The organism is Streptomyces sp. NPDC093546 (assembly GCF_044765045.1).
In the GTDB taxonomy this organism is placed as follows: domain Bacteria; phylum Actinomycetota; class Actinomycetes; order Streptomycetales; family Streptomycetaceae; genus Streptomyces.
The window spans coordinates 377,219-432,621 of record NZ_JBIWJG010000005.1 but is presented as its reverse complement, the minus strand read 5'-3'; the positions used below and the strand labels follow the sequence as shown (position 1 = coordinate 432,621).

At 71.8% G+C, this 55,403-nt stretch carries 55 protein-coding genes (2 of these 55 running past the window's edge); 18 read left to right on the top strand and 37 right to left on the bottom strand.

Features of this window, described 5'->3' with window-relative positions:
• The 5 genes from ACIRNI_RS14545 to ACIRNI_RS14525 all read left to right on the top strand — a co-directional run.
• On the top strand, positions 1-214 hold the 3' portion of the coding sequence (locus tag ACIRNI_RS14545; RefSeq protein WP_403551478.1) for an NAD(P)/FAD-dependent oxidoreductase. Its footprint begins 968 nt before the window's first position; only the last 214 of its 1,182 coding nucleotides appear in the window; its start codon lies off the left edge, out of view; it ends in the stop codon at positions 212-214.
• Between the two features lies 1 nt (position 215).
• Positions 216-2,735, top strand: coding sequence for a nitrite reductase large subunit NirB (gene nirB, locus ACIRNI_RS14540; protein WP_403551476.1), 2,520 nt, complete (start codon positions 216-218; stop codon positions 2,733-2,735).
• Positions 2,732-3,073 (top strand): nitrite reductase small subunit NirD, encoded by a 342-nt coding sequence (nirD, locus tag ACIRNI_RS14535; RefSeq protein WP_403551474.1) that lies wholly within the window; start codon positions 2,732-2,734, stop codon positions 3,071-3,073. The genes nirB and nirD overlap by 4 nt, the downstream gene beginning before the upstream one ends.
• A 32-nt stretch (positions 3,074-3,105) precedes the next feature.
• Complete coding sequence (locus ACIRNI_RS14530; RefSeq protein WP_403551473.1) at positions 3,106-3,690, top strand: TetR/AcrR family transcriptional regulator; 585 nt, start codon at positions 3,106-3,108, stop codon at positions 3,688-3,690.
• A gap of 115 nt (positions 3,691-3,805) precedes the next feature.
• Positions 3,806-4,570 (top strand): SDR family NAD(P)-dependent oxidoreductase, encoded by a 765-nt coding sequence (locus ACIRNI_RS14525; RefSeq protein WP_403551471.1) that lies wholly within the window; start codon positions 3,806-3,808, stop codon positions 4,568-4,570.
• 21 nt (positions 4,571-4,591) lie between these two features.
• On the opposite strand, the gene ACIRNI_RS14520 is transcribed toward ACIRNI_RS14525, so the two are convergent.
• Entirely contained in the window at positions 4,592-4,996 is a 405-nt protein-coding gene (locus ACIRNI_RS14520) for a VOC family protein (protein ID WP_355355841.1), read from the bottom strand.
• Positions 4,997-5,360: 364 nt separating this feature from the next.
• Between ACIRNI_RS14520 and ACIRNI_RS14515 the strand changes: the two genes are divergently transcribed.
• Complete coding sequence (locus ACIRNI_RS14515) at positions 5,361-6,521, top strand: alkaline phosphatase PhoX (RefSeq protein WP_403551469.1); 1,161 nt, start codon at positions 5,361-5,363, stop codon at positions 6,519-6,521.
• Here ACIRNI_RS14515 and ACIRNI_RS14510 read toward each other — a convergent pair.
• From ACIRNI_RS14510 to ACIRNI_RS14485, 6 genes are all read right to left on the bottom strand, one after another.
• Complete coding sequence (locus ACIRNI_RS14510) at positions 6,491-7,549, bottom strand: ArsR/SmtB family transcription factor (protein ID WP_403551467.1); 1,059 nt, start codon at positions 7,547-7,549, stop codon at positions 6,491-6,493. The genes ACIRNI_RS14515 and ACIRNI_RS14510 overlap by 31 nt on opposite strands.
• Before the next feature lie 619 nt (positions 7,550-8,168).
• Complete coding sequence (ppdK, locus tag ACIRNI_RS14505) at positions 8,169-10,880, bottom strand: pyruvate, phosphate dikinase (RefSeq protein WP_403551465.1); 2,712 nt, start codon at positions 10,878-10,880, stop codon at positions 8,169-8,171.
• Between the two features lie 407 nt (positions 10,881-11,287).
• Positions 11,288-12,427 carry a tRNA dihydrouridine synthase DusB gene (gene dusB / locus ACIRNI_RS14500; RefSeq protein WP_403551463.1) on the bottom strand — a complete coding sequence of 380 codons (1,140 nt, stop codon included), beginning with the start codon at positions 12,425-12,427 and terminating at the stop codon, positions 11,288-11,290.
• Positions 12,428-12,579: 152 nt separating this feature from the next.
• Complete coding sequence (locus ACIRNI_RS14495) at positions 12,580-12,759, bottom strand: DUF6243 family protein (RefSeq protein ID WP_355355851.1); 180 nt, start codon at positions 12,757-12,759, stop codon at positions 12,580-12,582.
• A 114-nt stretch (positions 12,760-12,873) separates the two neighbouring features.
• Positions 12,874-15,018 (bottom strand): penicillin-binding protein 2, encoded by a 2,145-nt coding sequence (mrdA, locus tag ACIRNI_RS14490; protein ID WP_403551461.1) that lies wholly within the window; start codon positions 15,016-15,018, stop codon positions 12,874-12,876.
• A 168-nt stretch (positions 15,019-15,186) separates the two neighbouring features.
• Positions 15,187-16,569 (bottom strand): glycine--tRNA ligase, encoded by a 1,383-nt coding sequence (locus ACIRNI_RS14485; protein ID WP_403551459.1) that lies wholly within the window; start codon positions 16,567-16,569, stop codon positions 15,187-15,189.
• A gap of 143 nt (positions 16,570-16,712) precedes the next feature.
• Between ACIRNI_RS14485 and ACIRNI_RS14480 the strand changes: the two genes are divergently transcribed.
• The 4 genes from ACIRNI_RS14480 (at position 16,713) to ACIRNI_RS14465 (ending at position 19,924) form a co-directional block, all read left to right on the top strand.
• A complete protein-coding gene (locus ACIRNI_RS14480) occupies positions 16,713-17,705 on the top strand; it encodes a metal ABC transporter substrate-binding protein (protein ID WP_403551457.1) in 993 nt (330 codons plus the stop codon).
• A 38-nt stretch (positions 17,706-17,743) separates the two neighbouring features.
• On the top strand, positions 17,744-18,508 hold the full coding sequence (locus ACIRNI_RS14475) for a metal ABC transporter ATP-binding protein (RefSeq protein ID WP_403551455.1): 765 nt from the start codon (positions 17,744-17,746) through the stop codon (positions 18,506-18,508).
• A 2-nt stretch (positions 18,509-18,510) separates the two neighbouring features.
• Complete coding sequence (locus ACIRNI_RS14470; RefSeq protein ID WP_403551453.1) at positions 18,511-19,404, top strand: metal ABC transporter permease; 894 nt, start codon at positions 18,511-18,513, stop codon at positions 19,402-19,404.
• Between the two features lie 91 nt (positions 19,405-19,495).
• Positions 19,496-19,924 (top strand): Fur family transcriptional regulator, encoded by a 429-nt coding sequence (locus ACIRNI_RS14465; protein WP_403551451.1) that lies wholly within the window; start codon positions 19,496-19,498, stop codon positions 19,922-19,924.
• A gap of 67 nt (positions 19,925-19,991) precedes the next feature.
• Here ACIRNI_RS14465 and ACIRNI_RS14460 read toward each other — a convergent pair whose 3' ends face one another.
• The 5 genes from ACIRNI_RS14460 to map all read right to left on the bottom strand — a co-directional run bounded on the left by ACIRNI_RS14460 (position 19,992) and on the right by map (position 23,354).
• The gene (locus ACIRNI_RS14460; RefSeq protein ID WP_403551449.1) at positions 19,992-20,330 is read right to left on the bottom strand and encodes a hypothetical protein; all 339 of its coding nucleotides are present in this window, start codon (positions 20,328-20,330) and stop codon (positions 19,992-19,994) included.
• Positions 20,327-21,187 (bottom strand): isoprenyl transferase, encoded by an 861-nt coding sequence (locus ACIRNI_RS14455; protein WP_403551447.1) that lies wholly within the window; start codon positions 21,185-21,187, stop codon positions 20,327-20,329. The genes ACIRNI_RS14460 and ACIRNI_RS14455 overlap by 4 nt, the downstream gene beginning before the upstream one ends.
• Before the next feature lie 26 nt (positions 21,188-21,213).
• Positions 21,214-21,960 (bottom strand): DNA repair protein RecO, encoded by a 747-nt coding sequence (gene recO / locus ACIRNI_RS14450; RefSeq protein WP_403551445.1) that lies wholly within the window; start codon positions 21,958-21,960, stop codon positions 21,214-21,216.
• A gap of 86 nt (positions 21,961-22,046) precedes the next feature.
• A complete protein-coding gene (locus ACIRNI_RS14445; protein WP_403551443.1) occupies positions 22,047-22,262 on the bottom strand; it encodes a hypothetical protein in 216 nt (71 codons plus the stop codon).
• Between the two features lie 324 nt (positions 22,263-22,586).
• Positions 22,587-23,354 (bottom strand): type I methionyl aminopeptidase, encoded by a 768-nt coding sequence (map, locus tag ACIRNI_RS14440; RefSeq protein WP_403551441.1) that lies wholly within the window; start codon positions 23,352-23,354, stop codon positions 22,587-22,589.
• 50 nt (positions 23,355-23,404) lie between these two features.
• Between map and ACIRNI_RS14435 the strand changes: the two genes are divergently transcribed.
• Positions 23,405-23,689, top strand: coding sequence for a helix-turn-helix domain-containing protein (locus ACIRNI_RS14435; protein ID WP_403551439.1), 285 nt, complete (start codon positions 23,405-23,407; stop codon positions 23,687-23,689).
• Between the two features lie 48 nt (positions 23,690-23,737).
• Here ACIRNI_RS14435 and ACIRNI_RS14430 read toward each other — a convergent pair whose 3' ends face one another.
• The gene (locus ACIRNI_RS14430) at positions 23,738-24,529 is read right to left on the bottom strand and encodes a hypothetical protein (RefSeq protein WP_403551437.1); all 792 of its coding nucleotides are present in this window, start codon (positions 24,527-24,529) and stop codon (positions 23,738-23,740) included.
• 170 nt (positions 24,530-24,699) lie between these two features.
• Here ACIRNI_RS14430 and ACIRNI_RS14425 point away from each other — a divergent pair, with 170 nt between their 5' ends.
• Entirely contained in the window at positions 24,700-26,064 is a 1,365-nt protein-coding gene (locus ACIRNI_RS14425; RefSeq protein ID WP_403551435.1) for an FAD-dependent oxidoreductase, read from the top strand.
• Between the two features lie 78 nt (positions 26,065-26,142).
• Here ACIRNI_RS14425 and ACIRNI_RS14420 read toward each other — a convergent pair whose 3' ends face one another.
• The 5 genes from ACIRNI_RS14420 to leuA all read right to left on the bottom strand — a co-directional run bounded on the left by ACIRNI_RS14420 (position 26,143) and on the right by leuA (position 32,403).
• Positions 26,143-26,979, bottom strand: a complete 837-nt coding sequence (locus tag ACIRNI_RS14420; protein WP_403551433.1) for a nitroreductase/quinone reductase family protein — start codon at positions 26,977-26,979, stop codon at positions 26,143-26,145.
• 261 nt (positions 26,980-27,240) lie between these two features.
• Positions 27,241-28,293 carry an ornithine cyclodeaminase family protein gene (locus ACIRNI_RS14415; protein ID WP_403551430.1) on the bottom strand — a complete coding sequence of 351 codons (1,053 nt, stop codon included), beginning with the start codon at positions 28,291-28,293 and terminating at the stop codon, positions 27,241-27,243.
• Between the two features lie 78 nt (positions 28,294-28,371).
• Positions 28,372-29,706 (bottom strand): penicillin-binding transpeptidase domain-containing protein, encoded by a 1,335-nt coding sequence (locus ACIRNI_RS14410; RefSeq protein ID WP_403551428.1) that lies wholly within the window; start codon positions 29,704-29,706, stop codon positions 28,372-28,374.
• 78 nt (positions 29,707-29,784) lie between these two features.
• Positions 29,785-30,480: a TerB family tellurite resistance protein gene (locus ACIRNI_RS14405; protein WP_403551426.1), complete on the bottom strand. Its 696-nt coding sequence runs from the start codon at positions 30,478-30,480 to the stop codon at positions 29,785-29,787.
• 150 nt (positions 30,481-30,630) lie between these two features.
• A complete protein-coding gene (gene leuA / locus ACIRNI_RS14400) occupies positions 30,631-32,403 on the bottom strand; it encodes a 2-isopropylmalate synthase (protein WP_403551424.1) in 1,773 nt (590 codons plus the stop codon).
• 324 nt (positions 32,404-32,727) lie between these two features.
• Here leuA and ACIRNI_RS14395 point away from each other — a divergent pair, with 324 nt between their 5' ends.
• Together ACIRNI_RS14395 and ACIRNI_RS14390 are read left to right on the top strand one after the other, a co-directional pair.
• A complete protein-coding gene (locus ACIRNI_RS14395; RefSeq protein ID WP_403551422.1) occupies positions 32,728-33,840 on the top strand; it encodes a M4 family metallopeptidase in 1,113 nt (370 codons plus the stop codon).
• Between the two features lie 9 nt (positions 33,841-33,849).
• Complete coding sequence (locus ACIRNI_RS14390; RefSeq protein ID WP_403551420.1) at positions 33,850-34,116, top strand: protealysin inhibitor emfourin; 267 nt, start codon at positions 33,850-33,852, stop codon at positions 34,114-34,116.
• Between the two features lie 120 nt (positions 34,117-34,236).
• Here the strand turns inward: ACIRNI_RS14390 and era are convergent, their stop codons facing one another.
• The 9 genes from era to ACIRNI_RS14345 all read right to left on the bottom strand — a co-directional run bounded on the left by era (position 34,237) and on the right by ACIRNI_RS14345 (position 41,329).
• Positions 34,237-35,187, bottom strand: coding sequence for a GTPase Era (era, locus tag ACIRNI_RS14385; protein WP_403551418.1), 951 nt, complete (start codon positions 35,185-35,187; stop codon positions 34,237-34,239).
• The gene (locus tag ACIRNI_RS14380; protein ID WP_403551417.1) at positions 35,165-35,611 is read right to left on the bottom strand and encodes a hypothetical protein; all 447 of its coding nucleotides are present in this window, start codon (positions 35,609-35,611) and stop codon (positions 35,165-35,167) included. Before ACIRNI_RS14380 ends, era begins: the two co-directional genes overlap by 23 nt.
• 44 nt (positions 35,612-35,655) lie before the next feature.
• A complete protein-coding gene (locus tag ACIRNI_RS14375) occupies positions 35,656-36,009 on the bottom strand; it encodes a cytidine deaminase (RefSeq protein ID WP_403551415.1) in 354 nt (117 codons plus the stop codon).
• A gap of 27 nt (positions 36,010-36,036) precedes the next feature.
• Positions 36,037-36,765 carry a hypothetical protein gene (locus ACIRNI_RS14370; protein WP_403551414.1) on the bottom strand — a complete coding sequence of 243 codons (729 nt, stop codon included), beginning with the start codon at positions 36,763-36,765 and terminating at the stop codon, positions 36,037-36,039.
• A gap of 115 nt (positions 36,766-36,880) precedes the next feature.
• The gene (locus tag ACIRNI_RS14365) at positions 36,881-37,234 is read right to left on the bottom strand and encodes an MmcQ/YjbR family DNA-binding protein (RefSeq protein WP_403551412.1); all 354 of its coding nucleotides are present in this window, start codon (positions 37,232-37,234) and stop codon (positions 36,881-36,883) included.
• A gap of 16 nt (positions 37,235-37,250) precedes the next feature.
• A complete protein-coding gene (locus ACIRNI_RS14360) occupies positions 37,251-38,549 on the bottom strand; it encodes a hemolysin family protein (protein WP_403551410.1) in 1,299 nt (432 codons plus the stop codon).
• Positions 38,546-39,043 carry an rRNA maturation RNase YbeY gene (gene ybeY, locus ACIRNI_RS14355; RefSeq protein ID WP_403551408.1) on the bottom strand — a complete coding sequence of 166 codons (498 nt, stop codon included), beginning with the start codon at positions 39,041-39,043 and terminating at the stop codon, positions 38,546-38,548. Before ybeY ends, ACIRNI_RS14360 begins: the two co-directional genes overlap by 4 nt.
• 34 nt (positions 39,044-39,077) lie before the next feature.
• A complete protein-coding gene (locus ACIRNI_RS14350; protein ID WP_355355911.1) occupies positions 39,078-40,079 on the bottom strand; it encodes a PhoH family protein in 1,002 nt (333 codons plus the stop codon).
• A gap of 122 nt (positions 40,080-40,201) precedes the next feature.
• Entirely contained in the window at positions 40,202-41,329 is a 1,128-nt protein-coding gene (locus tag ACIRNI_RS14345) for a carbohydrate kinase family protein (protein ID WP_403551406.1), read from the bottom strand.
• A gap of 253 nt (positions 41,330-41,582) precedes the next feature.
• Here ACIRNI_RS14345 and ACIRNI_RS14340 point away from each other — a divergent pair, with 253 nt between their 5' ends.
• The gene (locus ACIRNI_RS14340; RefSeq protein WP_403551404.1) at positions 41,583-42,956 is read left to right on the top strand and encodes an MFS transporter; all 1,374 of its coding nucleotides are present in this window, start codon (positions 41,583-41,585) and stop codon (positions 42,954-42,956) included.
• On the opposite strand, the gene ACIRNI_RS14335 is transcribed toward ACIRNI_RS14340, so the two are convergent.
• The 7 genes from ACIRNI_RS14335 to hrcA form a co-directional block, all read right to left on the bottom strand.
• A complete protein-coding gene (locus ACIRNI_RS14335) occupies positions 42,881-43,915 on the bottom strand; it encodes an adenosine deaminase (RefSeq protein ID WP_403551402.1) in 1,035 nt (344 codons plus the stop codon). The genes ACIRNI_RS14340 and ACIRNI_RS14335 overlap by 76 nt on opposite strands.
• 75 nt (positions 43,916-43,990) lie before the next feature.
• Entirely contained in the window at positions 43,991-44,902 is a 912-nt protein-coding gene (locus ACIRNI_RS14330; RefSeq protein ID WP_403551401.1) for a ribonuclease Z, read from the bottom strand.
• A gap of 9 nt (positions 44,903-44,911) precedes the next feature.
• Positions 44,912-45,271 (bottom strand): histidine triad nucleotide-binding protein, encoded by a 360-nt coding sequence (locus ACIRNI_RS14325; protein WP_403551399.1) that lies wholly within the window; start codon positions 45,269-45,271, stop codon positions 44,912-44,914.
• Positions 45,272-45,355: 84 nt separating this feature from the next.
• Positions 45,356-46,096 carry a 16S rRNA (uracil(1498)-N(3))-methyltransferase gene (locus ACIRNI_RS14320; RefSeq protein WP_403551397.1) on the bottom strand — a complete coding sequence of 247 codons (741 nt, stop codon included), beginning with the start codon at positions 46,094-46,096 and terminating at the stop codon, positions 45,356-45,358.
• Positions 46,093-47,166, bottom strand: coding sequence for a nitronate monooxygenase (locus ACIRNI_RS14315; protein WP_403551395.1), 1,074 nt, complete (start codon positions 47,164-47,166; stop codon positions 46,093-46,095). Before ACIRNI_RS14315 ends, ACIRNI_RS14320 begins: the two co-directional genes overlap by 4 nt.
• Before the next feature lie 154 nt (positions 47,167-47,320).
• Positions 47,321-48,460 carry a molecular chaperone DnaJ gene (gene dnaJ, locus ACIRNI_RS14310; RefSeq protein ID WP_355355927.1) on the bottom strand — a complete coding sequence of 380 codons (1,140 nt, stop codon included), beginning with the start codon at positions 48,458-48,460 and terminating at the stop codon, positions 47,321-47,323.
• Positions 48,460-49,476 carry a heat-inducible transcriptional repressor HrcA gene (gene hrcA, locus ACIRNI_RS14305; RefSeq protein WP_355355929.1) on the bottom strand — a complete coding sequence of 339 codons (1,017 nt, stop codon included), beginning with the start codon at positions 49,474-49,476 and terminating at the stop codon, positions 48,460-48,462. Before hrcA ends, dnaJ begins: the two co-directional genes overlap by 1 nt.
• A gap of 145 nt (positions 49,477-49,621) precedes the next feature.
• Between hrcA and ACIRNI_RS14300 the strand changes: the two genes are divergently transcribed.
• Positions 49,622-50,347 carry an MBL fold metallo-hydrolase gene (locus ACIRNI_RS14300; protein ID WP_355355931.1) on the top strand — a complete coding sequence of 242 codons (726 nt, stop codon included), beginning with the start codon at positions 49,622-49,624 and terminating at the stop codon, positions 50,345-50,347.
• Positions 50,348-50,357: 10 nt separating this feature from the next.
• The gene (locus ACIRNI_RS14295) at positions 50,358-51,164 is read left to right on the top strand and encodes a DUF3097 domain-containing protein (RefSeq protein ID WP_403551393.1); all 807 of its coding nucleotides are present in this window, start codon (positions 50,358-50,360) and stop codon (positions 51,162-51,164) included.
• 26 nt (positions 51,165-51,190) lie between these two features.
• Here ACIRNI_RS14295 and hemW read toward each other — a convergent pair whose 3' ends face one another.
• The 3 genes from hemW to ACIRNI_RS14280 form a co-directional block, all read right to left on the bottom strand.
• The gene (gene hemW / locus ACIRNI_RS14290; protein WP_355355935.1) at positions 51,191-52,423 is read right to left on the bottom strand and encodes a radical SAM family heme chaperone HemW; all 1,233 of its coding nucleotides are present in this window, start codon (positions 52,421-52,423) and stop codon (positions 51,191-51,193) included.
• A 15-nt stretch (positions 52,424-52,438) separates the two neighbouring features.
• Complete coding sequence (locus ACIRNI_RS14285) at positions 52,439-54,349, bottom strand: SpoIIE family protein phosphatase (RefSeq protein ID WP_403551626.1); 1,911 nt, start codon at positions 54,347-54,349, stop codon at positions 52,439-52,441.
• A 239-nt stretch (positions 54,350-54,588) separates the two neighbouring features.
• The gene (locus ACIRNI_RS14280) at positions 54,589-55,227 is read right to left on the bottom strand and encodes a TetR/AcrR family transcriptional regulator (RefSeq protein WP_403551391.1); all 639 of its coding nucleotides are present in this window, start codon (positions 55,225-55,227) and stop codon (positions 54,589-54,591) included.
• Between the two features lie 135 nt (positions 55,228-55,362).
• On the opposite strand from ACIRNI_RS14280, the gene ACIRNI_RS14275 reads away from it, so the two are divergent.
• Positions 55,363-55,403: the start of an amidase gene (locus ACIRNI_RS14275; RefSeq protein WP_403551389.1), read on the top strand. The gene runs 1,414 nt beyond the window's last position; only the first 41 of its 1,455 coding nucleotides appear in the window; it begins with the start codon at positions 55,363-55,365; its stop codon lies beyond the right edge, outside the window.

Below are 55,403 nucleotides of genomic sequence, written 5' to 3'. Positions count from 1 at the left end.
GGCGACGCCGCTGCCCGGTGACGACACCGTGCGGCTGGCCGACGCGACGAGCGGCGCGTACCGGAAGGTCGTCGTCCGCGGCGACCGGCTCGTCGGCGGGGTCCTGCTCGGCGATCTCGGCGCGGTCGGGGCGCTCGCCCGGGCCTGGGAGGGCGACGAGGCCCTGCCGGAAGCGCCCCTGCTCCACCTGCTCACCCATGACGGAGGCTCCTGACATGGCCCACACGCCCACCATCGTCCTCATCGGCCACGGCATGGTCGGCCAGCGCTTCCTGGAGGCCCTCGCCGACCGGGGAGTCACCGAGCGGGCCCGGATCGTCGTCTTCTGCGAGGAGCCGCGCCCCGCGTACGACCGGGTCCGGCTCACCTCGTACTTCGACGGCAAGACGCCCGACGACCTGTCCATGGTCGAGGACGGCTTCCTGGCGCGGCACGGCATCGAGCTGCACCTGGACGACCCGGCCGAGACCGTCGACCGCGAGGCGCGCACGGTCACCTCCCGCGCCGGCCGCGTGATCGCGTACGACACGCTCGTCCTGGCGACCGGTTCATACCCCTTCGTCCCGCCTGTACCGGGCAAGGACGCGACCGGCTGCTTCGTCTACCGCACGATCGAGGACCTCCTCGCCATCGAGGAGTACGCGAAGACGGCGACGACCGGCGCGGTGGTCGGCGGCGGGCTGCTCGGCCTGGAGGCGGCGGGCGCGCTCAAGGGGCTGGGCCTGGAGACGCACATCGTGGAGTTCGCGCCGCGCCTGATGCCGGTGCAGGTGGACGAGGGCGGCGGCGCGGCCCTGCTGCGCACCATCGAGAACATGGGCCTCATCGTTCACACCGGCACGGGCACGCAGGAGGTCCTCACCGAGAACGGCGCCGTGACGGGCATGGCCCTGTCCGACGGTTCGACGGTCGCGACCGACATGGTCGTCTTCTCGGCCGGCGTACGCCCCCGGGACCAGCTGGCGCGCGACTGCGGCCTGACGGTCGGCGAGCGCGGCGGCATCGCGGTCGACGAGCGGTGCCGTACGTCGGACCCGGCGGTGTACGCGATCGGCGAGTGCGCCCTCGCGGCCGACGGCCGCGTGTACGGGCTGGTGGCACCGGGCTACGAGATGGCGCTGACGGCGGCCGCCGCGATCGCCGACGAACAGGGCCAGACGTTCACCGGCGCCGACACCTCCACCAAGCTGAAGCTGCTCGGCGTGGACGTGGCCTCCTTCGGTGACGCGCACGGCACGGCCGAGGGCTGCCTCGACGTCGTCTACTCCGACTCGCGCGCCGGCGTCTACAAGAAGCTCGTCGTGGACGCGGACGGCGTGCTCCTCGGCGGTGTGCTCGTCGGCGACGCCGAGTCGTACGGCATGCTGCGGCCGATGACCGGCACCAAGCCGCCCGTCGCGCCCGAGCAGCTGGTGCTGCCGGCCGGCGCCGGGGCGCCGGTGACGCTCGGCCCGTCCGCCCTCCCCGACGACGCGATCATCTGCTCCTGCCACAACGTCACCAAGGGCGCCATCTGCGCCTGTTCGTCGCTGCCCGAGGTGAAGAAGTGCACCAAGGCGGGCACGGGCTGCGGCAGCTGCGTGAAGGTGATCCAGCAGCTGCTGCCGAAGCCCGCCGACACCGGCATGTGCGGCTGCTTCGCGTACACGCGCAGCGAGTTGTTCGAGATCGTCCGCACCATGCGCTTCACGTCCTACGGGCAGCTGCTCGACTCGCACGGGCGGGAGGAGGCGCGCGGCGGCGAGGGCTGCGAGATCTGCAAGCCGGCCGTGGCGTCGATCCTGGCGAGCCTGCACAACGAGTACATCCTCGACGGCGAGCGCGCCGCGCTCCAGGACACCAACGACCACTTCCTGGCGAACATGCAGCGCAACGGCTCGTACTCGATCGTGCCGCGCATCCCGGGCGGTGAGATCACCCCGGAGAAGCTGATCGTGATCGGCGAGGTGGCCCGCGACTTCGGCCTCTACACCAAGATCACGGGCGGGCAGCGGATCGACCTCTTCGGCGCCCGGGTCGACCAGCTGCCGGCGATCTGGGCGCGACTGGTCGACGCGGGCTTCGAGTCGGGGCACGCGTACGGCAAGTCGCTGCGGACGGTGAAGTCGTGCGTGGGCCAGACCTGGTGCCGCTACGGCGTGCAGGACTCGGTGAAGATGGCGATCGACCTGGAGCTGCGCTACCGGGGCCTGCGCGCCCCGCACAAGCTCAAGTCGGCCGTCTCCGGCTGCGCGCGCGAGTGCGCCGAGGCCCAGTCGAAGGACTTCGGCGTGATCGCCACGGCCAACGGCTGGAACCTGTACGTCGGCGGCAACGGCGGCGCCACGCCCCGCCACGCGGACCTGCTCGCGCAGGACCTGTCGGACGCGGAGCTGATCCGGCTGATCGACCGGTTCCTGATGTTCTACATCCGCACCGCCGACCGCCTCGAGCGCACGGCGACCTGGCTGGAGCGGCTGGAGGGCGGCCTGGACCACCTCCGCGACGTGATCGTGCACGACAAGCTCGGCCTCTGCGACGAGCTGGAGGCGCAGATGGCCGCGCACGTCGCGAGCTACCACGACGAGTGGGCCGAGACCCTGAACGACCCCGAGCGCCTGCGCCGGTTCGTCTCCTTCGTCAACGCTCCGGACGCCCCGGACCCGTCGGTGAAGTTCGTGCCGGAGCGCGGCCAGATCAAGCCGGACCTGACCGTCCTGACGCTGAAACCCCTGGAAGGAGCTTCCGCCCGATGATGCTCGAACTCTCCTACGACGACGCCTGGCTGCCGATCTGCGAGGCCGCGGCGCTGACGCCGGGGCGCGGCATGGCGGCGCTGCTGCCCGACGGACGCCAGGTGGCGCTGTTCCAGGACCGGGCGGGCCGGTGGTACGCGGTCGACAACCGGGACCCCTTCACGGGTGCCCAGGTGCTGGCGCGGGGGCTCCTCGGCTCGGCGGGCGGCCGGCCGTTCGTGGCCTCGCCGCTGCTGAAGCAGCGCTTCGACCTGGAGACGGGGCGGTGCCTGGACGACGAGGAGGTCGCGGTGGCGGTCTTCCCGGTGCGGACGCGGGAACTGGCCGCAGTTTCTTGACCGTTCGTTCCAGATCGACTTAGAGTTCCTCCGTGGCCAGGACCAAGGAATTCGATCCGGACGCCGCACTCCAGGCAGCCCTCGAGCTGTTCTGGGAGCGCGGTTACGAAGCGACGTCGATGGCGGACCTCGTGGACCGCCTCGGCATCGGCCGCGCCAGCATCTACGCCACCTTCGGCAACAAGCACGAGCTGTACCTGAAGGCCATGGACCGGTACGCCGAGACCCGCGAGCCGTCCCTGCTGGCGCAGCTGTCGCAGCCGGGTCCGGCGCTGCCGGCGGTCCGGGCGCTGGTGCGGGCGTTCGCGGCCGAGGCGTCCTCGGACGAGAAGCGGCTGACCGGCTGCTTCTTCACCAACACGGCCGCCGAGCTGGCGCCGCGCGACCGGGCCGCGACGCACCGGGTGGAGCTGAGCTGGGAGCACATCGAGACCGCGCTGCACTCGGCGCTGCTGCGCGCCCGCGCCCAGGGCGAGCTTGCGGCCGGCCGCGACCCCCGCGCCCTGGCGCGGATGCTGCTGGTCCTGCTCCAGGGCATCCGGGTGGTCGGGAAGGTGTCCTCCGACCCGGCCCGGGTCCGCGAGGCGGCGGAAGCGGCGCTGGCCCAGCTGGACTGACGGCGAGCGAAGAGCCGGCCGCATGGAGAGTCGGCCACATGGAGAGCAAGCCCCTGCGGGGGCTTGTTTTTCGCCCCAATAATGGAACGTACGGTCAAAAAAGGAGTCGCCCAGCATGTCCCTCTCGACCCGTTTCCGCGGCAGCACCGTCCTCGTCACCGGCGCGGGCTCCGGCCTCGGCCGGGCCATCGCGCTCGCCTTCGCCGCCGAGGGCGCCTCGGTGGCCGTGGCCGGGCGCACCGCCGCACCCCTGGACGAGACGGTCGCCCTGATCGAGCAGGAGGGCGGCACGGCGGCCGCCTTCACCGCCGATGTGAGCCGCGCCGACGACGTACGCGCCCTGGTGCGGCGTACCGTCGAGCGCTTCGGCGGCTTGGACGTGGCGGTCAACAACGCCGCCGTGCTGCGCGGCGCCGGCCGCCCGGTCGGCGACCTCGACCCGGAGGACTGGCGGGCCATGCTCGACATCAACGTCAGCGGCGTGCTCTACGCGCTCCAGGCCGAGATCGCCCACATGCGGGCGCACGGCGGCGGAGCGATCGTCAATGTCAGCTCCAATTTGGGGGCGCACCTCCGCGTGCCGGGCACCGGCGGCTACGCGGCCGGCAAGGCCGCCGTCTCCGTGCTGACCCGCGTCGCCGCCCTCGACCACATCGGGGACGGGGTCCGGATCAACACGGTCAGCCCCGGCGCCTCCGAGGCCCCGATGTCCCTGCTGCCCGGCGAGACCCACGAGGAGCGGGCGGCCCGGCTGACCACCCCCCTCGGCCGGCTGACTTCCGCGCGGGAGGTCGCCGACGCCGTGCTGTACCTGGCGTCCCCGGCCGCGGGCTCGGTGGTCGGAACCGATCTGGTGGTGGACGGCGGCGCCGCGGCGTAACGCACCGGGCCGACGCGGGTCTCAGCCCTGGACGGCCGACGGGTCCATCCACATGACCTCCCACAGGTGGTGGTCCGGGTCCTGGAAGGAGCGGCCGTACATCATGCCGTAGTCCTGGGGGTCGTTGGCCGGGGAGCCTCCGGCCGCCAGGGCGGCGTCGGCCAGCTCGTCCACCTTCTCGCGGGAGTCGGCGCTCAGCGCGATGATCGCCTCGGTCGACGTCCGCGCGTCGGCGATCTCCTTCTTCGTGAAGTCCTTGAAGCGCTCCTCGGTGAGGAGCATCGCGAAGATGGTGTCGCTGAAGACGAGACAGGCGGCGTGCTCGTCGGTGAACTGCTCGTTGAAGGAGTAGCCGAGCTTGCCCCAGAAGGCCTTGGAGACCTCCAGGTCCTTGACGGGCAGGTTCACGAAGATCATCTGAGGCATGTCATCCATCCGTTCGGCGTGGTTCCCGTTGCTGTCGAGGGGTAGACCCGGCCCTCCGCGAAAACTCATCGCTCCCTCGAAGCCCTCACGGAAAAAATCTCCCTCACGTTGCGGGGCCTCGCACCCCGGCCCAGGTGGCGTCATGAGCCCCAGGAGAGGTCACGAACGATCGGACCCGACCGGACCCGACCGGAAAAGGCCGGAAGTCGACCACCCGCCCGGGCGCCCGCCGCTTCCCCTTCACCGGTTGTTGATGCACCGTCAATGCAGGACCCATGCGGGAGTTCTAGGTTCCTCCAAGCGCGCGCGACCCCGCCGGCCGTCCGGCGGCGGGGCAGGCTCACACCCCCTCCTGGAGTGACAAGTGGAACGTCGCAGTTTCCTGCGCGGAGCGGTCATCGGCGGTACGTCCGCCGCCTTCGGCTTCACCCTGATGCGCGGCGCGGCCTACGCGGCGCCCGCCCAGCCGGGCCCGGGCCCGTACGGGGCGCTCGGCGCGGCGGACGCCAACGGCATCCGGCTGCCCAGCGGCTTCACCAGCCGGGTGATAGCCCGGTCCGGCCAGAGGGTCGGCTCCACCTCGTACACCTGGCACAACGCGCCGGACGGCGGCGCCTGTTTCGCGGACGGCACCGGCTGGATCTACGTCTCCAACTCCGAGATCTCCTCCACGGGCGGCGCGAGCGCGATCAAGTTCTCCGCGACCGGCGCCATCACCGGCGCGTACCGCATCCTCTCCAACACCAACCGCAACTGCGCGGGCGGCGCGACGCCGTGGAACACCTGGCTGTCCTGCGAGGAGGTGGACACGGGCTACGTCTACGAGACCGACCCCTGGGGCGTGAAGGCCGCCGTGCGCCACCCCGCCATGGGCCGCTTCAACCACGAGGCCGCGGCCGCCGACCCGGTCCGCAAGGTGATCTACCTGACCGAGGACAAGTCGGACGGCTGCTTCTACCGCTTCGTCCCCGCCACGTGGGGCGACCTGTCCACCGGCACGCTCCAGGTCCTCAAGGCGGGCACCGCCACGTCGGGCACCTTCACCTGGGCCAACGTGCCCGACCCCGACGGCTCCCCCACCGCCACCCGCAGCCAGGTGTCCGGCGCGAAGAAGTTCAACGGCGGCGAGGGCTGCTACTACGCCAACGACACCGTCTGGTTCACCACCAAGGGCGACAACCGCCTCTGGCGGCTCAACCTCACCACCAACACCTACGAGCTGGCCTACGACGACTCGCTCGTCACCAGCGGCACCGCCCCGCTGACCGGCGTGGACAACGTCACCGGCGCGTCCTCCGGCGACCTGTACATCGCGGAGGACGGCGGCTCCATGGACATCTGCGTCGTCACCCCGGACGACGTCGTGGCCCCGTTCCTGCGCATCGAGGGCCAGTCCGGTTCGGAGATCTGCGGGCCGGCCTTCTCACCGGACGGCAAGCGGCTGTACTTCTCCAGCCAGCGCGGTACGACGGGCACCTCGTCGGGCGGCATCACCTACGAGGTGACGGGCCCGTTCCGGGCGTAACTCCGCCGCCGCTGCTGCTGCTGGGGGATCCGGCCGTACTGGGCGCCGCCGTGCAGGAGGGCGGCGCCCAGTGGCGTCAGCGTGTGCAGGACGGAGCTGCCCTGGCGCAGCGTGACCACCAGGCCCGCTTCGCGCAGCACGCCCGCGTGCTGGCTGGCGGAGGCGAGCGACACCCCGGCCCGGCGGGCCAGTTCGCTGGTCGTGCCGCCGTGGCCGATGGCCTTCAGGACGGCGGAGCGGGTGTGCCCGACGAGCCTGCCCAGTGACGACGACGCTCCGCCGCCGCCGGCCGGCTCCCCGGCCGCCGGGGCGTCGGAGTGCGTCACCGGGTACACCAGTACCGGCGGCAGGTCCGGGTCGCGATAGACGACCGGGGTGCCCCGGCAGAAGAACGACGGCTGGAGCAGCAGCCCCCGCCCGTCGAGGTACAGGTCCCGGTCGACCGGATAGTCCGCCTCCAGCACGGGCGAGCGCCAGCGCAGCGTCGGCGGCAGTGAGGCGAGCAGCTCGTCGGCGCCGCCGTCGAGCAGCGCCCTGCCGCGCACGGCGCGATCGGCCTCCACGCGGGACTGGATGTACGTCCAGTACGGCTCGATGGCGGCGCGGTGGTAGCCGCGCAGCGCCCCCAGCAGCCGGCTGAACGGCTCGGTGCGGCCCTCCACGAGCCCGGCGGCCCATCCGGGCAGCGGCGCCGCGCCGGGCCGTGAGGCGGCCAGCAGGGCCAGCTCGGTGCCGATCCGGGCGGGCGGGGTCTCCCGTAGGGCCTCCAGGGCCGTGTCGAGGCCGCCGAGCCCCTCGGGGGGCGTCAGGAAGTCCGGGAAATAGCCCCGCTGCGGGACGAGTGCCCCCAGCAACCGTGTTTCACCGTTCAACCGCGTGCGGGTTTCCGAGCGCCATTCTCCGTAGACGAGGGCACCACGCCGGTCCCGCAATCGGTGAAAGCTGAGGACTGTTTCCCACAACACATCCGGCCGGGCCGCCATCCGAACCCCGGCAAGGTCGGCCCCGGTGAAATGTATACGCAGCACTGAACCCCCACCTGTTGCATCCGCAATCACCCCCCACCACTGAGTATGCACGCCATCACAGCACGTCACCACGGCATTTCAGCCACAGTTGAAACGCATCGCGCAGGCAGGGTGTAAACCGAAAAGCTGTACGCCGTCGGACGGGAAACCTTCCGGACCGAGGTGACGTGGTGAAGACCGTGGGGGGCTTCGCGCGTCCGGCGGCGGTCCAGACAGGTTGCGGCTCTCCTGTCCGGCAGGGGTAATGGGGCGCGGTCGGCGGGTGGGGATCCGGTGGCCGCGCTCCGCCCTTTGTTTGCGGCACGAATGGCGCAATTCGAGCGGACGCCTGAAGTCCGCCCTTCAACAGCCCGGAATTCAACCGGTCGTAACGCCGCAGGAATACTCGACAGCACCCGGACGAAATACGACGGGGCGGACACCTCCGCACAAGGTGTCCGCCCCGTCTCTCTTGCGACCCGGAGCCGCCGCCGATCGGTGAGGGTCGGGGACCAACGACGGCTCCGGTGACTCGGGGCCCTGCCGTCCGGCCGGGGGGGCCGGGACGGTCGGGCCTGGCGCGGCCTCAGCGGCCGCCGGCCTCAGAGGCTGTCGCAGGCCTCAGAGACCGTCGTCGAGCTCAGCGGCTGTCGCTGCCCGACGACTGCGCCGCGGCCCGGCCCGCCTCCAGGCGCGCCACCGGGATCCGGAACGGCGAGCAGGAGACGTAGTCGAGGCCCACCTCGTGGAAGAAGTGCACCGACTCGGGGTCACCGCCGTGCTCACCGCACACACCGAGCTTGATGTCGGGGCGGGTGGCGCGGCCGGCCTCGACCGCGTGGCGCACGAGCGCGCCGACGCCGTCCTTGTCGATCGTCTCGAACGGGCTGACGCCGAAGATGCCCTTCTCCAGGTACGCGGTGAAGAAGCTCGCCTCCACGTCGTCCCGGGAGAAGCCCCACACCGTCTGGGTGAGGTCGTTGGTGCCGAAGGAGAAGAACTCTGCGCACTCGGCGATCTGCCCGGCGGTCACGGCGGCGCGCGGCAGCTCGATCATCGTGCCGAGCGCGAGCTTCAGCTCCACACCGGTCTGGGCCTGCACCTCGGCGATGACCTGCTCGGCCTCGTCGCGGACGAGCTCGAGCTCCTGCACGGTGCCGACGAGCGGGATCATGATCTCCGCACGCGGGTCGCCCTTCGCCTCGATGCGCTGGGCCGCGGCCTCCGCGATGGCCCGCACCTGCATGGTGAACAGGCCGGGGATGACCAGGCCGAGGCGGACGCCGCGCAGACCCAGCATCGGGTTCTGCTCGTGCAGCCGGTGCACGGCCTGGAGCAGGCGCAGCTCGTTCTCGTGCGGCTCCTTGCGGGCCTCGGCGAGGGCGACGCGCACCGACAGCTCGGTGATGTCGGGCAGGAACTCGTGCAGCGGCGGGTCGAGGAGGCGGACCGTGACCGGCAGGCCGTCCATCGCCTCGAACAGCTCGACGAAGTCCTGCTTCTGGAGCGGCAGCAGGGCCTTGAGGGCGTCCTCGCGCTCCGCGTCCGTGTCGGCGAGGATCAGGCGCTCGACGTACTCGCGGCGCTCGCCGAGGAACATGTGCTCGGTGCGGCACAGGCCGATGCCCTGCGCGCCGAAGCGGCGGGCGCGCAGCGCGTCCTCGGCGTTGTCGGCGTTGGCGCGTACGCGCAGCCGGCGTACTCGGTCCGCGTACGCCATGATCCGGTGCACGGCCTGGACCAGCTCGTCGGCGTCGTCGGCGCCCGCGTGCATGCGGCCCTCGAAGTACTCGACGACCGGCGACGGCACGACCGGGACCTCGCCGAGGTACACCTTGCCGGTGGAGCCGTCGATGGAGACGACGTCGCCCTCCTCCACGACGTGCCCGCCGGGCACGGTCATGCGGCGGCGCTTGGTGTCGACCTCGAGCTCCTCGGCGCCGCAGACACAGGTCTTGCCCATGCCGCGCGCGACGACGGCCGCGTGGGAGGTCTTGCCGCCGCGCGAGGTGAGGATGCCCTCGGCGGCGATCATGCCGTCCAGGTCGTCCGGGTTGGTCTCGCGGCGGATCAGGATGACCTTTTCGCCCGACCGGGACCACTTGACGGCGGTGTACGAGTCGAAGACGGCCTTGCCGACGGCCGCGCCCGGGGAGGCGGCGATACCGCGGCCGACCTGCTGGACCTCGGCGTTCTCGTCGAAGCGCGGGAACATCAGCTGCGCGAGCTGGGCGCCGTTGACGCGCTGGAGCGCCTCGGCCTCGTCGATGAGGCCCTGGTCGACGAGCTGGGTCGCGATCCGGAAGGCGGCACCGGCGGTGCGCTTGCCGACGCGGGTCTGGAGCATCCACAGCTGGCCGCGCTCGATGGTGAACTCGATGTCGCAGAGATCCTTGTAGTGGTTCTCCAGCGTCTCCATGATCTGCATCAGCTGGTCGTACGACTTCTTGTCGATCGACTCGAGGTCGGCCAGCGGCACGGTGTTGCGGATACCGGCGACGACGTCCTCGCCCTGGGCGTTCTGGAGGTAGTCGCCGTAGACGCCCTGGTGGCCGGAGGCGGGGTCGCGGGTGAAGGCGACACCGGTGCCGGAGTCGGGGCCGAGGTTGCCGAAGACCATGGAGCAGACGTTGACCGCCGTGCCGAGGTCGTGCGGGATGCGCTCCTGGCGGCGGTACAGCTTCGCGCGGTCGCCGTTCCAGGAGTCGAAGACGGCCTTGATGGCGAGGTCCATCTGCTCGCGCGGGTCCTGCGGGAAGTCGCGTCCGGCCTCGGCCTTGACGATCTTCTTGAACTGCTTGACCAGCTTCTTGAGGTCGCTCGCGTCGAGGTCGGTGTCGACGGTGACCTTCTTGGCGGCCTTGGCCTCCTCGAGGGCTTCCTCGAAGAGCTCGCCGTCCACGCCGAGGACGGTCTTGCCGAACATCTGGATCAGGCGGCGGTACGAGTCCCAGGCGAAGCGCTCGTCGCCGGCCTGCTGGGCGAGGCCCTCGACGGACTTGTCGGAGAGCCCGATGTTGAGGACGGTGTCCATCATGCCGGGCATCGAGAACTTCGCGCCGGAGCGGACGGAGACGAGGAGGGGGTTGTCGGCCTGGCCGAGCTTCTTGCCCATCTTCTTCTCGAGCGCGTCGAGGTGCGCGGTGACCTCGTCCCTCAGCTCGACCGGCTCGTCGCCGCTCTCGAGGTAGACCTTGCAGGCCTCGGTGGTGATGGTGAAGCCCGGAGGGACGGGGAGACCCAGGTTGGTCATCTCGGCGAGGTTGGCACCTTTTCCGCCGAGCAGGTCCTTGAGGTCCTTGTTGCCCTCGGTGAAGTCGTACACGAACTTCTGATCTTTGATTTCCGACACGGGTCTCGACTCCTCGAGGACTCGGTGGCTGCCCTGACGGCGAGGAACATACCCAGATCGAAGGCTTCTGGGTACGTCTACTTACCCGTCATACGGCCTTAACCACCCGTCCGCCAGCAGATCGCAGGTAACCCATCAGTAACATGCGAGGGGTTCAATCCTTCACTCCCTGAACGCCACTTGACCGAAAGCTGGCCCCGAGCGCTCATGTGAGCACTCCATCGGCCAGGTGAGTTCAACTCTTGAACGGAAGAAGGGTGGCACTGAGTGCCACCCTTTGAAAAGTGCAGTCGCTTCGCGTGCGCTCATCTGAGCGCAACCCCTATCAGGGGTGGCGAGAATCACGCGCGCCGATCACCGGAAATTCCAGCATCCGGACCGTCGGTCGGACCCGCGACAGCAGCCCCTCAGCCCCCCGACGTGTCCAGCTCCGCCTCGGCGCCCACCACCGCAGAGCAGTCGTACGGGTCCTTGAGCCAGCCGTCCGGCAGGACGACCCGGTTGTTGCCGGACGTCCGCCCACGCGGCCCGTCCGCGCCCAGCGGCCACCCCTGCTCCAGGTCCAGCTCGCCCAGCTGAGCGCGCAGCTCGTCCAGCGACGACGTCACCGCCAGCCGCTTGCGCATCTCCGAGCCCACCGCGAAGCCCTTCAGGTACCAGGCCACGTGCTTGCGGAAGTCGATGACACCCCGCGTCTCGTCCCCGATCCACTCCCCCAGCAGCTGCGCGTGCCGCACCATGACGTCCGCGACCTCGCGCAGCGTGGGCGCCGCCGACTCCCCCGTACCCTCGAACGCGCTGACCAGGTCGCCGAAGAGCCACGGTCGGCCCAGGCAGCCGCGCCCGACCACGACACCGTCGCAGCCGGTCTCGCGCATCATGCGCTTCGCGTCCTCGGCGCACCAGATGTCGCCGTTGCCCAGCACGGGGATCTCGGGCACGTGCTCCTTCAGCCGGGCGATGGCGTCCCAGTCCGCCGTGCCGCCGTAGTGCTGGGCGGCCGTGCGGCCGTGCAGGGCGATGGCGGTCACGCCCTCCTCGACGGCTATGCGCCCCGCGTCGAGGTACGTGATGTGGTCGTCGTCGATGCCCTTGCGCATCTTCATGGTGACCGGCAGGTCGCCGGCGCCTGTGACGGCCTCGTTCAGGATCGCCCGCAGGAGCGGGCGCTTGTAGGGCAGGGCGGATCCGCCGCCCTTGCGGGTGACCTTCGGCACGGGGCAGCCGAAGTTCAGGTCGATGTGGTCGGCCAGGTCCTCGTCGACGATCATCCGGACCGCCTTGCCGACCGTCACCGGGTCGACCCCGTACAGCTGGATCGACCGAGGCGTCTCGCTCTCGTCGAAGTGGATCAGCTGCATGGTCTTCTCGTTGCGCTCGACCAGCGCCCGCGTGGTGATCATCTCGCTCACGAACAGCCCCTTCCCGCCGCTGAACTCGCGGCACAGGGTGCGGAACGGAGCATTCGTGATGCCGGCCATCGGCGCGAGCACCACCGGCGGCTGCACGACGTGCGGCCCGATGGAGAGAGGACTGAACGCGGTCATGCCCCCCATTGTCACCCACGCGCACGCACACCCCGCCTGACGCCCGGCGCCCCCGTGACGCGCGGCACATCCTGGAGGCGGCACGCCGAAGGGCCCGGGCGATCCGCCCGAGCCCTTCCGTCCCCCGTACGCGCAGTCCCGTACGCGCGGCGTCAGCTCTCCTGCTGCTTGCCTTCCGCCCGCTCGCGCATCTTGCGCAGCAGCTCCTGCTTCTGGTCGGCGGCCGCCCTGCGGTCGGCGGCGCGCGCCGGCGCGGAGCCCTGCTGGTCGGCGCGGGACAGCTTCTTGCGCTGTCCGCCGACCCCGAGAAGGTTGTTACGGCTCTTGGCCACGGTGTCTCCCAATGGGGTGAGAAGTGATCGGAACGTCGTACCTGGGGGGATCTCACTCGTAGATCTGGAAGAGCCACATGCCGTCGACGTTAACCGCCGCCGCCCCGCCTCGCATCAGCTTTTCGGCTTGGCCACCGCCCCCGACGGGCGTCCCGGCTTGTACGGCTGGACGGGCGGCGCGTCGATCGTGCCGTCGGGCTGGATCTTGGGCAGCGCCGTCTGCGGCTGGGGCAGCAGCGCGCGCGTGAGGTCCTGGTTGCCCTGCTTGTCCAGGCCGTACAGCGCGTCGTAGATGTTGCGCACGGCCGGGCCCGAGGCCCCGGATCCCGTACCGCCCTGTGCGATCGTCATGACGATCGCGTAGTCCTTGGTGTACGTGGCGAACCACGACGTCGTCTGCTTGCCGTAGACCTCGGCCGTGCCGGTCTTGGCGTGCATCGGGATCTTGTCCTGCGGCCAGCCGCCGAACCGCCAGGCGGCGGTGCCGCGCGTGGCGACCCCGGCGAGGGCGTCGCCCATCTGCTCCAGCAGCTTCCTGTCGACCGGGAGCTTGCCGCGCGCCTTGGGCTTGATCTCGTCGACCGTGCGGCCGTCGGGGCTGACGACCGCCTTGCCGACGCTCGGGGTGTAGAGCGTGCCGCCGTTGGAGAGCGCGGCGTAAATGGTGGCCATCTGGATCGGCGTGACGAGCGTGTCGCCCTGTCCGATGGAGTAGTTCACGGAGTCACCGGCGCGCAGGTCCTTGAAGGAGACGCAGTTCTCGTACGCGATCCGCTCCGTGTACGAGCCGTTCTTCTTGCCCTGCTCGCACCAGGCGTCCTTGTTGGCCTCCCAGTAGTCCTGCTTCCACCGGCGGTCGGGGACCCGGCCCTTGACCTCGTTGGGCAGGTCGATGCCGGTCTCCTTCCCCAGCCCGAACTGGCGGGCGGTGGTGTAGAAGACGTCCTTGGCGTTCTTCTTCGGCTTGGTGCCGCCGTCCTTGCGCCACTCCTCGTGCGCCAGCCGGTAGTACACGGTGTCGCAGGAGACCTCGAGGGCGCGGCCGAGGTCGATCATGCCGTAGCCCTTCGACTCGAAGTTCGAGAAGGACCGGTCGCCGATGGAGTACGAGCTGGAGCAGTCGTAGCGGCCGTTGAACCGGTATCCGGCGTTGACGGCGGCGGTGGTCGGGATGACCTTGAAGATGGAGCCGGGCGCCGACTGGCCCTGGATGGCCCGGTTGAGCAGCGGGAAGTTGGACTTCTCGCCGGTGAGCTTGGCGTAGTCCTTGGCGGATATGCCGCCGACCCAGGCGTTGGGGTCGTAGTCCGGCAGCGAGGCCATGGCCACGATGCGGCCGGTCTTGGCCTCCATGACCACGACGGCGCCGGAGTCGGCCTCGTACTTCCGCTTCGTGTTGCGGTCGAACTCCTTGCGGGCGGCCTTCATCGCCTCGTTGAGCTCGTACTCGGCGACCGCCTGCACGCGCGCGTCGATGGAGGTGACGACGTTGGAGCCGGGCCGGGCCGGGTCGCGCCGGGCCTCACCGAGGACCCGTCCGAGGTGGTCGACCTCGTACCGCGTGATGCCGGCCTTGCCGCGCAGCTCCTTGTCGTACGTGCGCTCCAGGCCGGAGCGGCCGACCTGGTCGGAGCGGAGGAACGGCGAGTCGCTGTGCTTCGCCTTCTCGATCTCCTGGTCCGTGACGGGCGAGAGGTAGCCGAGGACCTGCGCGGTGCGCGCGCCGCCGGGCGCGGTGTAGCGGCGTACGGCGGTGGGCTCCGCGGTGATGCCGGGGAAGTCCTCGGCGCGCTCGCGGATCTGGAGGGCCTGCTTGGGGGTTGCCTCGTCGGTGACGGGGATCGGCTGGTACGGCGAGCCGTTCCAGCAGGGCTGCGGGGTGTCGGCGTCGCAGAGGCGGACCTTGTCCATGACCTCCTTCGGCGCCAGGCCGAGCACGCCCGCGAGCCGCGTGAGGACGCCCTTGCCGTCGTCCTTCATCTTCATCAGCTCGGTACGGGAGGCCGACACGACCAGACGCGTCTCGTTGTCGGCGAGCGGTACGCCCCGGGCGTCGAGTATCGAGCCGCGCACGGCCGGCTGGACGACCTGCTGCACGCGGTTGCGGGACGCCTCCTCGGCGTACTCCTGGCCGTTGCGGATCTGCATGTACCAGAGGCGGCCGCCGAGGGTCAGCAGCAGGGAGAACACCAGCACCTGGAGGACGACGAGTCGTATCCGCACGCGCGGAGTGCGCCCGGTCTCCGGAATGTTGGTCACGTGTACCGCTCCCCCCTGCCCAGCCCTGCCTGTGTCCCGAGCTTAGGTGACGCCAAGATCCCCCCACGGCCCGGCCCCCGCCCTCCTCAACCGGCCGACGGGCGCGTACGAAACGGGCGCCCGCCCCCGTGAGGGAGCGGGCGCCCGCAGCGCGGTGCGACGCGTGCGTCAGCAGCCGATGAGGCGGCTCGCGAGGTAGCCCTGGATCTGGTCCAGGGAGACGCGCTCCTGCTTCATGGTGTCGCGCTCGCGCACGGTCACCGCGTTGTCGTCGAGGGTGTCGAAGTCGACGGTGACGCAGAACGGCGTGCCGATCTCGTCCTGGCGGCGGTAGCGGCGGCCGATGGCGCCCGCGTCGTCGAACTCGATGTTCCAGTTCTGGCGCAGGTCGGTGGCGAGGCCCTTGGCCTTCGGCGACAGCTGCGGGTTGCGGGAGAGCGGCAGCACCGCGACCTTGACCGGCGCGATGCGCGGGTCGAGGCGCATGACGGTGCGCTTCTCCATGACGCCCTTGGCGTTCGGGGCCTCGTCCTCGTTGTACGCGTCGAGGAGGAACGCCAGCATCGTGCGGCCGACACCGGCGGCGGGCTCGATGACGTACGGCGTCCAGCGCTCGCCGGCCTCCTGGTCGAAGAACGACAGGTCCTGGCCGGAGGCCTTGGAGTGGGCGCTCAGGTCGTAGTCGGTGCGGTTGGCGACGCCCTCGAGCTCACCCCACTCGTTGCCGCCGAACTGGAAGCGGTACTCGATGTCGGCGGTGCGCTTGGAGTAGTGGGAGAGCTTCTCCTTGGGGTGCTCGTACCAGCGCATGTTCTCCTCACGGAGACCCAGGCCCGTGTACCAGTTCCAGCGCTGCTCCATCCAGTATTCCTGCCACTGCTCGTCCTCGCCCGGCTTGACGAAGAACTCCATCTCCATCTGCTCGAACTCGCGGGTGCGGAAGATGAAGTTGCCCGGAGTGATCTCGTTCCGGAAGGACTTGCCCATCTGCGCGATGCCGAACGGCGGCTTCTTGCGCGAGGTCTGCTGCACCTGCGCGAAGTTGGTGAAGATGCCCTGGGCGGTCTCGGGGCGCAGGTAGGCGACGGAGCCGGAGTCCTGGGTCGGGCCGAGGTGCGTGGAGAGCAGGCCGGAGAACTGCTTGGGCTCGGTGAAGGTGCCCTTGTTGCCGCAGTTGGGGCAGTTGAGGTCGGCGAGGCCGTTCTCGGGGAGGCGGCCGTGCTTCGCCTCGTACGCCTCCTCCAGGTGGTCCGCGCGGAAGCGCTTGTGGCAGGAGGTGCACTCGGTGAGCGGGTCGGTGAAGGTGGCGACGTGGCCGGAGGCCTCCCAGACCTCGGGGGCGAGGATCACCGACGAGTCGAGACCGACGACGTCCTCACGCGAGGTGACCATGTAACGCCACCACTGGCGCTTGATGTTCTCCTTCAGCTCGACACCCAGCGGCCCGTAGTCCCAGGCGGCGCGCTGTCCGCCGTAGATCTCGCTGCAGGGGTAGACGAAGCCACGGCGCTTGCTCAGGCTGACGATGGTGTCGATCTTGTCGGCGGCCACGGTGCTCTCTTCAGTACGACGATGAGGAACGGCGAATGCTTCAGATTAGCGGCGCGCGGGGGCTCTGGATCAAATCGGGGGTGGGCTGGGCCACATACCACGTTTGTTGACAATCGTTTCCACTTTTGATGAAAATGAATCCCATGAACGTACGACGCCGCCTCATACCCACCACCGCCGTCACCGGAGCCGTGATCCTCGGCCTGGTCACGCTCTCCGCCTGTTCGGACGCGTCCGGCGCCGGCGGCAAGGGGAACGGCGGCAAGCTGGACGTGGTGGCGTCCTTCTACCCCATGCAGTTCCTGGCCGAGCAGATAGGCGGCGACCACGTCACCGTCAACACGCTCACCAAGCCGGGTGTCGAGCCGCACGACCTGGAGCTCAAGGCGAGCCAGGTCCGCGAGCTGGGTCAGGCGGACTACGTCCTCTACCTCAAGGGCATCCAGCCCGCCGTCGACGAGGCGATCCAGCAGGCGGGCGTCAAGAACACGGTGGACGCCGCGACCCTCACCAAGCTGGAGCCGCACGGCACCGAGACCGGCGGCCACGACCACGGCCACGAAGAGGGCCACGCGGAAGAGGGTCACGAAGAGGGCCACGGCGAAAAGGAAGCGGGCGCCGACCCGCACATCTGGCTGGACCCGGTGAAGTACGCCGAGGTCGCCAAGGGCGTCGGCGCCTCCCTGGAGAAGGCCGACCCGGACCACGCCGCCGACTACAAGAAGAACACCGCGGAGCTGGTGAAGAAGCTCGACGCCCTCCACGCGAAGTTCGACCAGGGCCTGAAGAACACCTCCACCCGCACCTTCATCACCACCCACTCCGCCTTCGGCTACCTCGCCGAGCGCTACAAGCTGGACCAGGAGGGCATCTCCGGCGTGGACCCCGAGTCCGAGCCGAGCCCCGCCCGGATCAAGGAGCTGCGCGACGTCGCGAAGGAGGAGAAGGTCACGACCGTCTTCTTCGAGACGCTCGCCAGCGACAAGACCGCGAAGACCCTCGCGAAGGACGCCGGCCTGAAGACGGACGTCCTGGACCCGCTGGAGGGAATCACGGACAAGTCCAAGGGCGCTGACTACATCGAGGTGATGGAGTCCAACCTCGCGGCGCTGAAGAAGGCCCTCGGCGCCAAGTGACATCCCCCGCACGTCAAGCACGCAACGGAGGCAGCGACGTGAGCAGCGAGCCCGTCATATCCGTCCGCGAGGCCACCGCCACCCTGGGCGCCCGCCCCGTGCTGCGCGGCATCGACCTCACCGTGCACCGCGGTGAGGTCGTCGCCCTGCTCGGCGCGAACGGCTCGGGCAAGTCGACCGCCGTCCGCTCGGTGATCGGCCAGGTCCCGCTCACCGGCGGGTCCGTCGCCCTCTTCGGTACGGAGCTGAAGCGCTTCCGCGACTGGGCGCGCGTCGGTTACGTACCGCAGCGCACGACCGCCGCGAGCGGGGTGCCGGCGACCGTCCGCGAGGTGGTCTCCTCCGGCCGCCTGTCGCGTACGAGGCTGAAGTGGCCGTCCAGGGCCGACAAGGCGGCCGTGGAGCGGGCCATCGCGCTCGTGGGGCTCGCCGACCGCGCCAAGGACTCCGTCGGCGGCCTGTCCGGGGGCCAGCACCAGCGGGTGCTGATCGCCCGGGCGCTCGCCTCCGAACCCGACCTGCTGATCATGGACGAGCCCATGGCGGGCGTCGACCTGGCCAGTCAGGAGGTGCTCGCCTCGACCCTGCGCGAGCAGGTCGCGGGCGGCACGACCGTCCTGCTCGTGCTGCACGAGCTGGGCCCGCTGGAGCCGCTGATCGACCGCGCGGTCGTGCTGCGCGACGGCTGCGTGGTCCACGACGGGCCGCCGCCCGAGGCCGTCGGCCAGCACGCGCTGCCCGGCCACGACCACGTACATCCGCACGCGGCCCACGAGCCGCTCCGCACGGGACTGCTGACCTGATCATGGACCTTTTGCACGACACCTTCATGCAACGGGCGCTCCTCGCGGCCGTCCTGGTCGGCATCACCGCTCCCGCCGTCGGCATCCACCTGGTGCAGCGCCGCCAGGCCCTGATGGGCGACGGCATCGGCCACGTCGCCATGACGGGCGTCGGCCTCGGATTCCTGATGTCCGCCAACCCCGTCTGGATGGCCACGCTGGTGGCGGTCGCCGGCGCCGTGACGATGGAGCTGATCCGGACGTACGGGCGCACGCGCGGCGACATCGCGCTGGCGCTGCTCTTCTACGGCGGCATGGCCGGCGGCGTCATGCTGATCAACCTCTCCCCGACCGGCTCGAACGCCAACCTCGTCTCGTACCTCTTCGGCTCCCTGTCGACGGTCTCGGACGAGGACGTCGTCGCGATGTGCGTGCTGGCGGCCTTCGTGCTGCTGGTCACGCTGGGGCTGCGGCGCCAGCTCTTCGCGATCAGCCAGGACGAGGAGTTCGCGCGCGTGACCGGCCTGCCGGTGCGCACGCTCAACCTGCTGGTCGCGATCACCGCCGCGGTCACCGTGACGGTGGCCATGCGGGTCGTCGGTCTGCTGCTGATCAGCGCGCTGATGGTGGTCCCGGTCGCGGCCGCGCAGCAGCTGTCGCGCAGCTTCCGTGCGACGTTCGCGGTGGCGGTGCTCATCGGTACGGGCGTGACGCTGGCCGGCACGGTCACGACGTACTACAACGACGTGCCGCCGGGTGCGACGATCGTGCTGATGGCCATCGCGGTGTTCGTCGTCCTGACCGCCCTGGCCACCCCGCTGGCCCGGCGCCGCGCCCGGGCGGCGGAGCGCGCCGCGCCGCAGAGCTGCGACCTCGACGTCGCCCCCGCGGACGACGTCAAGGCGGCGAAGGGCTGAGTACGGTCTGCCGGGCCCCGCGGGACGGCCTGGCAGAATGGCCCGACGGACTGGACGAATTTCCGAGCGGGCCGAGGCTAAGGAGGCACCTGTGGCGACGGCTGGACCTACCGGCGTACGCGGCCGGTCGACCCGACAGCGAGCCGCCGTTTCGGCGGCGCTGAACGAGGTGGACGAGTTCCGCAGCGCGCAGGAGCTGCACGACATGCTCAAGCACCGCGGCGACTCCGTGGGCCTGACGACGGTCTACCGCACCCTGCAGTCGCTCGCCGACGCGGGGGAGGTGGATGTGCTGCGCACCAGCGACGGCGAGGCCGTCTACCGCCGCTGCTCCTCGGGCGAGCACCACCACCACCTGGTGTGCCGCGTCTGCGGCAAGGCGGTCGAGGTCGAGGGCCCGGCGGTCGAGCAGTGGGCGGAGACGATCGCGGCGGAGCACGGCTTCGTGAACGTGGCGCACACGGTGGAGATCTTCGGCACGTGCACGGAGTGCGCGGCGTCGCTGAAGGGCGACGCCTGACGGACCCCGCGCACATGAGTGAAGCCCTTGGCCATGGCCAAGGGCTTCACTCATGCCGCCTCGTCGTTCAGAGGTCGTAGCAGCGGTACGTACCGTCGTCGTCGCGCCCCACGCTGTTGTGGTCCCAGCAGTGCAGCACCGGCCCCAGCGTGTACACCCGCCACGCCAGCAGCAGGACCACGCAGGCGGTCGCCGCCTGGGCGAGGCGGGAGCGGACCCCCGCCAGCACCAGTCCGGCGGCCGCCACCACGACCGCGAAGACACCGACGGCGATCACGGGGATCGTGAGGTTCTCCCGCAGTCCGGGGAAGGACTCCATCTCGATGGTCCCCGCGAAGCTGAAGGCCATCACCAGCAGGGCGAACAGGAACAGCGCGACCGCGACGAGCCTGTGCACCCAGATCACGCCTGCGGGCCCCGCTCGCCGCCCTCGTCCTGCCGGCCCTGCATCGCCAGCAGCTCCTCGTTGGGGATGGCCCCGCCGAAGCGGCGGTCGCGCTGGGCGTACTCCAGGCAGGCCCGCCACAGGTCGCGGCGGTCGAAGTCGGGCCACAGCACGTCCTGGAAGACCATCTCGGCGTACGCGCTCTGCCAGATCAGGTAGTTGGAGGTGCGCTGCTCGCCGCTGGGCCGCAGGAACAGGTCCACGTCCGGCATGTCCGGGTAGTACAGGTACTTCTGGATCGTCTTCTCGCTGACCTTCGACGGGTCGAGCCTGCCCGCCTTCACGTCCTCGGCGATCCGCTGCGCCGCGTCCGCGATCTCCGCGCGGCCGCCGTAGTTCATGCAGAAGTACAGCGTGAGGCGGTCGTTGTCCTTGGTCTGCTCCTGGGCGATCTGGAGCTCCTGGGCCACCGACTTCCACAGCTTCGGCATCCGGCCCACCCAGCGGACCCGGATGCCGAGCTCGTCGAGCTGGTCGCGGGTCTTGCGGATGAAGTCCCGGTTGAAGTTCATCAGGAAGCGCACCTCGTCCGGGGAGCGCTTCCAGTTCTCGGTGGAGAAGGCGTAGAGCGAGATGGCGCCGACGCCCATCTCGATGGCCCCCTGGAGCACGTCCAGCACGCGCTCGGCACCGACCTTGTGGCCCTCGGTACGCGGCAGGCCGCGGTCCTTCGCCCAGCGGCCGTTGCCGTCCATGACGATCGCCACGTGCTTGGGCACCAGCTCGCCGGGGAACTTCGGCGGGCGCGCGCCCGACGGGTGCGGCTCGGGGTCCTTGTAGTCGCGGCGGGACCGGCCCAGGAATCCGCGTCGTGCCATGCGCTCCATCTCCTACTTCCTCTTGTTCACTTCTCCACGTACCGGAGGGAGCGCAGCCCCCGCTCCAGGTGCCAGTGCAGATACGCGGACACCAGTCCGCTCCCCTCCCTGACGTGGCGCGGCTCGCACGCGTCCGCCGTCTCCCAGTCGCCGGTCAGCAGCGCGCTGAGCAGGCCCACGGCCTCCGCAGAGGGTACGACGCTGCCGGGGACCCGGCAGTCGCCGCAGATCACCCCGCCCGCGGCGACCGAGAAGAATCGGTTCGGCCCGGGCAGCCCGCACCGGGCGCAGTCCTCGAACGACGGCGCGTAGCCGTTGACGGCGAGGGAGCGGAGCAGGAAGGCGTCGAGGATCAGGTTCGGCGCGTGCTCGCCGCGCGCGAGGGTCCGCAGCCCGCCGATGAGCAGCAGGTACTGCTGCACGGCGGGCTCGCCCTCATGGTCCGTGAACCGCTCGGCGGTCTCCAGCATGGCCGTCCCGGCGGTGTAGCGGGCGTAGTCGGTGACGATGCCGCTGCCGTACGGGGCGATCGTCTCGCTCTGCGTACACAGCGGCAGCCCGCGCCCCACGAGCTCGCTGCCCCGCGAGAAGAACTGCACGTCGACGTGGCTGAAGGGCTCCAGCCGCGCCCCGAACTTGGACTTCGTCCGCCGTACGCCGCGCGCGACGGCCCGCACGCGCCCGTGCCCGCGCGTGAGGATCGTGATGATGCGGTCCGCCTCGCCCAGCTTCTGGGTGCGCAGCACGATGCCGTCGTCGCGGAACAGGGTCATGGGGCCATTGTCCCGTACGCGGCGGGGCGCCGGGGCCGGGGCCTGGGCCGAGGCCGGGTCTCATGGGCCCGGCCACGTGGCCGGGGTCACGGCACCTCGCCCCGGCTGCGGGCGTTCGCGTACGCCGTCGCCGCGCTGAGCCGCTCCGCGTCCGTCGCGGGCCGCACCCCCTCCGCGGCACACTCCCACTCGCGTCCGCCGCCGTACGGTCTCAGCTGGAGGTGCGGACCCTCGTGCCCCGTCACGCGGCCCACACGCCCCGTGCTGATCTCCACGACGTACGACCCCACGGGCACGCTCATTCCCGGATCCCTTCCCCCGACATCACGGCGGTCCACCGGCGCGCCGTCCGGTGCGGTACGCAATTCGGTCACCGCCTCCACGGCCCGGGCGGGTTCGGTTCCCGCCATCGCCGGCTGCTTCGCTTCATCCATCGCCAACCCCGTCCTTTCCCCGTCTATTTCCCGCTTTCTGCCCTCGCGGTGACGGCCCATCCGTAACATCGGCAGATGCGCGTCCGGAGCAAAGGCCCGAAGGGCGGGCCCGGCGGTGTCGGGGGCGCGGGGGGTGTGGCGGTCCCTGCGCTGGGACGGTGGTACGGAGACCGCCGGGGCCCAGGGCACTTCCTAGGGGAGGGTCAGGATGCGCGGCCCCGCGTCCGTGATGGCGACCGTGTGCTCGATGTGCGCGGCGCGGCTGCCGTCCGTCGTGTGGAGGGTCCAGCCGTCCTCGCCGGTGCGGTAGTCGTCGTTGCCTCCGGCCATGAGCATCGGCTCGATGGCGAGGACCAGGCCGTGGCGCAGCGGGAAGCCGCGGCCCGGGCGGCCCCGGTTGGGGACGTGCGGGTCCTCGTGCATGGTGCGGCCGATGCCGTGGCCGCCGAAGTCCGCGGGCATGCCGCAGCGGGCCGCGCGGGCGACGGCGCCGATGGCGTGGCCGATGTCGCCGACGCGGTTGCCCGGGACGGCCGCGGCGATGCCGGCGTCGAGGGCGCGCCGGGTGGCGTCGATCAGGTCCAGGTCGGCGGGGCGGGGCGTGCCGACGGTGAAGCTGATCGCGGCGTCGCCGGCCCAGCCGTCGAGGACCGCGCCGCAGTCGACGCTGACGAGGTCGCCGTCGCGCAGGCGGTAGTCGGTGGGTACGCCGTGGACGACGGCGTCGTTGACCGACGTGCAGATGACCGCCGGGAACGGCGTGGGGGCGAAGGACGGCTGGTAACCGAGGAAGGGCGAGCGGGCGCCCGCCTTGTCGAGGACCGCGCGGGCCGCCTCGTCCAGTTCCCGCAGCGACACGCCGATGCCCGCCGCTTCCCGTACGGCGGCGAGGGCGTGCGCCACGACCCGCCCGGCCTCCCGCATCACGTCCAGGGCCGCGTCGCTCTTGATCTCCACCATGTTCCGGTGCCTCCCCTTCCAATTGTTATACCGGTATTAGTATCACGGACATGGTGAGAACTCCTTTGACCCCGTGGGAACGGCAGCGCGGAGAGCGGTTCGGCGCGCTGCTGCGCGAGGCGCGCGGCGAGCGCAGCATGGTGGAGGTCGCGGCGGCGGCCGGGGTGTCCGCGGAGACGCTGCGGAAGATCGAGACGGGCCGGGCGCCGACGCCCGCGTTCTTCACGGTGGCGGCACTGGCGGGCGCGCTGGGGCTGTCCCTGGACGAGCTGGCGGTGGCGTGCGCGCCCGACGACCAGGGCGAGGGCGGCCGGCACGAGGCACTCTCGGCCTGACCGGGCCGCCGGGCGGGCCGCCGGGCCGGCTGCCCGGGCAGCCGTGCCCTACTTCAGCTCGTGCCGCTCGCCCTCCCGCTCCTCGAGCGCGACCTCCGTCCTCAGCACCCGCGCCAGCACCACCCCGATCACCATCAGCGCGATCGCGAACCACCTCGGCGCCGCGCCGAAGACCAGGACGAGGACGCCCATCGGGATCAGCAGCCCCACGAAGGGCATCAGGAGGCTGGACACGCGCGGCCTCGGCTCGGTGCCGGGGGCGAGGCGGGCGCGCACCAGGGCGGGGTACCACTCCGTGAAGCGCGCGGCGGTGACGAGCGCCGAGACCTGGACGATCCAGCCGGTCCACAGGTTCTCGGGGTTGCGCAGCAGCAGGTCGCCGACCCCGCCCGCGAGGGCCGCGGCCAGGAAGGCGAGGCCCCACGCCGCCGTGATGGCGACGTTGGTGCGCAGGAAGTCCGGGGTGCGCCAGAACTCCCGGGGCACTTTCCTGCGCGCGTACGGAGTCGTCAGCGGCGCCCGCACCGCGAGGGAGCCGGCCGCGAGGGCGACGAGGGTGAGGTCGGCGAGCTCGTCCGCGTACGTCTCCAGCCAGTGCAGCGTGGGCGGCAGGACGATCAGGCCGATGACGGTGAGGGCGGCGAAGAGGACGAGGCCGGCCACTTCGAGGAACGCGGGCCGTTCCCGTACGAGGACGAGCGCGAGGGCCACCGCGGCGGCGAGCGCGGCGGCCAGTCCGTACCGGCCGGGACCGCTCAGCAGCGAGAAGAGCATCCACGGGGCCATGCCGGTGATGGAGCTGTTCATCAGCCTGGCGCCCCAGCCGGCTCCACCGTTCATACCTCCAGCCTGGCGCGAACCATGCACGAAGGCGAGAGTCCCCATAAGCCCGGCTTATGGGGTCATAGGCGGGGGGCGGGTACCGAGGTGAGGTGAGCCTTACTTAGAGTGCGGTGAGCAGTGGTGTCGCAGCCACAGCTCAGACCACCCACCGCTCGAAGGGAATCCTCATGCCCCGCCCCCTGCGGGTCGCGATCGTCGGCGCCGGCCCCGCCGGTATCTACGCCGCGGACGCGCTGCTGAAGTCCGAGGCCGCCACCGACCCGGGCGTCTCCATCGACCTCTTCGAGCGGATGCCCGCGCCGTTCGGCCTGATCCGGTACGGCGTGGCCCCGGACCACCCGCGGATCAAGGGCATCATCACCGCCCTCCACCAGGTGCTCGACAAGCCGCAGATACGTCTCTTCGGCAATGTCGACTACCCCTCCGACATCACCCTCGACGACCTGCGCGCCTTCTACGACGCGGTGATCTTCTCGACGGGCGCGACGGCGGACCGGGAGCTGAGGATCCCGGGCATCGACCTCGACGGCTCGTACGGCGCCGCCGACTTCGTCTCCTGGTACGACGGGCACCCGGACGTACCGCGCACCTGGCCGCTGGAGGCCGAGAAGGTCGCGGTCCTCGGCGTGGGCAACGTGGCGCTGGACGTGGCCCGCATCCTCGCCAAGACCGCCGACGAGCTGCTCCCGACCGAGATCCCGCCGAACGTCTACGACGGCCTCAAGGCGAACCGCGCCAAGGAGATCCACGTCTTCGGGCGGCGCGGCCCGGCGCAGGCGAAGTTCAGCCCGATGGAGCTGCGCGAGCTGGACCACTCCCCGAACATCGAGGTCATCGTCAACCCCGAGGACATCGACTACGACGGCGGCTCGATCGAGGCGCGGCGCTCCAACAAGCAGGTCGACATGGTCGCCAAGACGCTGGAGAACTGGGCGATCCGCGACATCGGCGACCGGCCGCACAAGCTGTTCCTGCACTTCTTCGAGTCGCCGACCGAGATCGTCGGCGAGGACGGCAGGGTCACCGGCCTGCGCACCGAGCGCACCGAGCTGGACGGCACGGGCAATGTGAAGGGCACGGGCGAGTTCACCACCTGGGACGTCCAGGCGGTCTACCGCGCGGTCGGCTACCTCTCCGACGAACTGCCCAAGCTGCCGTGGGACGCCGTCTCCGGCACCGTCCCGGACGAGGGCGGCCGCGTGATGCAGGGCGACGAGCCGATGCCGTCGACGTACGTCACCGGCTGGATCCGCCGCGGACCCATCGGCCTCATCGGCCACACCAAGGGTGACGCCAACGAGACGGTCTCCCACCTCCTGGAGGACCACCGCGAGGGCCGCCTGCTCACGCCGGAGGCGCCGGGCGAGGACGCCGTCGTCGACTTCCTGCGCGGCAAGGGCGTCGAGTACACGACGTGGGAGGGCTGGTACCGGCTGGACGCCGCCGAGCGCGCGCTGGGCGAGGCCGAGGGCCGCGAGCGCGTGAAGATCGTCGAGCGCGAGGGCATGCTGCGCGCGAGCGCCGAGCAGTAGGCGTACGGCCCTTAGCCGTACAGCTTGCAGGCGTACGCCGGTGGTCCGGGTCCGCGCGGACCCGGGCCACCGGCGTGTTCACGCCTCCAGCAGCGGAATCAGCTGCTCCTCCTCGTACCGGAGGTGCTCCTCCAGTTCGTCGGTGAGCCGCTCGACCTCCGCGAGCACCTGCGGGCCGTCCGCCCCCTCGTCGGAGACGACGTCCCGCAACGCGCCGAGCAGGGCGGCTATCCGCTCGTGCTCCCGCTTCAGCCGGTCCATCACCGGGGCGAGGCCGGGATGGCGGTCGGCGAGCATCGGGAAGAGCATCGCGTCCTCCCCGGTGTGGTGGTTGTGCAGGCCCTGGCAGACGGTGAGGCAGTTGACGCGCAGCTGGGTGCCGAGGCCTCCGGCGGTCCCGGATTCCGCTATCTCCTTGCGGATGAGGCCCAGTTCCCGCCGGAACGCGTCGTGGACGACCTTGATGGCCTCCCCGAAGGACTTCGCGTTGATGTTCGGCGGGCCGGGGACCTCGGTGAGGGCGACCACGGGAATGACGCGGGCCGTCCTGGCCTGGTAGTCGGCCCACCCGGAGTCGGCCTCGACGGCACGGGCGAAGGCGCGGTCGCGTGCGTCGCCCGTCAGGACGGTGGCGTCGGCCTCGTACGTGAAGGCGCCGCTCTCGACGGTCACACGGGGGTTGGCCAGGAGGTTGTGGTACCAGGCGGGATGCCTGGGCGCGCCGCCGGCCGAGGCGATGACCAGGACACGGCCGTCGCCGTCGGGGTAGTAGCCGACGGGGGTGGTGTGGGGCCTGCCGGACCGGGCACCGGTCGTGGTCAGGAGGAGGAGCCGGGCTCCCTCGAACATCCCGCCGACGCGGCCTTGGTGGGCGCGGAACTCGTCGATGACCGTCTGATTGAAATCGTTGGGCAATTCTCTGCTTTCTGCTCCAGGGTGAAGGACTGCTCGTACGCGGAAAGCTCGTTCGCGCGTACGCGGAGAGAAAACAGAAGAAGGCGGGGCTCTGGCCCGCCCCGGCGTCACGCCGAGGCCGGGTGCCCTACTCGTGTGTGGCCCAAGGCCGACCCGGCAGTCACCGCGTCAACGTACCGGCACGCATTCACCCGTCGCAACGACGAAAACCGGCCAAGCGACCGGTCATGCGACGGCCGGGTGACGGCCAGGCGACCGCCGTCAGCCCAGGTCGATCCGCTCCCCGACCGACCGCTCCCGCGCCGCGCGCACCACGAGCGCCGCGGCCACCGCGTCCTGGACGGCGACGCCGACGGACTTGTAGAGGGTGATCTGGTCGGCCGAGGTGCGTCCCGGCCTGCTGCCCGCGACCAGCTCGCCAAGCTCGGCGTGGATGTGGTCCGGGGTGATGACGCCGTCCCGGATCGGGTAGAGCAGGTCGTTGCTCCCGGCGGGGAAGGGCGCCAGCGCGGCCCGCCGGGACTCCACGCAGACGAGCGCGTCGGCGACGGTGGCGTCGTCGACCTCGCGGCCGGCCCGGCTGAAGCCGACGGACGCGATGTGCACGCCGGGGGTGAGCCAGGCCCGGCGTACCACCGGGTCGACGGGATGGGTGGCGGCGACGACGAGGTCCGCGCCGTCGAGCGCGGCGGCGTAGTGGGGCGCCGCCACCGCGTCCACGCCGAGCTCCGCCGACAGCTCCTCGGCCAGCACCCCGGCCCGTACCGCGTCCCGCCCGGCCACCCGGATCTCCCGGACGGGCCGCACCCTGCACATCGCCCGGGCGTGGGTACGCGCCTGCACTCCGGTGCCGAGGAGCGCGAGGACCGCCGCGTCCTCCCGCGCCAGCAGCCGCACCGACAGCGCCGACCCGGCGGCCGTGCGGGCGGCGGTGATGGCGGTCCCGTCCAGCAGCGCGGTCGGCTCACCGGTCTTCGGGTCGAACACCACGATCAGCGCCTGGTGCGTCGGCAACGGCTGCCCGGCCGCACCGGTCACACCGGCCCTGCCGGCCCTGCCGTCCTTGCCCGGCTTGGCGGCCTTCCCTGCGTTGTGCGGGAACACCGACACCAGCTTGCTCAGCAGCACCGCTGCCGCCGGCACGTACCCCGGCATGGCGGCGAGGAAGGCGTCCTGCTCGGACACGACGGCCGCCACCCGGTCGGGCACCGAGGCCCGCCCCTCGCTGAGGTCGACCATCGCCGGACCGAGCCCGTCGATCAGCGCGTCCATGTCGAGCAACGCCTCGACCTGCGACCGTCCCAGTAGCAGCATCCGTCCAGCGTCTGTCAGCCCCGTGTCCGGCAGCGGGGCGACACGCCGGAACCGGCTCCGGTGCGCGGGTGCCGGACCTCAGGAACCCGTGCGCGCCGCGACAGCCCGGCTGATCCCCTCGGCAACGCGCACAGCCGGTGTCGTGCCGCCGGCCCCCCTGACGCACACGGCGATCGCCAGGAGCCTGCCGTCACCGGCGCGGGCGTACGACACCGACCAGGCGGCCGCTCCGTCGCCGTCCTCCGCTGCCGGTGCCGGTGGCGCCACCCACGCCGTCCGGGACGCCGAGGGTCCGAGGGCCGACCGCAGCTGATCGGCGGTCGCCGGCGCGAGGACCCGGCCCGGGGCGTCACCGGTGGCGGGCCGCTGAGTGCTTCCGCCCGCCCGGACCACGTGGTCGACCACCGTCGGACGGACGTACCCGCCTCCGCCGGCGAGGACGGCCATGACCCTCGCCATCTGGACGGGCGTGGCGGTCACTCCGCCGAGTCCGTTGCCGGTCTCGGCGAGGTTCGCCGCACCGTCCCCACCGCGCGGATAGGTGCTCTCGACGGCGCGCACGGGCACGTCGAGCCGGTCGTCGTTGAAGCCGAACGCCTCGGCGGTCTGGGCCAGGGCGTCCTCGCCCAGGTCGGTCGCGACGCCGCCGAAGACGTTGTCGCAGGAGAAGCGCAGGGCGGTCCGCAGGGACGCGTTCTCGCAGCGGGCGGGGACCCCGGCGGCGAGCGGGCTGCGGGTCGGGGTGTCCACGGAGCGGTAGAGGCCCTGCTCGACGGCAGCCGCCGCGACGACGAGGTGGAAGATGTCGCCCGGTGCCACCGCCTGCCGCAGCGCGCGGTTCAGCAGGGGACGGCCCTCGTCGCCGTGCAGCTCCTGCCACGCCTCGGCGTCCTCGGGCATCGCGCCGCTGAAGGCGGCCGGATCGAACGACGGAGCACTCACCAGGGCCTCGATCCGGCCGCTCTCCACGTCCAGCGCGACCGCGGCGCCCTTGCGCCCGCTCAGCCCGTCGGCGGCGGCCTTCTGCAGCGCCGGATCGATGGTCGTCACCACATCGCCGGGCGCGCGCCCACCGTGACGGGCGGCCGGTCCGAGGACGTCCTCGTAGATCATCTCTAGGCCGTTGGCCCCGTAGGCCATCGACCGGTACCCGGTGACGGCGGCGTACAGCTCCCCGTCCGTGTACGTGCGCTGCTGGGGCGCCTTCTCCACGCCGGTCGGCTCCGCCCCCGTGACGGCCCGGCCCGCGACGATGATGTCGCCGAGTCCCTTCGGCTGCCCCGCAGGCGGTTTCCCCTCTCCAGCCCCCGCGGACGGCCGGGGTCCCTGGTCGGGCGTGCATCCCGACAGGGCGGCGGGGAGCAGCGCGACAAGGACGGCGAGCGCGGCCGTGCGCCGGAGAACCGAAGGCATGATGATCACCTTAAGGCGTCAACTCCCTTGTCGGCACGGCCTGATCCTCCGACTCGGGGCGCTGCCCACAACGTGTGGCTAGAACGGCGCGCGCGCCGCCTCCATCAGGCGGACGGTGTCGTCCGCGCAGAGCCGCAGCGCGTTGCCCACGGTCGTCAGGACCTCGCGCTCGGCCTGGGTGTACGCGCCGTCCGCGAGTGCGATCCGCGCGCCCTGGAGGAGGATCGACTCGCGGCCCGCCGGGGCGAGGTGCGGGGTGAGCGGTTCCAGCGCCTCGTGGAGTTCGATGGCGAGCGCGGCGCCGCAGGGCCCGTCGGTGTCGGTGACGAAGCGGCCCGTGTCGGCTTCGAGGGCCTCGATGAGCGAGGCGAGGCTGTCGGCGGTGCAGTCCTCGTACCCGGCCGCGCGGACCGTGGTGACGGCGGTCTGGAGGACCGTGCGGGACGAGGCGCCGCCCGCCGCGAGGACGGCGAGGGCGACGGTGTGGACGGCGTCGCGCAGCATCGCCGAGAAGCGGGCGGTGGTCGGGTGATCGAGGGCGTCCATGCCGAAGTGCGCGTGGCAGGCCGCGCATTCGACGACGGGCCCGGCGAGGCCCCGCGGCAGCAGCGGGACACCGAAAAGAGTGAACCGGCGGCGGCCGGTGCGGCGCCGGTAGTTGCGGTCGCCGCCGCAGCCGGGGCAGAAGAACTCGCCGTCGCCCACGGTGTTCCACGTGGTGGAGATGGAGCAGATGCGCAATTTCCGGCCGCGTGATCCTCGTGCTGGCAGCACGTCGCACCTCCATCTAGCCTCGGCCACCTTGCCGCGTGGGCGTGATGTTAGCCACATCGGTGATGCCGCGTCAGCACCTCGTCCAGAGAACGCCACCGGACATGGCCGAACCCCGCCCGCGGGCGGCGGGCGGGGTTCGGCGTACGGAGATCAGCGCGCGGCGCGGTTCACAGCGGAGATGACCGCCTTCAGCGAGGCGCGGGTGGTGTTGGCGTCGATGCCGATACCCCACAGGACCTTGCCGTCAATGGCGCATTCGATGTACGAGGCGGCCTGCGCGGAGGCGCCCTCGCTCATCGTGTGCTCCTGGTAGTCCAGCAGGCGTACGTCGATGCCGATCGACTGGAGCGCGTCGAAGAAGGCCGAGATCGGACCGTTGCCGGAACCGGTCAGGACGACGTCCTGGCCGTCGACGACCGCCTCGACGGTCAGCGTGTCCGTGCCGTCCTTGTCGGTCGTGGTCTGGCCGGAACGCAGCTGGATGCGGCCCCAGCGCGCCGCGGCGTCGTCCGGGTGGGGCAGGTACTCGTCCTGGAAGACGGCCCAGATGTCCTTCGGCGTGACCTCGCCGCCCTCGGCGTCGGTCTTCGCCTGGATGATCTTCGAGAACTCGATCTGCATGCGGCGCGGCAGGTCCAGCTTGTGGTCGTTCTTCAGGACGTACGCGATGCCGCCCTTGCCGGACTGCGAGTTGACGCGGATGACCGCCTCGTACGACCGGCCGACGTCCTTGGGGTCGATCGGCAGGTACGGCACGGCCCACTCGATCTCGTCGACGGTCTTGCCGGCCGCGGCGGCGGTGGCCTCCATCGCGTCGAAGCCCTTCTTGATGGCGTCCTGGTGGGAGCCGGAGAAGGCGGTGTAGACCAGGTCGCCCGCGTAGGGGTGGCGGGGGTGGACCTCCATCTGGTTGCAGTACTCGGAGGTGCGGCGCACCTCGTCGATCTGCGAGAAGTCGATCTGCGGGTCGACACCCTGCGAGAACAGGTTCATGCCCAGGGTGACCAGGTCGACGTTGCCGGTGCGCTCGCCCTGCCCGAACAGGCAGCCCTCGATGCGGTCGGCACCCGCCATGATGGCCAGCTCGGCCGCCGCCACCGCCGTACCGCGGTCGTTGTGCGGGTGGACGGAGAGGCAGACGAACTCGCGGCGCGACAGGTTGCGCGACATCCACTCGAACCGGTCCGCGTGCGTGGAGGGCGTGGAGCGCTCCACCGTGGCGGGCAGGTTCAGGATGATCTCGCGGCCCTCCTCGGGCTGCCAGACGTCCATGACCCCCTCGCAGACCTCCAGCGCGAAGTCCAGCTCGGTGTCGGTGAAGATCTCGGGGCTGTACTGGTAGCCGAAGGTGGTCTCGTCGCCCAGGATCTTGTCGGCGTACTCCATCACCAGACGGGTGCCGTCGACCGCGATCCGCTTGACGTCGTCCTTGGAGCCGCGGAAGACGACCCGGCGGAAGACGGGCGCGGTGGCGTTGTACAGGTGCACGGTGGCGCGGTGCGCGCCGCGCAGCGACTCGACGGTCCGCTCGATCAGGTCCTCGCGCGCCTGCGTCAGGACGGAGATCGTCACGTCCTCGGGGATCGCGCCCTCTTCGATGATGGAGCGTACGAACGCGAAGTCGGTCTCGCCGGAGGACGGGAAGCCGACCTCGATCTCCTTGTAGCCCATGCGTACGAGCAGGTCGAACATCTCGCGCTTGCGGGCGGGGGACATCGGGTCGATCAGCGCCTGGTTGCCGTCCCGCAGGTCGGTCGACAGCCAGCGCGGTGCCTTGGTGATGCGCTGGTCCGGCCAGGTGCGGTCGGGGATGTCGACGGCGTCGTACGGGCGGTACTTGTGGATGGGCATCCCGGACGCCTTCTGGGTGTGCGTCGCGTTGGTGATGGGCGTGGGACGGCCGATCCACTGGGACTGAGACATTGCGTAGGGCTCCTGGGATGTCCTGATCTGGGGGTCCCCCATGTCCGAAGGGCTATGGGGGAGGCCGACAGGGTCGAACGCAGCACCAGACTCCGCGGGGAGGGGGTCGGCCTACGACTACAGGCCCTCGCCGCGGCAGCTAAGGAGAAGCAGCCCGAAACGCATGATGCGAAGCAGCCTAGCCGAGGGCCACGGTGGGCGGAGGGTCCGTTTCAGTATGCGGGATTCCGTGCCGTAATCACGAGATCATGAGGAATCACTCCTTTTCAGGAATCGCCGTTGCTCCTCGTGACAGCCGCGTTACCGACTGCGACATTGCGGAACATGACCACCGCACCTGCCACGCGCACCTCCGCACCCCGCCCGTCCTCCGCACCCTGCTCGCCGGCGTTCTGCTCCGTCGTCCCGCCGCACCTGCTGGACCGGCTGTCCCGCGCCGCCGACCCGCTGATCGCCGCGGCCGCCCGCCGCACCCTCGTCACGGACGCCGCCAACCGCACCGCCCGCCGCCTGACCACGGTCGCCGGCGCCGCCCCCGTACCGGCGCCGGCCGATGGGGCAGCCGCCGGCGCACCGCGGCGCACGATCCACGACGCCGAGCACAAGACCGCCCTGCCGGGCAGAAAGGTGCGCGAGGAGGGCGGGCAGCCGACGGGTGACGCGACCGTCAACCGCGCGTACGCCGGTCTCGGCGCGACCTTCGAGCTGTTCCGGGACGCGTACGAGCGCGACTCGATCAACGGGTCCGGCCTGCCGCTGGACGCGACGGTCCACTACAGCCGGGAGTACAACAACGCCTTCTGGAACGGCGAGCAGATGGTCTTCGGCGACGGCGACGGCCGGGTCTTCCTCGACTTCACCCTCGCGGTGGACGTCATCGGCCACGAGCTGGCGCACGGCGTCACGCAGTACACGGCGAACCTGGCGTACTTCGGCCAGTCGGGCGCGCTCAACGAGTCGATGTCCGACGTCTTCGGCTCGCTGGTCAAGCAGTACGCGCTGAAGCAGACGGCTGAGCAGGCGGACTGGCTCATCGGGGCCGGGCTGCTGGCCAAGGACGTCCAGGGCGCGGCGCTGCGCTCGATGAAGGCGCCCGGCACGGCGTACGACGACGACGTCCTCGGCAAGGACCCGCAACCCGCGACGATGGACGACTACGTCCACACGGGCGCGGACAACGGCGGCGTGCACATCAACTCCGGCATCCCGAACCACGCCTTCTACCTGGTGGCCACCCGGCTGGGCGGCAACGCCTGGGAGCGGGCCGGGCGCATCTGGTACGACGTGCTGACCGGCGGCGAGCTGGCGGTGGACGCGGAGTTCGCGGACTTCGCCAAGCTGACGGTGGCGGCGGCGCGCGAGCGGTACGGCGCGGGGGGCGCGGAGCACGACGCGGTGACCAAGGCCTGGTCGACGGTGGGGGTGCCGACGGAGTAGACATGGCCCATGCGGATTCGGGTGACGCGCACGGGCGGTTTCGCGGGCATCGAGCGGCGGGCCGAGGTGGACACCTCGGGTCTCCGCGACGCCGCCGAGTGGCACGCCCTGGCCGAGGCGGCGCTCGCCACGGACCGGGACGCGCCGCCGCCCGGGGTGCCGGACGGCTTCCAGTACGAGATCAGCGTGGACGGCCGTACGGTGCACTGCGCGGACCCGCACCTGTCGGAGGCGCAGCGCGAGCTGGTGAGCCGGGTGCTCAGGGAAGGCGCCTGAGCCCGGTGGCGACGGCGGCTGCTCGACCGCCGGCCGGCTGTGTGCGGTGGCCCGCCGCGCCCGGCCGGTCGGGTGTGGACCGGGGTCTCACCCGACCGGTCGGGTTTTGGCCGTCTTGCGTCAGAAGCCGAGCTTGCGTAGCTGCTTGGGGTCGCGCTGCCAGTCCTTGGCGACCTTCACGTGCAGGTCGAGGAAGACCGGCGTACCGAGCAGCGCCTCGATGTGCTTGCGCGACTTGGTGCCGACTTCCTTCAGGCGCTGGCCCTTGGGGCCGATGATGATGCCCTTCTGGCTGGGGCGCTCGATGTAGACGTTGGCGTGGATGTCCAGCAGCGGCTTGTCCGCCGGGCGGTTCTCGCGCGGGATCATCTCCTCGACGACGACCGCGATGGAGTGCGGCAGCTCGTCACGTACGCCTTCCAGCGCGGCCTCGCGGATCAGCTCGGCCACCATGACCTGCTCCGGCTCGTCCGTCAGGTCGCCCTCGGGGTAGAGCGGCGGGGACTCGGGCAGCAGCGGGACGAGCAGGTCGGCCACCAGCTGGACCTGCTTGCCGCCGACCGCCGACACCGGGACGATCTCCTGCCACTCCATGCCCAGCTCCGTGCCGAGCCGGTCGATGGCGATGAGCTGCTCGGCGAGGGTCTTGGAGTCGACCAGGTCGGTCTTGGTGACGATCGCCACCTTCGGGGTCTTCTTGATCCCGGCGAGCTCCTTGGCGATGAACCGGTCGCCGGGGCCGAGCTTCTCGTCCGCCGGGAGGCAGAAGCCGATGACGTCGACCTCGGCCCAGGTGGTGCGGACGACGTCGTTGAGCCGCTCGCCCAGCAGGGTGCGCGGCTTGTGCAGCCCGGGGGTGTCGACGAGCACGAGCTGTGCGTCCGGGCGGTGCACGATGCCGCGCACGGTGTGGCGGGTGGTCTGCGGCCGGTTGGAGGTGATCGCCACCTTCTGTCCGACCAGAGCGTTCGTGAGGGTGGACTTGCCCGCGTTGGGGCGGCCGACGAAGCAGGCGAAACCGGCCCTGTGGGTGGTTTCGGTTTCTGGATTACGAGCGCTCATAGGGGCCATTCTCCCCGATGCGGGCGCCCTCACGTACCGCTGCCCTTCTCGCGCCCTTCCGCATCGCCAGCGCGGAGGCTCCGGCGAGCGCGTAGAGGACGACGAGCACGCCCAGGATCAGGTCCAGCCAGTCGAACGGTTCCCCGCGTACGAGTGCGGCGGCGGCCGGGATGCCCGCGGCGAGCCCGGCCGCGCAGAGCAGCACCGCGGCGGTTCCCCGCATCGCCCGCGCGGCGGCCGGCCGGGGCTTCTTCAGCAGGTCGCCCGCCGCCCACAGCACGAGCAGCAGCGGAAACACGTCGTACGGCTGCGGCCGGCCGTCCCCGACGAACCAGTCGGTGACGTTGATGACAACGCCGATGGCGCCGACCGCCAGCACGATCCAGGGGTAGGTCAAGGCCCCCGTCTTCCGCCCGGTCTTCTCAGTCTTCACGGTCTCCCCGGGCTCCCGCCCGGTCTTCTCCCCCGTGTGCGCCATCAGCCGGCGCTCACCGTGGCGCGCAGCTCGCCGTCCGGGCCGGCCACCAGCACGGGAGTGTCCGGGCCGCCCAGGTCGCGGACGGCGGCGCGGTCCGCGTCCGAGGCGGCGTCGGCCTCGGTGACGACGGCCGCGGCCTCCAGCGACTTCGCGCCGCTGGCCACGGCCATCGCGACCGCCGTCTGGAGCGCGCTGAGGTTCAGCGACTCCAGCGCGACGGTCCCGGCGACGTACGTACGCCCGGTCTCGTCCCGCACCGCCGCGCCCTCGGGCACACCGTTGCGGGCACGGGCGCTGCGCGCCAACGTGATGATCTTGCGGTCCTCGGGGCCGACTTCGGTGCTCTGTGTCATGCCCCGAGGATAAGTCCGCGATCAGTGTCAGCCCTGGGCGGCCTTGGCGAACTTGTCGCCCGCGATCTTGGCGAGGTCGTTGACGCTCTTGCCGGCGTTCGCGGTGCCGGGCATGTAGATGACCCTGCTCACGCCCGCACCCTGACGGGCGACGACCACGTTGATCGTGAGCGCCATCTCGCCGCCGAGGTCCATGCTCAGGGCGACGCCGTGGGTCTCCTCGCCGCTCTTCGGCGCGTCCAGCTTCGTGACCTTGATCACCATGGGGGTGCCCTCCAGCTCCGTGCTGAAGGAGGCGCACTTGTCCGCAGCGGTGCCGGTGGACTTCATGAAGTCCGTGGCGCCGGTGCCGGGGAAGCTCATGATCTGGTGGGTGAGCTGGCTCGCGCCGTTGTCACCGCGGAAGTCCTCTTCGGCGCCGATGGTCGCACCGGCGATCTTCTTCTGCAGCAGGTCGGAGAGAGGCTGGCACTCAGGCTTGTCGACCTTGTACGTGTTGTCGTCGCCGGGCTCGGTCGGGGCGTCGGCCCAGCCCTTGGGCAGGTCCGCGACGGCGAGGACGCCCGCCTTCATCTGCGCCTCGGTGAGCGGCTTCGCGGCGGCCTCCGCCGGCTTCTCCGCGGACGCGCTGGGCGCCTCGGACGTCTTGGCCTTGTCCGAGCCGCCCTTGTCGGCGGAGCCACCGCACGCGGCGGTGAAGGTGAGCGCGGAAACGGTGAGCGCGACGGCAGCGCCGCGACGTATGCGGGTACGCATGAAGATGTGTTCTCCCCTTGGGATGTGGATGTTCCTGGGGAGCACGGTTCCCCCCTCCCCGCCGGTGACCGGCCGGGCTGAGAATACACACAATGGAGGCACACCCTCCGCGCATTTACGGGTGGTCGAGGCGCAGGCGGGCGGCGCGGGGCAGGCCCGCGACGACGAGGTCGTACGAATCCTCGACGAGTTCGCGCAGGAGCCGGTCGGGCAGGCCGGAGACCGTGACGGTGTTCCAGTGGCGCTTGTTCATGTGCCAGCCCGGCACGATCGCGGCGTGCTCCGCGCGCAGCCGCACCGCGATCTCCGGGTCGCACTTGAGGTTGACGGTCAGCGGGCGGGCGTCCAGGGCCGTGAGGGCGAACATCTTGCCCTCGACCTTGAAGACCGAGAACTCCGGGCCGAAGGGGAAGTCCTCCACCGCGGCGTTGAAGGAGAGGCAGAACGCCCGCAGTTGCTCGGCGTTCATGCGGCCTGCTCCGTGTTCACGCGGCCTCCTGCTCGGGATCCGGCTCCGGGGCCGGTTCCGCGAGGACCGTGACGATCTTGTTGCGGCGGCCCGCCGGGGACTCGGCCGTCAGCCGCAGGGCGCGGCCGTCCGGCAGCTCGACCATGGCGCTCGCCCCGGCGATGGGGACGCGGCCGAGGGCCTTGGCGAGCAGCCCGCCGACGGTCTCGACGTCCTCGTCGTCGTACGCGTCGAGGCCGAAGAGCTCGCCGAGGTCGCCGATGTCGAGGCGGGCGGTGACGCGGTAGCGGCCGTCGCCGAGGGGTTCCACGGGCGGCAGTTCGCGGTCGTACTCGTCGGTGATCTCGCCGACGATCTCCTCCAGGATGTCCTCGATCGTGACGATCCCGGCGGTGCCGCCGTACTCGTCGATCACCACCGCGCAGTGGTTGCGGTCCTTCTGCATCTCGCGCAGCAGGTCGCCTGCGTTCTTGGTGTCGGGGACGAAGGCGGCGGGCCGCATGGCCGTGGAGACCAGGTCGCTCTCCGCGTCGCGGTTGATGTGGGTGCGGCGGACCAGGTCCTTCAGGTAGACGATGCCGACGATGTCGTCTTCGTTCTCCCCGGTCACCGGGATGCGGGAGAAGCCGGAGCGCAGCGCCAGCGTCAGGGCCTGGCGGATGGTCTTGAAGCGCTCGATGGAGACCAGGTCGGTGCGCGGGACCATCACCTCGCGTACGAGGGTGTCGCCGAGCTCGAAGACGGAGTGGACCATGCGCCGCTCGTCGTCCTCGATGAGGGACTCCTGCTCAGCGAGGTCGACCATCGCGCGCAGCTCGGCCTCGGAGGCGAAGGGGCCCTTGCGGAAGCCCTTGCCGGGGGTGAGGGCGTTGCCGATGAGGATCAGCAGCTGCGGGACCGGGCCCATGACCCGGGCCAGCGGCAGCAGGGCGTACGCGGCGGCGGTGGCGGTGTTCAGCGGGTGCTGGCGGCCGATGGTGCGGGGCGACACGCCGACGGCGACGTACGACACGAGCACCATCACGCCTATCGCGACGAGCAGCGCGGACCAGGTCTCGGCGAACTCGTTCAGGCAGACGTACGTGACGAGGACGCCGGCCGCCATCTCGCAGGCGACGCGCACCAGCAGCGCCACGTTCAGGTACCGGACCGGGTCGGAGGCGACCTGCGCCAGTTTGGCCGCGCCGCGCCGCCCGGCCCGTACCGCCTCGGCGGCGCGGAAACTGGACACGCGCGCGATGCCGGCCTCCGCGCAGGCGGCGAGCCACGCGACCACGACCAGCGCGACCGCGCCGAGGAGCAGTTGGGCGGTCATGAGACGGTCGGCGCCGGGGACGGGCCGGTCAGGCCCTTCTCCGCCCGCCAGCCGTCGACGATCGCCGCCTGGAGCCCGAACATCTCCGCCTTCTCGTCCGGTTCCTCGTGGTCGTAACCGAGCAGGTGCAGCACTCCGTGGACGGTGAGCAGCTGGAGCTCCTCGTCCATGGAGTGCTGCGTGGGGGCGTCCTGGCCCTGCTGGGTGGCGACTTCGGGGCAGAGCACGATGTCGCCGAGGAGGCCCTGCGGGGGCTCCTCGTCGTCCTTGGACGGGGGGCGCAGCTCGTCCATCGGGAAGGACATGACATCCGTCGGGCCCGGCAGGTCCATCCACTGGATGTGCAGCTGCTCCATCGCCTCGGCGTCCACCAGGATCACCGAGAGCTCGGAGAGCGGGTGGATGCGCATGCGCCCCAAGGCGTAGCGGGCGACGTCGAGGATCGCCTGCTCGTCGACCTCGGTGCCGGACTCGTTGTTGACGTCGATCGACATGGTGCTGGTGCGCTCTTCTTCCCGTTACGTGTCGCTACTTGCCGTTTTTGTTGTCGTACTTCTCGTACGCGTCGACGATACGGCCGACGAGCTTGTGCCGGACGACGTCGTTCGACGTGAGCATCGAGAAGTGGACGTCGTCGACGCCGTCCAGGATCTCGCGGACCTGGCGCAGACCGCTCTTGGTGCCGCCCGGCAGGTCGATCTGGGTGATGTCACCGGTGATGACGATCTTGGAGTCGAAGCCGAGCCGGGTGAGGAACATCTTCATCTGCTCGGGGTTCGTGTTCTGCGCCTCGTCCAGGATGATGAAGGCGTCGTTGAGCGTCCGGCCGCGCATGTACGCCAGCGGCGCGACCTCGATCGTGCCCGCCGCCATCAGGCGGGGGATCGAGTCGGGGTCGAGCATGTCGTGCAGCGCGTCGTACAGCGGCCGCAGGTACGGGTCGATCTTCTCGTAGAGAGTGCCGGGCAGGAAGCCGAGGCGCTCGCCCGCCTCCACGGCCGGCCGGGTCAGGATGATCCGGGTGACCTGCTTGGACTGAAGGGCCTGGACGGCCTTCGCCATGGCCAGGTACGTCTTGCCGGTGCCCGCCGGGCCGATGCCGAAGACCACCGTGTGCTTGTCGATGGCGTCGACGTACCGCTTCTGGTTGAGGGTCTTGGGGCGGATCGTGCGGCCACGGCTGGAGAGGATGTTCTGGGTGAGGACCTCCGACGGCGTCTCGACGCCCCGTCCCCCCGTCTCTTCCTTGAGCATGGCGATGGAGCGTTCCACTGCGTCCTCCGTCATCGGCTGCCCGGTGCGGAGCACCAGCATCATCTCGTCGAACAGGCGCTGGATGAGGGCGACTTCCGCCGCGTCACCGACCGCGCTGATCTGGTTGCCCCGGACGTGGATGTCGGCCGCCGGGAACGCCTTCTCGATGACGCGCAGCAGCGCGTCTCCCGAGCCGAGCACCGTCACCATGGGGTGCTTGGCAGGCACCGTGAAGTGGGCTCGGACCTGGTCCTGGTCTGTGGGTGTGTGAGTCATGGGCCGGCTCTCTGGCCTGCACATACCTCCTGTTGCAGGGTTCTCGCCAGTCGAGACCCTCTGGACTGTCCAGCGTACGTCGTGCGACTGACAGGACCGAAGGCTTTTCCCGTACGCCCGGGTCAGTCCGGGCGGCGGAAGCCGATCGTCGGCACGGCCCGCCGCAGCGGCCAGGGCCGGATCGGCGCCGGCAGCAGGGCCTCCAGGAAGGCGTACCGGCGCAGGGCCTCCGGGTCCTGGTCGCCGTACTCCTGCACGTACTCCCACCAGGCCGCCACCTCCACCCAGCCCGGTGCGGACAGCGAGCCGCCGAACTCCTGCACCGACAGCGCGGCGGTCAGCCCGGCGAAGGCCAGCCGGTCGGCGAGCGGCCAGCCGGCGAGCGTGCCGGTCACGAACCCGGCCACGAAGACGTCCCCGGCGCCGGTCGGGTCGAGCGCCTCCACCTCGATGGCCGGGACCTCGGCGGTCTCCCCGGTGCGGGAGTCCACGGCGTACGCGCCCTCCGCGCCGAGCGTGACGACCGCGAGCGGCACCTTGTCGGCGAGGGCGCGGGCGGCGGCGCGCGGGCAGGAGGTCCGGGTGTAGCGCATCGCCTCCTCGGCGTTGGGCAGGAACGCCTCGCAGTGCTCCAGGTCCGGCAGCCCCGCCAGGTCCCAGCGGCCGGTCTCGTCCCAGCCGACGTCGGCGAAGATGCGGGTGGCGTGGCGGGCGGCGTCGGCGACCCACGGCTCGGGGCGGCCGGGTACGAGCGAGGCGACGGCGGCACGCGCGCGGGGCGGGTACTCCGGGAGGTGCCCCAGGGCGGCTTCCGGGGGCGGGGCCTCGTGGCCGTGGGAGACCATGGTCCGTTCTCCGTCGTACGCCATGGAGACGGTGACCGGGGAGTGCCAGCCGGGGACGGTGCGCGACCGGGAGAGGTCGATGCCCTCGCCCTGCGCCAGGGCGTCCCAGCAGTAGTCGCCGTAGTGGTCGTCGCCGAAGGCGGCGGCGAGGGAGGTGCGCAGGCCGAGGCGGGCGAGGGCGGTGGCCATGTTGGCGACGCCGCCGGGGCTGGAGCCCATGCCGCGGGCCCAGGTCTCGGTGCCGCGCACGGGGGCGGAGTCGAGGCCGGTGAAGATGATGTCGAGGAAGACCGTGCCGGTGAGGAAGACGTCGCACTCCGGGTCGCCGGGGGCGCGCAGGGGGCTCAAGGGGTCGATGCCGGCGGTGTGTTGGAGCTGCTGCTGCTCTCCTCTGGGTGTGGTCACGGCGGGCTCCCCGGTCGCTGTGCGGATCTGGCCAGTGTGCCTGAACTCCGGCGCTCGGCGGGGGCGAACGGCGCACGGAGAGCCGCCCGGCTACCCGGTCTTCGCACCGTCAAACGCTTTGTGATGCGGATCACATATTCTCGGCTTCTCGCCCGCCTCGCCCGCTTGATACAAATTGGCGCGCGTACCCGTGCGACCTCTCCGTACGACACCGGGCGCTTCCCCCTCCCCCTTTCTGTTCGCTGGAACGCCCATGCCCTCGCGCCCGCGCGCCCCGTGGCCCCTCGTCGCGCTCTTCACCGCCGGCTACCTCGCCTCGTACCTCCTGCCGACCGTCGTCGGACGCCTCTCCGCCGGACTGGGCCTCTCCCCCTCCGAGGCCGGACTCGTCGGCTCGACCCTGCTGCTGTGCTCCGCCACCGCCGGGTTCACGCTCGCGGCGCGCGTGGAGCGGTACGGGCCCCGGCGGCTCGCCCGGGCCGGCCTGGCGCTGGCCGTGGCCGGCTACGGCGGCGCGGCCCTCACCTCGTACGTCCCGCTCGTCGTGGCGGGCGCCGCGGTCGGCGGCTTCGGGTCGGGTACGGCGCTGGCGGTCGCGGCGGCCGGGATCGCGGGCCGCCCCGACCCGCACCGCACCTCGACGCTGGGCCTGCTGTCGGTCTCGGCGACGGCGGGGGCGCTGTACCTGACGCTGCCGCACCTGGGCGGCGGGCACGTGCTGCCGTTCGCGTCGCTGGCGCTCGCCGCGGCGGCGGTGTGGCCCGCGACCGCCCGGCTGGAGACCGGCCACGACACCGGTGAGGTACGCGAGAAGGGCGCCCCGCTGCCGCGCCTGCGCGCCGGGGTGGTGCTGGCCGGCGCGATGGTGTGCTGGTCCATGGCGCAGAACGCCCTGTGGGGCGTCAGCGGCCGCATCGGCCTCACCCAGGCGGGGCTGAGCGAGGTCACGGTCGGCGCGGTCTTCGCGGCCGCCCTCGGCGCCGGGCTGCTGGGCGTCACGACGGCCGGAGCCCTCGGCTCCCGGCTCGGCCGGGCGGTGCCGATCGGTCTCGGCACGGTCGCCATCGCGGGCTGCATCGCGCTGAGCTCCTCCGCCGAGGGGCTGGCGTCCTTCGCGACCGGCGAGATCCTGTGGAACGCCTGCTACCCGGTCGTCCTGTCGTACGTGATCGGCCTGGCCGCCTCGCTGGACCCGCGCGGCCGCTGGGCGGTGCTCGTCGGCTCGGCGTCCTCGCTGGGCACGGCCTGCGGCCCGGTCACCGGGAGCCTCCTGTCGGAACAGGCGGGCTACCCGGCCATGGGCCTGGTCCTCGGCGGGCTCCTGCTGCTGCTCGCCGTGCCGATGACCGCCGTGGCCCTGCACACCTCGGGCCGCCCGCTGGTGCCGGGCGCGATCCGGCGCCGGGGCGGCGCGCCCGCGGCCGTGGTCGCGGCCACCGCGGCGCCCACGGCCCTGGCGCCCCAGATCGGCGCCCCGGAGCAGCCGGTCGCGGAGATCCCGGTCGCCGACCTCGCCGACCTGCGGGGACCGGCCGCCGCGACGCGGCGGGCCTACGGCCTCGCCGAGTCGACCGCGTCGGCCGATTCGGGCGAGCCGAAGTCGTACGCCTCCACCTCGGCGAGGTAGCGCGCCCTGCGCTCCTCGTCGTGGTCGAGGAAGGACGCCGTGAAGGAGTTGCGGGCGAGCGCGCGCAGCTGTTCCTGGTCCAGGCCGAGGGCCTCGTGGACCGCGTGGAAGGTGTCGCCGACGTAGCCGCCGAAGTAGGCGGGGTCGTCGGAGTTGACGGTGACGAGGAGCCCGGCCTCCAGCATGGCCTTCAGCGGGTGCTGCTCCAGGATGTCGATGGCGCGCAGCCGTACGTTCGACAGGGGGCACAGCGTCAGCGGCACCCGCTCCCGCACCAGCCGCTCCACCAGCTCCGGGTCCTCCACCGCGCGCAGCCCGTGGTCGATCCGCTCGACGCCGAGCACGTCCAGGGCCTCGCGGATGTACGCCGGCGGACCCTCCTCGCCCGCGTGGGCGACCTTCCGCAGGCCGAGCCGGGCCGCCGCCTCGTACACCTCGGCGAACTTCGACGGCGGGTTGCCCACCTCCGCCGAGTCCAGCCCGACGCCCGCGATCCGGTTCAGGTACGGCTTCGCCGTCTGGAGCGTCTCCATCGCCGACTCGGCCGACAGGTCGCGCAGGAAGCACATGATGAGCTGCGTGGAGATGCCGTGCCGCTCCTCGCTGTGGTCCAGCGCTCGGGCCAGCCCCTCCACCACCGTGCCGAAGGGGATGCCACGGCCGGTGTGCGCCTGCGGGTCGAAGAAGATCTCGGCGTGGCGCACGCCCTGCGCGGCGGCTCGCGCCAGGTAGGCGTCGGCGAGCTCGGCGAAGTCGTCGGCGGTGCGGAGCACCGCCATCAGCTCGTAGTACAGGTCCAGGAAGGACTGCAGGTCGCTGAAGAGGTACGCCTTGCGCAGCTCGTCGGTGTCGGCGTAGGGCAGCTTGACGCCGTTGCGGGCGGCGAGCGCGAAGGCGAGCTCGGGTTCGAGGGTGCCTTCGATGTGGAGGTGGAGTTCGGCTTTGGGGAGGGGTGCCATGGTGCCTGCCTCGATCACTTTCCGGGAGTCCGCGCAGCGTAACGCGCGACGTCACGCGCTCGGCAGATCACGCGCTCAGCGGACCGCGCGCTTGGGCAGGGGCACCCGGACGAGGTCGTGGGCGACGGTCAGCTCGCCGTCGAAGCCGGCCGCGCGGGCCTGGGGTTCGAAGACGGCGGGGTCGCCGTAGCGCTGCGAGAAGTGCGTGAGCACCAGGTGCCGTACGCCCGCCTCGCGCGCCACCGAGGCGGCCTGGCCGACGGTGAGGTGGCCGTGCTCGAGGGCGAGCGACTCGTCCTCGTCGAGGAACGTCGACTCGATGACGAGCAGGTCGCTGCCCTCGGCGAGAGCGTGGACCCCGTCGCACAGCCGGGTGTCCATGATGAACGCGAACCTCTGCCCGCGCCGCACCTCGCTGACGTCCTCCAGGCGCACGCCGCCGACTTCGCCCTCGCGCTGGAGGCGGCCCACGTCCGGGCCCGTGATGCCGTGCTCGGCGAGCAGCTCGGGCAGCATGCGGCGCCCGTCGGGCTCGGTCAGCCGGTAGCCGAAGGACTCGACGGGGTGCGAGAGCCGGCGCGCCTCCAGCGTGTACGCCGGGGTCTGGGCGAGCACCCCGTCGTCGGAGACGGGGACCTGCTTCAGCCGCACGGTCTCGCGGTAGGCGGTGGCGTACCGCAGGCGGTCGAAGAAGCGCTGCCCGCTCCCCGGGTAGTGCGCGGTGACGGGGTGCGGGACCTTGTCGAGGTTGATGCGCTGGATGACGCCGGCGAGGCCGAGGGAGTGGTCGCCGTGGAAGTGCGTGACGCAGATCCGGTTGATGTCGTGCGCGGCGACCCCGGCGCGCAGCATCTGGCGCTGCGTGCCCTCGCCGGGGTCGAAGAGCAGGCCCTCGCCGTCCCAGCGCAGGAAGTAGCCGTTGTGGTTGCGGTGGCGTGTGGGCACCTGGCTGGCGGTGCCCAGCACGACGAGTTCACGGACCGACATCGCCGCCGACTACCCGGGGGGCCAGTTGAGGCCGCGGCCGCCGAGGACGTGGGCGTGCGCGTGCCAGACGGTCTGCCCGGCGCCGGTGCCGGTGTTGAAGACGATGCGGTAGCCGGCGGAGTCGACCTTCTCCTGCGCGGCGACCTCACCGGCCTCGCGCAGCACGTCGGCGGCGATCTCGGGCGCGGCGGCCGCGAGCGCGGCGGCGTCGCGGTGGTGCGCCTTGGGGATCACCAGGACGTGGGTGGGCGCCTGCGGGTTGATGTCGCGGAAGGCGACGGTGGTCTCGCTCTCACGCACGATCGTGGCCGGGACCTCCCCCGACACGATCTTGCAGAACAGACAGTCGCTCTGCGGCTCTCCGGCCATGCTCCGGCCCCTTCTCGAAACGGATCGTCACCATCGGATCATCACTATCGGATCGTCACTACGGACGCAGCTTATCCGTGACGATCACGACCAGCGGCCGGTCCTCCCCAGGAGCAGGGCCGTGGCGGCCGTCCCCGCGGTGGAGGTGCGCAGCACGCTGCGCCCCAGCCGGTACGGCCGCGCCCCCGCCTCCGCGAAGGCGGCCAGCTCGTCGGGCGACACACCGCCCTCGGGTCCGACCACGAGCACGATCTCGCCGGTCGCGGGCAGTTCCGCGGTGGCCAGCGGCTCGGCGCCCTCCTCGTGCAGGACGGCCGCGAAGTCGGCGGCGGCGAGCAGCTGGGCGACCTGCTTGGTCGACGCGGCGTCGGCCACCTCCGGGAAGCGCAGGCGGCGCGACTGCTTGCCGGCCTCCCGGGCGGTCGCGCGCCACTTGGCGAGGGACTTGGCGCCCCGCTCGCCCTTCCACTGGGTGATGCAGCGGGACGCGGCCCACGGCACGATCGCGTCGACGCCGGTCTCGGTCATGGTCTCGACCGCGAGCTCGCCGCGGTCGCCCTTGGGCAGGGCCTGTACGACGGTGATCCGGGGGCTCGGCTCGGGCTCGGCCCGTACCTCGCTCACCGCCACGTCGAGGCGGTCCTTGCCCTCGACGGCGGCGACGGTGCCGTACACGCCGGTGCCGGTGCCGTCGGTCAGGACGATCTCCTCGCCGACGCGCAGGCGCCGTACGGAGACGGCGTGCCGCCCCTCGGGCCCGTCGAGGGTGACCGTCCCGCCGGTGATCCGGTCCAGGTGCTCGACGACGAAGACGGGCGCGGTCATGCGGGCCCCCGCAGCGCGAGCGTGGCCGCCGCGGCCTGGAGCTCGGTGTTGAGCACCTCGACCAGCTGGGCGGCGGGCAGCTCGCGGGCGAGCCGGTGGCCCTGGCCCGCCCACAGCGCCATGCCCTGCGGGTCGCCCGCGGCGGCCGCGGCCTTGCGCAGGCCGCTGGTCAGGTGGTGCACCTCGGGGTAGGCGGCCGGGGCGTACGGCCCGTGCTCCCGCATGAACCGGTTCACCAGCCCGCGCGCGGGCCGCCCCGAGAAGGCCCGGGTCAGCTCGGTGCGGGTGAACAGCGGGTTCGTCATGGCCTGCTTGTGCAGGGCGTTCGCGCCCGACTCGGGGCAGACCAGGAACGCCGTGCCGAGCTGCGCGGCGGACGCGCCCGCCGCGAGGACGGCCGCGATCTGGCTGCCGCGCATCAGCCCGCCGGCGGCGATCATCGGTATCTGCACGACTTCGCGGACCTGCGCGATCAGCGCGAGCAGCCCCGTCCCGCACGCGTCCGTCTCCGGATCGTCGCGGTGCGTCCCCTGGTGTCCGCCGGCTTCCACGCCCTGGACGCAGACCGCGTCGGCGCCCGCGTACTGCGCGGCCTGCGCCTCCTCGGGCGACGTCACGGTCACGACGGTGTACGTCCCGACGCGCGCGAACGCGTCGAGGGTCTCGCGGGTCGGGCAGCCGAAGGTGAACGACACCACCGGCACCGGGTCGTCGAGCAGGATCGCCAGCTTGGCCTCGTAGCCGTCGTCACGCCCCGCGTCCGGGTCGCCGAGCGGCGTGTCGTACCAGTTGGCCTCCCCGGCCAGCTGGTGCCGGTACACGTCGACGGCGGCGGCGTCGGCGTGCCCGGGCTGCGGCATGAAGAGGTTCACCCCGAAGGCCCCCGAGGTCATCCCCCGGACCTGTGTGACCTCCTGGTACATGCCGTCGGCCGTTTTGTACCCGGCGGCGAGGAACCCGAGCCCGCCCGCCTCGGACACGGCGGCGACGAGCTGCGGGCAGGAGGCACCACCCGCCATGGGTGCCTGCACGATCGGGTACCGGCAGAGATCGGTCAGTGCGGAGGACATGCACGCATGGTGTCACGCCACCGGTCCGCCACCGAATCCCGCCTGCCCCCGGATCCCCGCACCGGCCCGCTGGGGTGCCTTCCGGGGGCTGACCCCCTCGGACATGCCGAAACCGGGGGCGCGAGGCCCCCGGTCGGCAACGGCTCACCTACGGCTAGCGCCCGTTGAACGCGTCCTTCAGACGCGAGAACAGTCCCTGCTGCCCCGGCTGGAACTGGCCCGTCGGCCGCTCCTCGCCGCGCAGCTTCGCCAGCTCCCGCAGCAGCCGCTCCTGCTCCGCGTCGAGCTTCGACGGCGTCTGGACCTCGACGTGCACGATGAGGTCGCCGCGTCCGCCGCCGCGCAGGTGCGTGACGCCGCGCCCGTGCAGCGGGATCGACTGGCCCGACTGCGTACCGGGACGGATGTCGACCTCCTCCATCCCGTCCAGCGTCTCCAGCGGCACCTTGGTGCCGAGCGCGCCCGCCGTCATCGGGATCGTCACCGTGCAGTGCAGGTCGTCCCCGCGCCGCTGGAAGACCGCGTGCGGCAGCTCGTGGATCTCGACGTACAGGTCGCCGGCGGGGCCGCCGCCCGGGCCGACCTCGCCCTCGCCCGCCAGCTGGATGCGGGTGCCGTTGTCGACACCGGCCGGGATCTTGACCGTGAGCGTACGGCGGGACCGTACGCGCCCGTCGCCGGCGCACTCGGGGCACGGCGTCGGCACCACGGTGCCGAAGCCCTGGCACTGGGGGCACGGGCGGGACGTCATGACCTGGCCCAGGAAGGACCGGGTCACCTGGGAGACCTCACCGCGGCCGCGGCACATGTCGCAGGTCTGCGCCGACGTACCGGGCGCGGCGCCCTCGCCGGAGCACGTCGTGCAGACGACGGCGGTGTCGACCTGGATGTCCTTCGTCGTACCGAAGGCGGCCTCGTTGAGGTCGATCTCCAGCCGGATCATCGCGTCCTGGCCGCGCCGGGTCCGCGAGCGCGGGCCGCGCTGGGACGCCGTACCGAAGAAGGCGTCCATGATGTCGGAGAAGTTGCCGAAGCCGCCCGCGCCGAACCCGGCGCCCGCACCCGCGCCGCCGGAGGCGGACAGGGGGTCGCCGCCGAGGTCGTAGACCTGCTTCTTCTGCGGGTCCGACAGCACCTCGTAGGCGGCGTTGATCTCCTTGAACCGCTCCTGCGTCTTCGGATCGGGATTGACGTCCGGGTGCAGCTCGCGCGCGAGCCGCCGGAACGCCTTCTTGATCTCGTCCTGGGACGCGTCGCGGCGTACGCCGAGTACGGCGTAATAGTCCGTGGCCACTACGACTCCGCCAGGATCTGTCCGACGTAACGTGCCACTGCGCGTACCGCTCCCATCGTTCCGGGGTAGTCCATGCGGGTCGGTCCGACCACGCCGAGTTTGGCGACTGCCTCGTCGCCCGAACCGTAGCCGACCGCGACGACGGACGTGGAGTTCAGCCCCTCATGGGCGTTCTCGTGCCCGATACGTACGGTCATCGCCGAGTCCTTGGCCTCGCCGAGCAGCTTCAGGAGCACCACCTGCTCCTCCAGCGCCTCCAGCACCGGCCGGATCGTCAGCGGGAAGTCGTGCCCGAAGCGGGTCAGATTGGCGGTGCCGCCGATCATCAGCCGCTCCTCGGTCTCCTCCACCAGCGTCTCCAGCAGCGTGGCCAGCACCGTGGAGACGGTCCCGCGGTCCTCCACCTCGAACGACTCGGGGAGGTCCTGCACCAGCTGCGGCACGTCGGTGAAGCGCCGTCCCACGACACGGCTGTTCAGCCGCGCCCGCAGGTCGGCCACGGACTGCTCGCCGAACGGCGCGGGGCAGTCCACCATGCGCTGCTCCACCCGGCCCGTGTCCGTGATCAGCACCAGCATCAACCGGGCCGGGGCCAGCGACAGCAGCTCCACGTGCCGCACGGTGGAGCGCGTGAGGGACGGGTACTGGACGACCGCGACCTGCCGGGTCAGCTGCGCCAGCAGCCGCACCGTACGGCCGACGACGTCGTCCAGGTCCACCGCGCCGTCCAGGAAGTTCTGGATCGCGCGGCGCTCGGGAGTCGACAGCGGCTTGACGCCCGCGAGCTTGTCCACGAAGAGCCGGTAGCCCTTGTCCGTGGGGATGCGGCCCGCGCTGGTGTGGGGCTGGGCGATGAAGCCCTCCTCCTCCAGCACCGCCATGTCGTTGCGCACGGTGGCCGGCGAGACACCGAGGTTGTGGCGCTCCGTCAGCGCCTTGGAGCCGACGGGCTCCTCGGTGCCGACGTAGTCCTGGACGATGGCGCGCAGCACCTCGAGTCTGCGTTCGCTGAGCATCGCGCGCACCTCCAGCTGGCTTCGGTTACTCGGTGTCCATTGGCACTCGCCGGGTCCGAGTGCCAGGTACCACCCGGCCAGTGTACGGCGCCGGGGTACGCCCCTAGCAAGGGCGGCGGTCACCGTACCGCGCTAGCGTCGCGGTATGGACGTCGACTGGGAGGACCTGGGATGGGAGCGGCTCGCCGAGGGAGTGGGCCGTCGGCGGCTGCCCGTCTGGGACGCCACGACCGCCCTCGTGGCCGGTGATGACGCGGCGCTGCTCTTCGACACGGGCGCCACGCTCCGGGAGGGCGCGGAGATCCGGGCGCAAGCCCAGAAGCTGCTCGGGGGCGGGCGAAGGGTGACGCATATCGCACTCAGCCACCCCCATTTCGATCACGTGCTGGGGACGGCGGCGTTCGCGGGGGCGGAGGTGTTCGGCGCGGTCGGCGTCGACACGCTGCTGGCACGTGAACGGGACGATCTGCGGACGGACGCGATCCGCCACGGGGTGGCGGCCGGGGAGGCCGTCGAGGCGGTGGACGTGCTGGTCCTGCCGCATCACCTGGTGACCGGCGAGTGGACGCTCGACCTGGGCGGGAAGCAGGTGCTGCTGGCCAACGTGGGGCCCGGCCACACCGGCCACGACCTGGTGCTCCTGGTGCCCGGCGAGCCGGAGGTGGTCTTCTGCGGCGACCTCGTGGAGGAGTCGGGCGACCCGCAGGCCGGACCGGACGCCATCCCGTCGCGCTGGCCGGCCGCGCTGGACCGGCTCCTCGACCTGGGCGGCGAGGACGCGCTGTACGTACCCGGGCACGGCGCGGCGGTCGACGCCGCCTTCGTACGCGCCCAACGCGATGAGCTGGCCCGGCGGTTCGGGGTGTCGTAGCGTCTGCCGAATGCGCAGTTACGACCCTGATCTGACGCCCTCGTGGAAGCGGCCGCCCGCCCCGGTGCCGGAGGTGCCCGCCGAGCCGGATCTGGTGGTGGAGGAGGTGGGGACCGGTTTCTGCGGGGCGGTGATCCGGTGCGAGGCGGGGACGGTGACCCTGGAGGACCGGTTCGGCAAGCACCGGGTGTTCCCGCTGGCCCCGCGCGGGTTCCTGCTGGAGGGCCGCCCGGTCACCCTGGTCCGCCCGTCCGCCGCCGCTCCGGTACGGCCGACCCGTACCGCCTCGGGCTCGATCGCCGTCCCCGGCGCACGCGCGCGCGTGGCCCGGGCGGGGCGCATCTACGTGGAGGGCCGCCACGACGCGGAGCTCGTCGAGCGGGTGTGGGGCGACGACCTGCGCATCGAGGGCGTGGTCGTCGAGTACCTGGAGGGTGTCGACGACCTGCCCGCGATCGTCCGCGACTTCGCCCCCGGCCCGGACGCCCGCCTCGGGGTGCTGGTGGACCACCTGGTCCCGGGCTCCAAGGAGTCCCGCATCGCGGCCCAGGTCACGGACGCGCACACGCTGGTCGTGGGGCACCCGTACATCGACATCTGGGAGGCGGTGAAGCCGTCGGCGGTGGGCATCCCGGCGTGGCCCGCCGTCCCGCGGGGCCAGGACTGGAAGAAGGGCGTGTGCCGTGCCCTGGGGTGGCCCGAGAACACGGGAGCGGCGTGGCAGCACATCCTGTCGCGGGTGCGGGGATGGAAGGACCTGGAGCCGGAGCTGCTGGGGCGGGTGGAGGAGCTGATCGACTTCGTGACGGCGCCGTAGGGCCGCCGCGGCCCTGCCCGGAGGGCTCAGTCCACCAGGTCCCGCACCACCGCGTCCGCCAGGAGCCGTCCGCGCAGCGTCAGTACGGCCCGCCCCTCGGCGTAAGGACCGGGGTCCAGGAGGCCGTCCCTTACCGCGCGGTCGGCGGCGCGCGCGCCCGCGGGGCGCAGCAGCTCCAGGGGGCAGCCCTCGCGGAGCCGCAGTTCCAGCAGCACCCGCTCGACCCGCCGGTCCTCCTCCGAAAGGAGCTCGCGGCCCGCGCCCGGCGACCGCCCGGCGGCCAGCGCGGCGGCGTACGCGCCGGGGTGCTTGACGTTCCACCAGCGCACGCCGCCGACGTGACTGTGCGCGCCGGGGCCCGCGCCCCACCAGTCGGCGCCGCGCCAGTACAGCTCGTTGTGGAGGCACCGCCCGGCCTCCGAGGTGGCCCAGTTCGACACCTCGTACCAGGCGAAGCCCGCCCCGGACAGGACGTCCTCGGCGATCAGGTACCGGTCGGCGTGGACGTCGTCGTCCGTCATCGGCACCTCGCCGCGCCGGATGCGCCGCGCCAGCTGCGTACCCTCCTCCACGATCAGGGCGTACGCCGAGACGTGGTCGGGGCCCGCGCCGATCGCCGCGTCGAGGGAGGCGCGCCAGTCGTCGTCGCTCTCGCCCGGCGTGCCGTAGATCAGGTCGAGGTTGACGTGCTCGAAGCCCGCCGCCCGCGCCTCCGCGACGCACGCCTCGGGCCGCCCCGGTGTGTGCGTACGGTCGAGCACCTTCAGGACGTGCTGCCGGGCGCTCTGCATGCCGAAGGAGATCCGGTTGAAGCCGCCCTCGCGCAGCTCCGCGAGGTACGCGGGGCCGACGGACTCCGGGTTTGCCTCCGTCGTGATCTCGGCGTCGTCCGCGAGCCCGAACTCGTCGCGGATGGCGCCCAGCATCGTCACGAGATCGGCGGCGGCCAGCAGCGTCGGCGTACCGCCGCCGACGAAAACGGTCCGCACCGGGCGCGGGTCGTCGCCCAGCACCTTCCGCGCGAGGCGCACCTCGTCCACGAGGGTCTCGGCGTAGTTGTCGCGGGAGGCGAGCACGCCGCCGGAGCCGCGCAGCTCGGTGGCGGTGTACGTGTTGAAGTCGCAGTAGCCGCAGCGGGTCGCGCAGTACGGGACGTGCAGATAGAACCCGAGCGGCCGCTCACCGGCCCCGAGCAGGGCGGACGCGGGCAGCGCGCCGTCCTCGGGCATGGGCTCGCCATCGGGCAGTACGGAAGGCATACCGCCCATTGTCCGTCACTCGCGGGATTCCCGGGCCTCCCCCGCCTGCAGGACGAGAAGCGCGAGGTCGTCGCAGACCGGCCCCTCCCCGAAGGTGTGCACGGCCTGCCGGATCCGGTCGGCGACGCCCTGGGCGGAGAGTCCGGCGCAGCAGGCGAGGGTGCGGGCCAGGCCGTCCTCGTCGTCGAACATCCGCCCGGCGCGGGAGCGCCGCTCGGTCACGCCGTCGGTGACGCACAGCAGGGTGTCGCCGGGCGCGAGGTGGAAGGTGTGCGTCTCGTACGCGACGTCGTCGATGACGCCGAGCAGGACCTGCGGCAGGGCGACGGGCGACACGGTGCCGCCGGGGCGCAGGAGCAGCGGGAGCGGGTGGCCCGCGCAGGCGAGGGTGCAGCGCGCGCCGCCGCCCTCCTCCGGCGGGAGCGGCGTGAGCTCCCCGTACAGGAGGGACAGGAACCGCGACTGGGTGGGGCTGACCGGCTGGGCGTCGGGGCCTCCGGCGGCGGCGACGACCAGTGCGGCGGCCTCGGCGGCCTCCGTGGCGTCGTCGAGGAGGAGCCGGTTGAGCCGGTCGAGGACCTCGCCGACACGGTGCCCCTCGCGGGCGAGCAGCCGCAGCCAAGGGCGGGCCAGGCCGGTGACGACGGCCGCCTCGGGTCCGCTGCCCTGGACGTCGCCGAGCATGAAGCACCACCGGCCCGCCGCCTGGAAGACGTCGTAGAAGTCACCGCCCGCGAGGCCGTCGTCGCTGGGCTCGTACACGACGTGGCTGGCGACGCCCGGGATCTGCGCGACCTTGCTGGGCAGCAGTCCGCGCTGGAGGACGCGGCTGATGGTGGCCTGGCGCGTGTACCGGCGGGCGGCCCCGATGGCGAGCGCCACGCGGCGCGCGAAGTCCTCGATGAGGCCGGTGACCACGTCCGGGATGCGGCTGGTGCCGCGCCGCCCGATCATCAGGGTGCCGAGCCCGCGGCCGCCCACGACGAGGCGGAGGGCGAGCGCGGTGCCGTGGCCGTCACCGGACGGGTCGGGCCACGGGACGGGGACCGGGCCGGTGTGGGCGGGGCCGGGGAGCCGTGGCGGCTCCTTCTGGAGGACGTCGCGCAGGGGCTCGATGGCGGACTCGTCGGCGTGCCAGACGCGCGCGAGGCGGGGCGCGGTGGCGGTGCCGCTCTCGCCGCCGTCGCCCTCCAGCCAGAAGGCGCACCAGTCCGCGAGCCGCGGTACCAGCAGCTGTCCGGCGAGCGCGGCGACGAGATCCTCGTCGAGCTGGCCCGCGAGCAGGTCGGAGGCCTCGGCGAGGAAGGTCAGCGCGCCGCTGCCGGCCCACTCCTGGTCGTCGCGGACGGGGCGGCGGGGCGTGGGGGCGAGGATCTCGGCGGCGCGCAGGCCGCGCTGGATGGCGGGCTCCGCGCCGGGCACGGGGCAGGTGTTCCAGCCGTCGAGCGGCAGGCGGGCCCAGACGGTCTTGAGGCCGGGGCGGTAGGTGATGCCCCAGCACTCGGCGAGGGCGGCGACGAGCTGGAGCCCGCGGCCGTACTCCTCCGGCCCGCCCTCGTCGTGGGCGGTGTGGTCGTTGCGGACGGTGCGCGTGGGGTGGTGGTCGGAGACTTCGAGGACCAGGGCGGCGGGCTGGTCGGCGTCGGGCTCCTCCAGTCGGAAGAGGAGCTCGACGGTGGTGCCCGCGTGGACGACGGCGTTGGTGACGAGTTCGGCGACGACGAGCACGGCGTCGTCCGCGACGCGGTCGGTGATCGCGGCGGTGGCGGGCAGCGCGAGACCGGTCCAGTCGGCGAGCGCGGCCCGTACGAAGCGGCGTGCGGCGCCGGGGGCGAGCGGGTTGCCGGGCAGGCTGGTGCGGGCCACGGAGTGGTGGGGCGGTGGCGGCTGGGGCGGCAGGTGGTCCTTCGGCTCCGTGGATCCCATGGGTGTCGTGGGTGTCGTGGCCGCCATGGACGGGTCCATGGGCTCGAGTGGATCCATGGGCTGGAGCGCCTGCGGCCGCTGTGCCCGCTGTGCTGGAAAGGACCCCACGTGCTCTCCTCGTCGGCTCCCGGATCGGACACCGACAGAGTGACAGATCGAGCTCGCCCATAAGCGCCGAGTCATCGAAGTGGGCGCGGGAAGGACACGAAAAGCGGCGCAACCCGCCTCGGAGGGCGGCTCTACCCGGGGGTGGCGCCGAGGGCGGCCCAGGAGTCCAGGAGGAGTTCGACCGCGTCGACGACCACCTCGGCGCTGATCCGGTCGGGGGTCAGGAGCCGCTGGATCAGCAGGCCGTCCTCCAGGGCGTGGGCGATCAGGGCGAGGGAAGCCGGGTCGGCGGGCGGGGTGGCGACGCCCCGCCGGGCCAGTTCCTGCCGGATGCCCTCCCCGATGGCGCCCTGGGCGAGCTCTTCGCGCTCGGCGAGGGGCCCGCGCAGCTCGGGGTTGCGCAGCGCGTGGAGGAGGAGTTCCAGGCGGAGGGAGAGCCAGGAGGTGAGGTGCTCGGCGCGCGCCCTGTTCCAGGCGCGGAGCCGGTCCAGCACCTCGGCGAAGGAGGCCGCGTCGGCGGCCATGGCCTGCACTTCGCGCAATTCGGCCTGGGTGCGGCGCAGGAGCAGTTCGCGGACGAGGTCGTTCTTGTCGTCGAAATTGCCGTAGAACGCACCGCGGCTGAAGCCGGCCCGCTCGGCGATCTGCTCGACGGGCGTGCCGCTGACGCCGCGTTCGGCGAACAGCTCGGCCGCGGCGGCCAGCAGGCGGTCCCGCGTCTGTTGCCTGGTCTCCTCGCGCGTCAGGCGTCGCTTCGGTAGTGGTTCCATGCCCCGCTCTGCCCTGCCCTCCGTCGTCGGCCGCGCCGCGCGCACCGCGTGAAAGTCGATGGCACGCTCCACATACAGACCTGTATCTGTATACAAGATTGTATCTCTACGAGCAGCCGAGGGGCGCGCCGTCGCATGGATCAGGAACTCAGCCATCAGGACCTCTGGAAGTGGAA

Bases quoted from the DNA above. Each gene is read 5' to 3' on its own strand.
- nirB (WP_403551476.1), top strand. From the start codon at position 216: ATGGCCCACACGCCCACCATCGTCCTCATCGGCCACGGCATGGTCGGC.
- nirD (WP_403551474.1), top strand. From the start codon at position 2,732: ATGATGCTCGAACTCTCCTACGACGACGCCTGGCTGCCGATCTGCGAG.
- ACIRNI_RS14525 (WP_403551471.1), top strand. From the start codon at position 3,806: ATGTCCCTCTCGACCCGTTTCCGCGGCAGCACCGTCCTCGTCACCGGC.
- ACIRNI_RS14520 (WP_355355841.1), bottom strand. From the start codon at position 4,996: ATGCCTCAGATGATCTTCGTGAACCTGCCCGTCAAGGACCTGGAGGTC.
- dusB (WP_403551463.1), bottom strand. From the start codon at position 12,427: ATGACCGCGTTCAGTCCTCTCTCCATCGGGCCGCACGTCGTGCAGCCG.
- ACIRNI_RS14480 (WP_403551457.1), top strand. From the start codon at position 16,713: ATGAACGTACGACGCCGCCTCATACCCACCACCGCCGTCACCGGAGCC.
- ACIRNI_RS14470 (WP_403551453.1), top strand. From the start codon at position 18,511: ATGGACCTTTTGCACGACACCTTCATGCAACGGGCGCTCCTCGCGGCC.
- ACIRNI_RS14455 (WP_403551447.1), bottom strand. From the start codon at position 21,187: ATGGCACGACGCGGATTCCTGGGCCGGTCCCGCCGCGACTACAAGGAC.
- recO (WP_403551445.1), bottom strand. From the start codon at position 21,960: ATGACCCTGTTCCGCGACGACGGCATCGTGCTGCGCACCCAGAAGCTG.
- ACIRNI_RS14445 (WP_403551443.1), bottom strand. From the start codon at position 22,262: ATGAGCGTGCCCGTGGGGTCGTACGTCGTGGAGATCAGCACGGGGCGT.
- map (WP_403551441.1), bottom strand. From the start codon at position 23,354: ATGGTGGAGATCAAGAGCGACGCGGCCCTGGACGTGATGCGGGAGGCC.
- ACIRNI_RS14435 (WP_403551439.1), top strand. From the start codon at position 23,405: ATGGTGAGAACTCCTTTGACCCCGTGGGAACGGCAGCGCGGAGAGCGG.
- ACIRNI_RS14430 (WP_403551437.1), bottom strand. From the start codon at position 24,529: ATGAACGGTGGAGCCGGCTGGGGCGCCAGGCTGATGAACAGCTCCATC.
- ACIRNI_RS14425 (WP_403551435.1), top strand. From the start codon at position 24,700: ATGCCCCGCCCCCTGCGGGTCGCGATCGTCGGCGCCGGCCCCGCCGGT.
- ACIRNI_RS14415 (WP_403551430.1), bottom strand. From the start codon at position 28,293: ATGCTGCTACTGGGACGGTCGCAGGTCGAGGCGTTGCTCGACATGGAC.
- ACIRNI_RS14410 (WP_403551428.1), bottom strand. From the start codon at position 29,706: ATGCCTTCGGTTCTCCGGCGCACGGCCGCGCTCGCCGTCCTTGTCGCG.
- leuA (WP_403551424.1), bottom strand. From the start codon at position 32,403: ATGTCTCAGTCCCAGTGGATCGGCCGTCCCACGCCCATCACCAACGCG.
- ACIRNI_RS14395 (WP_403551422.1), top strand. From the start codon at position 32,728: ATGACCACCGCACCTGCCACGCGCACCTCCGCACCCCGCCCGTCCTCC.
- ACIRNI_RS14390 (WP_403551420.1), top strand. From the start codon at position 33,850: ATGCGGATTCGGGTGACGCGCACGGGCGGTTTCGCGGGCATCGAGCGG.
- era (WP_403551418.1), bottom strand. From the start codon at position 35,187: ATGGCCCCTATGAGCGCTCGTAATCCAGAAACCGAAACCACCCACAGG.
- ACIRNI_RS14375 (WP_403551415.1), bottom strand. From the start codon at position 36,009: ATGACACAGAGCACCGAAGTCGGCCCCGAGGACCGCAAGATCATCACG.
- ACIRNI_RS14370 (WP_403551414.1), bottom strand. From the start codon at position 36,765: ATGCGTACCCGCATACGTCGCGGCGCTGCCGTCGCGCTCACCGTTTCC.
- ACIRNI_RS14365 (WP_403551412.1), bottom strand. From the start codon at position 37,234: ATGAACGCCGAGCAACTGCGGGCGTTCTGCCTCTCCTTCAACGCCGCG.
- ACIRNI_RS14360 (WP_403551410.1), bottom strand. From the start codon at position 38,549: ATGACCGCCCAACTGCTCCTCGGCGCGGTCGCGCTGGTCGTGGTCGCG.
- ybeY (WP_403551408.1), bottom strand. From the start codon at position 39,043: ATGTCGATCGACGTCAACAACGAGTCCGGCACCGAGGTCGACGAGCAG.
- ACIRNI_RS14350 (WP_355355911.1), bottom strand. From the start codon at position 40,079: ATGACTCACACACCCACAGACCAGGACCAGGTCCGAGCCCACTTCACG.
- ACIRNI_RS14340 (WP_403551404.1), top strand. From the start codon at position 41,583: ATGCCCTCGCGCCCGCGCGCCCCGTGGCCCCTCGTCGCGCTCTTCACC.
- ACIRNI_RS14335 (WP_403551402.1), bottom strand. From the start codon at position 43,915: ATGGCACCCCTCCCCAAAGCCGAACTCCACCTCCACATCGAAGGCACC.
- ACIRNI_RS14330 (WP_403551401.1), bottom strand. From the start codon at position 44,902: ATGTCGGTCCGTGAACTCGTCGTGCTGGGCACCGCCAGCCAGGTGCCC.
- ACIRNI_RS14325 (WP_403551399.1), bottom strand. From the start codon at position 45,271: ATGGCCGGAGAGCCGCAGAGCGACTGTCTGTTCTGCAAGATCGTGTCG.
- ACIRNI_RS14320 (WP_403551397.1), bottom strand. From the start codon at position 46,096: ATGACCGCGCCCGTCTTCGTCGTCGAGCACCTGGACCGGATCACCGGC.
- ACIRNI_RS14315 (WP_403551395.1), bottom strand. From the start codon at position 47,166: ATGTCCTCCGCACTGACCGATCTCTGCCGGTACCCGATCGTGCAGGCA.
- hrcA (WP_355355929.1), bottom strand. From the start codon at position 49,476: ATGCTCAGCGAACGCAGACTCGAGGTGCTGCGCGCCATCGTCCAGGAC.
- ACIRNI_RS14300 (WP_355355931.1), top strand. From the start codon at position 49,622: ATGGACGTCGACTGGGAGGACCTGGGATGGGAGCGGCTCGCCGAGGGA.
- ACIRNI_RS14295 (WP_403551393.1), top strand. From the start codon at position 50,358: ATGCGCAGTTACGACCCTGATCTGACGCCCTCGTGGAAGCGGCCGCCC.
- hemW (WP_355355935.1), bottom strand. From the start codon at position 52,423: ATGCCTTCCGTACTGCCCGATGGCGAGCCCATGCCCGAGGACGGCGCG.
- ACIRNI_RS14285 (WP_403551626.1), bottom strand. From the start codon at position 54,349: ATGGGATCCACGGAGCCGAAGGACCACCTGCCGCCCCAGCCGCCACCG.
- ACIRNI_RS14280 (WP_403551391.1), bottom strand. From the start codon at position 55,227: ATGGAACCACTACCGAAGCGACGCCTGACGCGCGAGGAGACCAGGCAA.